Origin of the sequence: Neorhizobium sp. T6_25 (genome assembly GCF_002968555.1) — a bacterium.
Lineage (GTDB): Bacteria > Pseudomonadota > Alphaproteobacteria > Rhizobiales > Rhizobiaceae > Neorhizobium.
On record NZ_PVBL01000039.1, the window covers coordinates 1 to 45,721 of the forward strand.

Consider the following 45,721-nt stretch of genomic DNA (forward strand, 5'->3'; position numbering starts at 1 on the left):
GCCGTTTCGGACATTTAAAACTGCATTCAGGTCTGTTGCGAGCTTTTACGGGCGCCCGACGTCAGACATCGTCCTGTTTTCCGGATTGCCGGATGAGATTTCCGAATCTCTTGAACTGGACGATGTCTACAACGTCGATAGCGTTGCCGTGCAGTTTTGAAGGTAGAATTCCTGTCGAAATGGCGGCTGAAACGACATTCACGATTACTCTTTCATACTTTCGCCGGCGGTCCGTCCGCGACCTTCACCGAGGAGAAAACGACGCTCATAGCGGTGTTGTGCGAGTGCTTTAGGTACTTGGTGATTGGTCATACCTCTCGCTCAAATCAACCACTGCCCGTCCAATGACCGATCAGTTTATGGCCTTCTCGAAGACATGACTAAACAGTCTGGGACGTTGGTTTGCGGTGAGCCCCGTAGTAGAGCCCTATTGCCATCGGGGTCTCGCCCGGAACGACAAACGAGAATCGTTGGAAGTTCCAGAACCACAAGATCGAGCGGAGGCGGCAGTGATTTGCATTAAGCTGGCTGCCCATCGATAACGCTTGTTATCGAGGATCCATTCGTGGCGGTTCGAGGCGAAAGGCTGCCTGCGACACATCTTCGTCAAATTTTTGTAACGACATCATCGTTACCGTTCTTGTAATGATGATGTCGTTACGCTCTATGTTGTTGGTTCATAGGAGTCCTGCCATGCCGAGGTCACACATCAGCAAAAGCGTGGACGCAAGCGTTCCACTGAACATGCGGTTTAAGCCTGCGACCCGCAATTTGATTGACCGCGCAGCCGAATTATTAGGCAAGACGAGTACGGATTTCATGTTGGAGGCGTCCGAACGGCGCGCTGAAGAAGTGCTGCTCGACCGTACTATCTTCACGGTAAGTCCCGAAGTCTATGCCGAGTTCCTTGCTCGCCTTGATGCGCCGGCGCAGATCAATGAACGTTTGAAACGCACCATGTCGATCAAAGCTCCGTGGGACAAGGCGTGACTGAAACACACCGGTCATACGACACCTCCAGCAACGGGATCCGCGGCGGGCATCGAAATCAGGCCGCGGTAACAACGGCGGGAGGACAGAAGCTACATAAATGTCGCCGTCTCGATACGACGAAACGGAATGCGAGCTATGACGACCCCTCGACCTGAGCGGAATATCAGAAGCCCCAACCGGTCTGGTCCGCTCAAGAGGCCTCGCGTCGATGTCTGCTTGAGTTGAGCAGCGGGTTCATATGGTCGGCTCCCATCGCTCTGTCGATGCAAGGGTGATGAAGGGTCCGACATTGCAAGGAAAGAGGCCGCCCCCGTCCACTTGGTGTCGGCATGCGCGGGCCTCACCGCGCGGCCGCCCGGGAGCCTCGTTGGTGCTTCCGCCGCCCCTCACTTTACGGCGAAACACCCGTTGCGGCCCCGTTGCACTTCACTTCTCATCTGCTCCGTGCGCCCGATAGCGTCGGGCGCGCATATGTTCAATGATATGTGCGCCGGATCCCGAAACATGTCTGGCAATGGCGGCGGCGGCTGCGTCGGGGTCATGCTGTTGTAGGCAGCCGAGCAGGTCCTTGTGCTCCTGGATCACGTCCTTTTGGCGTTTGACGGACGTCGTGAACTGGCGGCTGATCGCTCCCAGAATCTGTCGGTGTCGAACCCAAAGGTCGACCGCATGGCGGTTGTAATGTCGGTCGTACATCAGCCGATGAAACTGTAAATCAAGTTGCGAGTGCCGCATCTCGTTTTCGAAATTCAGACTCTCGATCTCTGCCTGAACTCGCTCCAGCTCTTCAATCTCACCTTTGGTGACGATGCCGACGAACCAGCGGGTCAGCGCCGGCTCGATCAGCACCTCGATCTCGCAGATATCGCGCACGAATTCTTCGTCGATGGGGCGGACGCGTGCACCACGGTTGGGCGTCATGATCACGAAACCTTCGCCGCGCAGCTGCTGCAGCGCCTCGCGCACCGGATTGGTGGAGGTGCCCATGCGGCTCGCCAGCTCGGCCACCTTCAGGCGTTCGTTCGCCTTGACGCGCCCGTGAATGATGTCGTCCCGCAGTCTCTCGTAGATCGACGAACCGCCGTCCTCCGCCAGATCGTCGCGGTCGGAAGCAGCCTGTCGAATGCCGGTAATCGTGCTCATAGGCTTGCTTTTAATGCACTTCTCCCTGTCTTCCAAGAGCCAAACATCAAATTTCGTACACTCAGATTGACAAATAATGTACAATCTGAAAGCATTCGTCCAACACGAATGTCGAGATGGCGCTCGTTCGGGAGGAATCCGGCTCAGACAGCCGGTTAAGAGGAGGAGAGGATATGGGTTACCAGCAGAAGCTGCGTGGCCTCGTCGTGTCGACGGGGTTGCTGACGACCGTGCTCTGGGGAGCGACGCTCCCGGCCTGGGCGGCCGATTACAAGCAGGCGCCGATGCTCGACGAACAGGTGAAGGCCGGCAAGCTGCCCACTGTCGCCGAGCGCCTGCCGGAACATCCTTACGTGGAAACCATGATCGACGGCGTCGGCAAGTATGGCGGCACGCTGCGCACCACGATTCTGGCCAATGGTGACCAGTACAATCTGACCCGCACCATCGCCAACGAACTGCTTGTCCGCTGGGATCCGAGGTGGCAGAAGGTCATGCCGTCGCTGGCCGAGGAGTTCAAGGCATCCGACGACGCGACCACCTACACGTTCAAGCTCCGCAAAGGCCTGAAGTGGAGCGACGGCCAGCCGTTCAACGCCGACGACATCATGTTCTGGTACGAAGACGTGTTCATGAACCCGGCACTGTCGCCGGCCAAGAACCCGACCTTCACGGTCGCCGGCAAGCCGGTCAAGGTCACCAGAATCGACGACCTCACCGTCGAATTCAAGTTCGAGTCGCCCTACGGCCTGTTCATCCAACAGCTCGCCTACGGCCAGGGCCACCTGCCGGTGATCTATCCGAAACATTACCTCAAGCAGTTCCACGAGAAGTACAACAAGGACGGCATCCCGGCGCTCTTGAAGGCCAATCCGGCTGCCGGCGACTGGGTGGCGTTGTTCAACTCCAAGGTCTCGCTGAGCTTCCAGCCGCCGTTCTGGCAGAACCTGGCTCTCCCGACGCTGAACCCGTGGATCCTGACGGTTCCCTATGCCGACAGCGAACGCGTCGTTGCGACCCGCAATCCCTATTACTGGAAGGTCGATACTGCCGGCAACCAGCTTCCCTATATCGACGGCATCACCTGGGCAAAGCTCGACGATCCGCAGCTGATGGCGCTGAAGATGACCTCGGGCGAGTTCGATTTCGCCTTCCGCCACATCAACAACTCGACCTTCAAGTCGGTGCTCTTCGACGGCCAGAAGACGGGCAACTACAAGTTCGTCGACGTCAAGGACCTGCCGGCCAATGACGCAGTTATCCTGCTCAACCTGAACTCCACCGATCCGGTGAAGCGCAAGATCTTCCAGAACAAGGATTTCCGTGTCGCTCTCAGCCACGCCATCAACCGACAGGAGATCATCGATCTCGTTTATGTCGGGCAGGGGGCTCCGGCGCAGGTTGCCGTTCAGCCAGAGCACGAGCTCTTCAACGAGCGCGAGGCGAAGCAGTATACCGAGTTCGACCCAAAGTCTTCGGCCGCAATCCTCGACAAGATCCTGCCGAAGAAGGATGCGGAAGGGTATCGTCTCGACGAGACCGGCAAGCGCTTCACCATCAATTTCATGGTCGCCGATGTTTTCGGCCTGTCCTATCCGGACGTCATGCAGATGGTGCAGAAATACGCCAAGGAGGTCGGCGTCGACATCCAGCTGCGCACCACCGACCGCGCCCGTCTCAACACCATGTGGGCGGCCAACGAGCAGGACGCCTATATCTGGAACTGCGTCGGCGGGCTCTCAGAAGTCTATACCGATCCGCGCTGCTACATGCCCTTCCAGAAGGCCGACATCTTTTTCGCGATGAAGTGGAGCGAATGGTATTCGAACCATGCGACCGGCGAGGAGCCGCCGGAAAACATCAAAGCGCTGATGGCCGCTTATGACAAGGTCAACGCCGCCGTCACCGATGACGACCGTCGCCAGAAGATGAAGGATTTCCTCAATCTGTCCGCCGACAACTTCCTCAATATCGGCATCTCGCGCCCCATGCCGAAGTACATGATGACGTCGAACAACCTCAAGAATGTCGTCAACGGCATTCCGATCACCGGCAACCTCTGGCACCCGGCGCCAACGCTGACCCAGTGGTATTTCGACAAGCCGACCAAGTAAGGGCCATCAGGCTCCTCCCGAGGCCGGTGGCAGCATAAGCGCTGCCGCCGGCGTCCTTCGATCCAATTCGAACGGTCAGTTCCATGCTCCGTTACATTCTCAAGCGGCTGGTGTTCGCGATCCCGACACTGTTTGCCGTCTCCATCATCGCCTTCATCATCATCCAGCTGCCGCCGGGCGACTATCTGACGACGCTGATGGCCGACTGGGCAAGCCAGGGCGGCGCGGTGGAATCCGGCACGGTCGCCGCCATGCGCGAACGCTACGGCCTCGATCAACCCATCTATTTCCAATATTACAAATGGATCTGGGGCATTCTGACCGCCGGCGATTTCGGCATCTCGTTCGAGCTCGGCAAGCCGGTAACGGAACTGATCTGGAACCGCCTCGGCTTCTCGATGCTGCTGTCGCTGCTGACCCTCTGCTTCGTCTGGGCGATCGCCATCCCGATCGGCATCCTGTCGGCGGTCAGGCAATATTCGATCTCCGATTACACGGCGACCTTCCTCGCCTTCTTCTTCCTCGCCGTGCCAGACTTCCTGATGGCGCTGTCGGCCATGTACGTCATGTCCGCCTGGTTCGGGCAGAGCGTCGGGGGGCTGTTTTCGCCGGACTATGTGGATGCCGGCTGGAGTTTTGGAAAACTCGTCGATTTCGCCCGGCATGTCTGGCTGCCGGTCGTCGTCATCGGCCTCGGTTCGCTGGCAGCATTGGTGCGCATCATGCGCTCCAACCTGCTCGACGAACTGTCCAAGCCCTATGTCACGACGGCGCGCGCCAAAGGCATGTCCGAGCTGGAACTGCTGATCCGCTACCCGGTGCGACTGGCGCTCAACCCGCTGATCTCGACGCTCGGCTGGATCCTGCCGGCGGTCATTTCCGGCGAGATCATCGTCTCGGTCGTCATGAGCCTGCCGACCACCGGCCCGCTGCTGCTGCGCGCGCTGCTCGCCCAGGACATGTATCTCGCCGGCTCGCTCATCCTGCTGATCTCGGTGCTCACCATCATCGGGACGCTGATTTCGGACATCCTGCTTGCTCTTACCGACCCGCGGATCCGTTTCCAATGACAGATATCACCAGCCTCCCGCCGGAAACCGGCCCATCGTTCGACCTCACCGGCAAGGACATCGCCGTCGCCGGTCAGTGGCGCCTGTTCTGGCTCAAGTTCAAGAAGCACAGGATCGCGCTCGCGAGCCTCGTCGTGATCGTCATCATGTATCTCGTGGCGGCCTTTGCGGATTTCATCGCTCCCTTCGATCCGAACGCGACGAATGCACGCTTCACCTACGCGCCGCCACAGGGCCTGTCGCTGTTTCACGACGGCTCGTTCCAGCCGAATGTGAAGCAGCTGAAGATGACGCTGAACACGGAGTCCATGCGCCGCGAGTTCGTGGCCGATCCGGCCAAGCCGATCAAGGTCGGCTTCTTCGTTGAGGCGGCTCAACCTTATGAATTGCTCGGCTTCATCCCGATGCAGACCAAGTTGTTTGGTCTGGTGGCCCCGCAGGTCGGCGACAGCCTCTACATCTTCGGCGCCGACCGGCTCGGCCGCGACATTTTTAGCCGTGTCGTACACGGCGCGCAGATCTCACTGTCGATCGGACTTGTCGGCGTGTGCATGAGCCTCATTCTCGGGGTGACGATCGGCGGTATTTCCGGCTTCTTCGGCGGTTGGGCGGATCTCGCCATCCAGCGTTTCATCGAACTTCTGCGCTCGATCCCGACCATCCCGCTATGGATGGGACTGGCCGCCGCAATCCCCGTCGGCTGGCCACCGCTCAGGACCTATTTCGTCATTACCCTGATCGTCTCGCTGATCGGCTGGACAAGCCTTGCCCGCGAGGTGCGTGGCAAATTCCTGTCGCTGCGCGGCGAGGATTTCGTCATCGCCGCCCGTCTCGACGGCATGAGCGAGATCGGCATCATCTTCAATCATCTGGTTCCGTCGTTCATGAGCCACATCATCGCGACGCTGACGCTGGCGATCCCGTCGATGATCCTGGCCGAGACGGCGCTCTCGTTCCTCGGCATCGGACTGCAGCCGCCGATCATCTCCTGGGGCGTGCTGCTGCAGGAGGCGCAAAACATCCGCGCCGTCGCCCAGGCGCCCTGGCTGCTGTTTACACCGGCCGCCGCGATCGTCATCTCGGTCCTGTCCCTCAACTTCCTCGGCGATGGTCTGCGCGATGCCGCAGATCCCTATGAGTCCGTATCATGAACATGAGCCCCAATACGTCACAGGATACGATCCTTAAGGTCGCAGACCTCAAGACTTTCTTCCCGATGCGCACCGGCATCTTCAAGGCGGTCGATGGCGTCTCGTTCGAGTTGAAGCGCGGCAGGACGCTCTGCGTCGTCGGCGAGAGCGGGTCCGGCAAGTCGGTGACAGCGCGCTCGATCCTGCAGATCGTCGATCGGCCCGGCCGCATCGAAGGCGGCTCGATTCTGCTCACCCGCGCCGACGGTTCGGTGACCGATCTCGCCAGGCTCGATGCGCGCGGCAAGGATATCCGTTCGGTGCGTGGCAAGGAGATTGCCATGATCTTCCAGGAGCCGATGAGTTCGCTCTCGCCGGTCCACCGCATCGGCACCCAGATCGGCGAGGCGCTGCGCATCCATTTCGGCATCCGCGGCAACGAGCAGCGCGAACGGGTCCTCGAACTGCTGCGTCAGGTGGAAATACCGCGTCCGGAAACCGCGATCGACCGCTACACGTTCGAATTTTCCGGCGGCATGCGTCAGCGGGTGATGATCGCAATGGCGCTCGCCTGCAACCCGCAGGTCCTGATCGCCGACGAGCCGACCACCGCCCTCGACGTGACCACCCAGGCCGAAATCCTCGACCTGATCAAGAAGCTGCAGCAGAGCCACGGCATGGCGGTGCTGTTCATCACCCACGACATGGGCGTGGTCGCCGAAATCGCTGACGAGGTGCTGGTCATGTATCGCGGCAAGGTGATGGAACGCGGCCCGGTGGAGCAGATTTTTCATGCTCCGCAGAACGACTATACCCGCCGGCTGATCGGCTCCGTCGTCAAGCTGGAGAAGAAGGCGGAGGTCCGCCTCACACGTGCCGCCATCCCGCCCGAAGCAGCGCCGCTTCTCGATGTGAAGAACCTGTCGCTGACCTTCCCCTCTGGTTTGAAGGCGGTCGACGACGTATCTCTGGCCGTGCGGCCGGGCGAGACGCTCGGCATTGTTGGCGAGAGCGGTTCCGGCAAGACGACCATGGGCCGCTGCCTGCTGCGCATCTACGATCCGCAGGCCGGCGCCATCGATTTCCGCCGCCCGGACGGTCACACGGTCGATATCCGCACCGCCAGCAAGGCGGAGCTGAAAGATATCCGCCGCGAGGTGCGGATGATCTTTCAGGACCCGGTGGGCTCGCTAAGCCCCCGCAAGAATGTCGGCCAGATCATCGCCGAACCGCTGAAGCTTGCCGGCATCAACGGCGGCGAGAGGCAAGACCGGGTTGCCGAACTGATGCGGCAGGTCGGTCTCGATCCCGCCTGGCGGGAGCGTTATCCGCATGCCTTTTCCGGCGGCCAGCGCCAGCGTATCGGCATCGCCCGGGCGATTGCCGTCAAGCCGCGCCTGATCATTGCCGACGAGGCAACTTCGGCGCTCGACGTGTCGCTGCGCTCGCAGATGCTCGACCTGATGATGAAGCTGCAGGACGAGCTCGGCCTTTCCTACGTCTTCATTTCCCACGACATGTCGGTGATCCGCTACATGTGCGACCGCGTCGCGGTCATGTATCGCGGCAGGATCGTCGAGACCGGCGATACCGACCAGGTCGTCAACCATCCGCAGCACGACTACACCCGCGCGTTGCTCTCGGCCATTCCCCATCCTGATCCGCGCGAGCGGCGCATCCACAAGCGGTTCCGCTACGACCCCACAGCCAAGCCCTCGGGCACAGTTTCAGCTAACGGATAAATCGATGAAAATTACCGATGTCAAAATCATTGTCTGCTCGCCGGGCCGCAACTTCGTGACCGTCAAGATCTTCACCGACGAAGGTCTCACCGGGGTTGGTGACGCAACGTTGAACGGACGCGAAAAGGCGGTCGTCGCCTATCTGGAGGAGCATTTATCCCCGCTCCTGATCGGCCGCGATCCGAGCCGCATCGAGGATATCTGGCAGTATTTCTACAAAGGCGCCTACTGGCGCAGAGGCCCGGTGACCATGGCGGCGATCGCCGGCATCGATACCGCGCTCTGGGACATCAAGGCCAAATCCGCCAACATGCCGCTCTACCAACTTCTCGGGGGGGCGAGCCGCGAGAAGGTACTCTGCTATACCCACGCGCAGGGCACCGATATCGCCGAAGCCGTCGAGGCCGTCGGCAAGCGCATCGAGCAGGGTTACAAGGCGATCCGCGTCCAGGTCGGCATTCCTGGCCTGGCGGATGTCTACGGCACGGGCAGGAAATCCGTCACCAACAACGCAGCCGACGATGCGTTTCCGCATGAGGAAACCTGGTCGACGTCCAAATATCTCCGCTACATTCCCGAGCTGTTCAAGGCGGTTCGCGAGGCGCATGGCTGGGATATCGAGCTCTTGCATGACAGCCATCATCGTCTGACCCCGATCGAAGCGGCCCGGCTCGGCAAGGACCTGGAATTCGCCCGGCTGTTCTGGCTGGAGGATACGGTCGCCGCCGAGCACCAGGAAGGTTTCCGGCTGATCCGCAAGCACACCACCACGCCGCTTGCCGTCGGCGAGGTATTCAACACGATCTGGGATGCGCGGCTTTTGATGGAAGAGCAGCTCATCGACTATATTCGCACCACGACCGTGCATGCCGGCGGTATCACCGCGCAGCGGCGGATCATGGATTTCGCGAGCGTCTACAACGTCCGGACCGCCTGCCATGGCGCGATGGACATGTCACCGATCTGCCTCGGCGCCAACCTGCATCTTGATCTCTGGGTTCCGAATTTCGGCATTCAGGAATATTCCGGCTACCTGCCGGAAATCCTCGACGTCTTCCCGAGCGCCTGGAGCCTCAAGAACGGTTACCTGCATCCGGGCGAGGCGATCGGCCATGGGGTCGATATCGATGAGAAGCTTGCGGAAAAATATCCATACCAGCGCGCCTACCTGCCGGTGAACCGTCTCGAAGACGGCACCTTGTGGCACTGGTAATCCCGGAGAAGACGATGAAGATCACAGCAATCAAGAGTTATGCCGTCAAGGTCGGCATCCGCAACCAGCTTCTGGTGAAGGTCGAGACCGACCAGGGGATTTTCGGTTGGGGCGAAAGCGGGCTTTCCGGCCGCGAAAAGGCCGTGGTCGGCGCGCTCGAGCACTATGCCGAGTTCCTGCGCGGTCGTGATCCGTTCAAGATCGGCGCGTTGTGGCAGGAAATGTACCGCAGCCAGTATTTCGAAGGCGGTCGCGTGCTGCAGGCGGCAATCTCGGCGATCGACATCGCGCTTTACGACATCAAGGGCAAGGCGCTCGGCGTGCCGGTCTACGAACTGCTCGGCGGCAAGCAGCGCGACCGTATCCCGACCTTCGCGACGACGTTCGCGGAACCCGGTCCGGCGATGATCGAACAGGCTCAGATGCTGGTCGAGCACGGCTGGACGGCCATGCGCCTGTCGCCGTCGGGCCACGAACACAAGGACGTCTACGAACCGCGAGAACATATCGCCACGACGGCCAAATGGTGCGTCAAGGCCCGCGAGGCGCTCGGCGACGACGTCGTGCTCGGTATCGACTATCACCACCGACTCTCGGTCGCGGAGGCAGCAAGCTTCTGCCAGAAGATGCCGAAGGGCACGCTCGATTTCCTCGAAGAGCCGATCCGCGACGAGTCGCCGGGCGCTTACGAGGCGCTGCGCCGGATGACCGACATCCCGTTTGCGATCGGTGAAGAATTTTCCTCGAAATGGCAGTTCCAGCCCTACATCGAACGCGACATCCACCAGTTCAACCGCCTCGACGTCTGCAATGTCGGCGGCCTCACGGAATCGATGAAGGTCGCCGCCTGGAGCGAGACCCATTACGTCGACATGATGCCGCACAATCCGCTCGGTCCTGTCTGCACCGCGGCGACTGTCCATTTCTCGGCAGCGGTTGCCAACTTTTCCTGGCTGGAGACCCGTGCGAGCCCGGCGGAAAGCCATCTCGGTTTCGACAATTCCGATTTCTTCCCCGTCCAGCCACGGCTGGAGGGCGCCTATTATCCGGTCTCGGACGCGCCAGGCCTCGGCGTCGAAGTCAACGAGGACATGATCGCAAGCCAGAGCTTCGAGTTCTGGGAGGCTCCGCACCTGAAACGGCGCGATGGTTCTGTTACCAACTGGTAGGGATCGTGCGTTTGCAGGAGTAATTGACCCCGGAAAAGGGATGGAACGTCGCCGTCCCATCATCAATGTCGCCCAACCTTCCAACACTCCGACAAAAGAGCCCAGCCTGTCGGCCGTGCCCTGTTTCAGCGCATCCTCGAATTCCTCATGCAGGATGTCCAGGATCCTGCTGAGTTCGCGCTGTTTGCGCGGTGGTCTATGATCGGTCGAGGGCTTCATGAGCAATCGATAGGCGGAAAGATCTGGACCCTCCACTGGCAGTTCTGATAGTTCCACCGCTTGGGAATTGGCCTGCTGTTTGGTCTTCGAGCAGCGAAGCGCAGGTCGCCGCGTGCGGGATCCACGGATGGATCGAGATTGGCGGTTCGTCCGTTGTTGTCGTATGCATGGGTTCGACAAACGGCGGGCCAGACGCTCCATGCGCTGCGGGTGCTGTACCAGACGGAGTTTGAGATTGAGTGTTGCCTTCACCAAGGAAGAAAGTTCCGAAACCGCTTCGGAAACCCTGCTGCCGGATCGTCCGATTTCGCCGCATCCGAACCTCGTGACGCAAGCGGGGCTGAAGGCCTTGGAATTGCAGCTTGCGCAGGCGCGCGAGGCCTATCGCGCGGTGAGCGCGATCGAGGACGTCAATGAACGGCGGCGGCAGCAGGCAAATCCACTGCGCGATGCCCGCTATTTTGCAGCGAGAGTTCAGACGGCCCAGTTGGTTCCGGATCCGACGTCGTTCGAGAATGTCGCCTTTGGCAGCACGGTGACCTTCAGCCGCGACGATGGGCGCGTCCAGACCTATCGGATCGTCGGAGAGGATGAAGCGGACCCCAAGACCGGATCGATTTCTTTCGTTTCACCGGTCGCAAGGCTGCTTATGGGCAAGGCCGTCGGAGATATCGTTAGCGTCGGCGATCAGGAGCTGGAGATCCTCGCAATCTCCTGAAATGCTCATATAGCCACTATCTCCGTGTTCAAACCGTTGAATGACGGGTTGAGCAGGCGTCCGGCAATGGTTATCAGGTGCTGACTGCAAACCGACCTTCCGCGAACCACAAGGCGCATCCCGGCATGACCCCAGATTTTCTCGTCACCCATTCGGGGGGCTTCCATGCCGACGAATTGCTGTCGAGCGTCGTCCTGACCCGGCTTTTCCCAAAGGCTCAGATCGTTCGCAGCCGGGCGCCCGAATGGATCACGCCCGGTGCCGACCGCGTCATCTACGATGTCGGCGGCGCCTATGACGCTGCGGCGCAGCTCTTCGATCACCACCAGCGCGGCGCGCCGCTGCGCGACGATGGCCAGCCTTACAGCTCGTTCGGATTGGTCTGGAAACACTATGGCCGTGATTACCTTGCAGCCCTGGGCCTTCCCGGGGCTCATATCGAGGCATTGCACGCCTCTTTCGATGGGAGCTTCGTGCTTCCGATCGATCTGATGGACAATGGTGCGCTCAGCCCCTCGATTGCAGGGCCGCTGGTTGGACTCACTCTGCCCTCTCTCCTGGAAACCTTAAAACCCGTGTTCGACGAAAAGGACCCGGAGGCAGAAAACCACAGCTTTCACGCGGCACTTGCCATTGCCCGCAGTTTCGTCGAGGCACGGATTGCCCAGAGCGCTGCCAAACTGCGGGCCGAGGCGCTCGTCCACCAGGCGATCGTGGATACGGGCGAAGGACGCATTCTGGAATTGCCGGTGGGAATGCCATTCCGTCCGGCGATCATCAAGGCCGGCGCCGATCATCTGTTGTTCGTCGTTCACCCGCGCGACAAGGATTGGTGCCTCACCACCATCCGCCGTGCGGATGAAGGTTTCGAGGTGCGCGCCGATCTGCCGGCGGCCTGGGCCGGCCTGACCGACGGTGATCTCGAGGCGGTCTGCGGCGTCGAAGGCGCCAGCTTCTGTCATAATGGCCGGTTCATCGCCGCTGCCAGAACCCGCGAGGCCGCTTTCGCCATGGCAGAACTCGCGGTGAGGGAAGCTGTCGCCAACGGGACCAGGTAAAGGCGTCAAGGAACGGCGGCAGTCAAGGAGGCCTGTTGAGGCCGGGCTTCCGCTTCCGGCGCCAGACAGATATGCTAGAAGAGCCCATCATGAGTTCTTCGCGGCCCGCATCGCCATCAACAATCCTGCATCACAGCCTCAGGCACTTGAGGGCGTTTCTGGCGGTCGTCGATACCGGCTCGGTAACCAGGGCGGCGGAACTCTGCTTCGTCTCCCAGCCGGCAGTCACCCAGGCCCTGTCAAAGATCGAAAAGACCGCCGGACTGCCGCTGTTTTCCCGCACGCCGCAGCGGATCTTTGCCAATGGCGCCGGCGAAATCCTGGCGCTGCGCATCAAGCGTGCATTCGGGTATCTTGATCCCGCCTTGTCGGAACTGTCGCCGCGCCTTCGGGTGACCGCGACGACCGCGCAACTGAAATCGCTGATCGCGGTCCGCGAAACCGAGAATTTTACCCTGGCCGCGAGCCGCCTGGGCCTCAGCCAGCCGGCGGTCTATCGCGCCGTCAGTCAGCTCGAGGAGGAGGCTGCGCGTCCGCTGTTCGAACGGACGTCCTACGGCATCGTCGCCACCCGTGCGGCCCATGCCCTCGCTCAGGCGGCAAGGCTCGCCTTCGTCGAGCTCGAACAGGCCGATGCCGACCTTGCCGAACTGACGGCGGCCGAGATCGGCCAGATCGCCATCGGCGCCACACCGCTTGCCAAATCCTATGTCCTGCCGAAGGCGATCGCCAGTTTCCGCAAGATCCGGCCGAACTTGCCGATCCAGATCCAGGAGGGTCCTTACCCGGACCTGCTGGGCGCTCTCCGCCGTGGCGAAGTGGATTTCATGCTCGGTGCGCTTCGGGTGCCGGCGCCGATCGGCGATGTGGACCAGAAGGTGCTGTTCCACGACACGGTGGTCATGGTTTCGGGGCAGGCGCATCCGCTGGCCGGCCGTGAGGCGCTGACGGTCGAGGAGCTTGCCGCATTCCCCTGGGTCGTCAATCAGAGCGGCACGCCGATGCGCCGGTATTTCGACAGCGTCTTTGCCGGTTCGCCGAGCGGGCCGCCGAAGAGCATCGTCGAGACCGGCTCGCTGATCCTGATGCGCGAGCTCCTGGATTCCAGCGACCATCTCGGCTGCACCTCCCGTCTCCAGGCGGAAGCGGAGATCGCCCGCGGGCTGATGCGGGCGCTGCCTTTCGATCTCAGCCACACATCGCGGCCGATTGGCGTGACGACGAGACGGGACTGGCTGCCGACGGTCGCACAGCAGGCGTTCCTGGAGCTTCTGCCCAACTGGTCCGATCGGCCGCTATAACCATAACTTATGAGTCCGGCCGATGAACTGATTGAGCGGGGAGACGCGGCCGGTCTAAGATGCAAATGTGCCAGGCAGGTGGAGAGACTGGTGTTGGCACGAGGATTGCCGTGTCGAGGCCCATGGAGCTTGACGAAAAGTTGAAAATGGTGGGACGTCGAAGTATCTCGACCCGTTGACTGACGCATCGGCAGTCAACGATATAGGTTAGCGGTGTTGGCGGGCCTGGCTGAAGTCCGGCAAGCCTTCCATAAGAAAATTCTACACTCGGAGGAGGAAATACATGCTGAACAGAAGAATGCTCATCGCAGCGGCGGGCGTAGCGCTCAGCTGCCTTGCTGCCATTCCGGCCGCCGCCCAGGAAACCATCAAGATCGGCCTCATCCTGCCGATGACCGGTCCGTTTGCATCGACCGGCCGTCAGGTTTCGGCCGGCGTCAAGACCTTCATGGCGATGAAGGGCGACACGGTCGCCGGCAAGAAGATCGAGCTCGTCATTCGCGACGATGCCGGCACGGCCGACCAGACCCGCCGCATCGCCCAGGAACTGGTTGTCAACGACGGCGCCAAGGTTCTGGCAGGCTTCGGCCTGACGCCGCTCGCCATGGCAGTCGCGCCGGTCGCGACCCAGGCGAAGGTCCCCTCGGTGGTCATGGCAGCCGGCACGGCTTCGATTACCAAGGCATCGGAATACATCACCCGCACCTCGGGCACACTGCCGCAGTATTCGATGCCGGTCGGCACCTGGGCCGCCGCCAGCAAGATCAAGAAGGTGGTGACGCTGGTGTCCGACTATGGTCCGGGCATCGATGCCGAAAAATGGTTTACCAAGGAATTCAAGGCCAAGGGCGGCGAGATCGTCGAAGCCGTCCGCGTTCCGCTTGCAAACCCCGATTTCGCGCCCTTCCTGCAGCGTGTCCGTGACGCCAAGCCCGATGCCGTCTTCGTCTTCCTGCCGTCGGGTGCCGGTTCGCTGTTCATGAAGCAGTTCGCCGACCGTGGCCTCGCCGATGCCGGCATCAAACTGATCGCGACCGGCGACGTGACCGACGACGACATCCTCAACTCGATGGGCAAGCCGGCAATCGGCACCATCACCGGCCATTTTTACGCGACCGCTCATGACAGCCCGGAAAACAAGGCCTATGTCGCCGCCTTCAAGAAGGCCAATGCCGACATGCGCCCGAACTTCATGTCGGTCGGCGGTTTCGACGGCATGGCGCTGATCTATGCAGCGCTCGAAAAGACCAAGGGTGACGCCACCGGCCCGGCCTTCATGGCAGCCGTCAAGGGCCTCTCCTGGACGAGCCCGCGTGGTCCTGTCTCTATCGATCCGGAAACCCGCGACATCATCCAGAACATCTATATGCGCGAGGTCAAGGACGTGAACGGCGAGCTGCAGAACGTCGAGTTCCAGACGTTCAAGGATCTCAAGGATCCCGAAAAGGCCGACGCTAAGTAAGGGCACGCTTTCAAACGGGCGGCGGGAGACTGCTTCCGCCGCTTCCGGTGCGAAAATATCCTGACATCCTTGTTCTTGACCGCGGTCTCCCGAGTGGGAATGTTAGGATCTGTTGATCGGTAAACGGGCGCGCGGCCGCGGGTGGAAAAACGCCGGCGGTCGCTCTCAAAGAAGAGCCAAATGCTTACAATCCTGTTCGACGGCATCGCCTACGGCATGCTGCTTTTCATTCTGGCCTGCGGGCTGACGGTGACGCTCGGTCTGATGAACTTCATCAACCTGGCGCATGGCGCGTTTGCCATGGCCGGCGGCTACGTGACCGTGGTGATGATGAACCGCTACGGCATCTCCTTCTATTGGTGCCTGCCGGCGGCCTTCGTCGTTTCGGCGCTGATCGGCCTCGTGCTGGAGCGGACGCTCTACCAGTGGCTCTACCAGGCGCCGCATCTGGACCAGGTGCTCTTCTCGATCGGCATCGTCTTCATGGCGATTGCAGCGACAGACTATTTCATGGGCGGCCAGCAGCAGCTGATCAACCTGCCGCCGGAACTGTCCGGCCGGATGGACGTGTTCGGCGTCGGCGTCGGCCGCTACCGGCTCTTCACCATCATCGTCTGCGCGGCGCTTGCGCTTGCGCTGCAGCTCATCCTCTCGAAGACCCGGTTCGGCAGCCGGCTGCGCGCCGCGGTCGATGACCGGCGCGTCGCCATGGGCCTCGGCATCAACGTGCCGCTCGTCTTCGCGCTGACCTTCGCCTTCGGTTCGGGCCTTGCGGGCCTGGGCGGGGCGATGGGCGCGGAAATCCTCGGGCTCGATCCGAACTTCCCGCTGAAATTCATGATCTACTTCCTCATCGTCGTCTCGGTTGGCGGTACGTCCACCGTCTCCGGCCCGTTCCTTGCCGCCCTGCTGCTCGGCATCGCCGACGTGGCCGGCAAATACTACGTGCCGGCGATCGGTCCCTTCGTCATCTACGCGCTGATGATCGTCATGCTGATCGTACGGCCGAACGGCCTGTTCTCAAGGGGCGGCCGATGAGCGTTCTTCCGCAGGAAACCACCGTGTCCGCAAATTCCTCCACTGCTGCAGCCGAGGCCCGCGCTGCGAAGCTGATGAAGCGCAGAAGCCGCATCCGCTTCTACGAGATCATCGTCTGGATCGCCGCGATCGCCGCTTACTTCCTGCTGCCGTCGAAGATGCTGATCCTCACCGAGATCGCCATCCTGGCCCTGTTTGCGGTGTCGCTCGACCTGGTGCTCGGTTTCGCCGGCATCGTCTCGCTCGGCCACACCGCCTTCTTCGGCCTCGGCGCCTATGTGGCGGGCCTGATGGCGCAGCATTATTTCGCCGAACCGGTGACCGGGCTGATCGTCGCGGGCATTGCCTCCGGCGTGCTTGGCCTGCTCACCAGCTTCCTCATCCTGCGCGGCTCCGACCTCACCCGCCTGATGACCACCCTCGGCATCGGCCTGATGATGGCGGAAGTCGCCAACCAGATGGCCTGGCTGACCGGTGGCGCCGACGGCCTCAGCGGTTTTTCGCCTGGCCCGATCCTCGGCATGTTCGAGTTCGACCTGTTCGGCAAGGTCGGTTATCTCTATTGCGTCGGCGTCCTCTTCATCGGCACGATGATCATGCGCCGCATCGCCTTTTCGCCTTTCGGCCTGTCGCTGAAGGCGATCAAGGGCAACTCGATGCGCTCCGCCATGGTCGCCGTGCCCGGCCGCAAGCGCGTCGTCACCGCCTATACGATTGCGGCGGTGTTTGCCGGCATGGCGGGGGCGCTGCTCACCCAGACGACGGCCTTCGTTTCCCCCGATGTGCTCGCCTTCCATCGCTCGGCCGATGTTCTGCTGGTGCTCGTCATCGGCGGTACCGGTTATCTCTATGGCGGCATCTTCGGCGCGATCCTGTTCACGCTGGTCAAGGACTGGCTGTCGGTGATCACGCCGCAATACTGGATGTTCTATATCGGCCTGCTGCTCGTCATCCTGGTGCTGATCGGCCGCGACCGGCTGTCGCGCTGGGTGGAATACCTGCCCGAGCGCCTGTCGAAGAAGGAGGACCGCTGATGAGCGAGATCGTTCTCGAAACCAGGCACCTGGTGCGCCGCTTCGGTGCCTTCCTCGCCACCAACGATGTGAGCCTGAAGGTGGAGCGCGGCGCTCGCCATGCGCTGATCGGCCCGAACGGCGCCGGCAAGACGACGCTGATAAACCTTCTGACTGGTGTGCTGCCGCCATCTGAAGGCCAGGTTTTCCTCGAAGGCGAGGACATCACCTCGATGGCCTCGTTCCGGCGGGTCAAGCGCGGGTTGACTCGCACCTTCCAGATCAACCAGCTGTTCAACGAGTTCACCCCGCTCGAAACCGTGACGCTGGCAATCGCCGAGCGCGAAGGCGTCGGCCACAATCTGTGGCGGTCGATCGCCGGTTACGGCAAGGTCGTCGACGAGGCGGCAGACCTGCTGGCGCGCTTCGGCCTTGCCTCTGTCATGGGTGAGCGCACCGTGATCCTGCCCTATGGCAAGCAGCGCCTGCTCGAGATCGCCCTGGCCTTTGCGTCGAAGCCGCGTGTCCTGCTGCTCGACGAACCAGCCGCCGGCGTCCCGGAGGACGAGCGGCACGAAGTGCTGCAGATCGTCTCCGACCTTCCGGCCGACGTCACCGTGCTGCTGATCGAGCACGACATGGACCTGGTCTTCTCGTTCGCCAACCGGATTTCGGTTCTGGTGGCGGGCGCGGTCTTTGTCGAAGGAACGGTTGCGGAAATCTCCAGCGATCCGCGTGTCAAGGCCGTCTATCTTGGAGAAAACGCATGAGCGCCCCGGTTCTGGTCACCGAAAAACTGGTCGCGGGTTATGGCGAGGCAAGCGTTCTCGCCGGCATCAGCCTGACGATCGAAGAGGGCAAGACGCTGGCGCTGCTCGGCCGCAACGGCACCGGCAAGACAACCTTCGTCAATACGCTCGCCGGCGTTACCACCCATCATTCCGGCTCGATCCACCTGATGGGACGCGACGTGACAAAACTGCGCGCCGACCGGCGTGCCGCAGCAGGCATCGGCTGGGTGCCGCAGGAGCGCAATATCTTCAAGTCGCTGACCGTCGAGGAGAACATGACGGCGATCGCACGCCCCGGCGTCTGGACGCTGGAACGGGTCTACACGATGTTCCCGCGCCTCAAGGAGCGCCGCAAGAACCTCGGCAACCAGCTCTCCGGCGGCGAACAGCAGATGCTGGCGGTCGGGCGGGCGCTGATGGTCAATCCGAAACTGCTTCTCCTTGACGAGCCGACCGAAGGCTTGGCGCCCCTCATCGTCGACGAACTGCTTTCGGCGATCCAGCGCATCACCCAGGGCGAGGGCATGTCGGCCATCATCATCGAGCAGAAGGCCCGCAAGGTGCTGCCGCTCTCTGACGACGCCGTCATCCTCGATCGCGGTGCGATCGTCTACCAGGGTACCAGCGCCGACCTGCTCGCCAACGAGGATATCCTCGGAAAGCATCTGACCGTGGAAAAGGGTGCACCGCACTAGTTCAGGAAGTTGCTGGGGGAGACGAAGGCCTCGTCCCTGTCGCCGACTAGTGTGCCGTCCCGTCGACGATCACATGGTCGTGGTCCATCGAGCATTTCTCGATGCGGGCGTGGACCTTGTAGACGTCGCGCAGCATGTCGACGGTAACGACTTCGCGCGCGTTGCCGCAGGCGCGCATGCGGCCGTTGGCGATCACCAGAACCTTGTCGGCAAAACGCAGGGCCTGGTTGAGGTCGTGGATGGCGATCATCACGATCATGCCTTTCGAGCGGGCCCGACGCCGCATGAAATCCAGCACTTCGACCTGACGGTGAAGATCGAGCGCGCTGGTCGGCTCGTCCATCAGCATGATTTCCGGTTCGCGAACCAGTGCCTGGGCGATCGACACCAGCTGGCGCTGGCCGCCGGAGAGCGCGCCGAGATCGCGAAACGCGATGGAGGTGATGTTGAGCGCCCTCATGATTTCGTCGATGAACGAGAGGTCGCTGTCGCTGACGGTCCAGGACTGGCCCTGCTTGCGGGCGAGAAGAATGGATTCGTAGACGGTCAGCACCGCATTGGCCGAAGTGTCCTGCGGCATGTAGGTGATGGCGTTCCTGGTCCTGGCGCCATCGATGACGATATTGCCGGGGCCTTTCAGAAGGCCCGTGATGCGCTTGAACAGCGTCGATTTGCCGGCGGCGTTCGGGCCGATGACGGCGATCAGCTCTCCCGCCTTCATGACCGGCGTCGTCACGTCTTCCACGAACAGCTTGCGGCCGTGATAGGCGCCGACCGATTGCAGTTGCAGCGCTACCATGACCGGCTCCGATTCGAGAGGATGAGCGAGAAGAAGAATGGTACTCCGACCAGCGCGGTGATGATGCCGATCGGGAAGACGACGCCCGGGATGATCGACTTCGAGACGATCGAGGTGACCGACAGAAGCAGCGCTCCCGACAGGACCGAGCCCGGCAGGAAGAAACGCTGGTCTTCGCCGAGGATCATGCGGGCGATATGTGGGCCGACCAGGCCGACGAAACCGATCGTGCCGACGAAGCTGACCGGGACCGCGGCGAGCAGCGAGATGATCAGCATGGTTTCGAGCCGGATGCGCCGGACGTTGACGCCGAAGCTCGCGGCCTTGTCTTCGCCGAGCCGGATCGCCGTCAGCGCCCAGGCGTGGCGCGCAAACAGCGGCAGCGCGATCAACAGGACGGCAAGGGTGATGCCGATCTTCGGCCAGGTCGCCTTGGTGAGGCTGCCCATGGTCCAGAAGACGACGGCCGACAGCGCCTGCTCGGACGCGAGATATTGCAGGAAGGCGAGCAGCGCGTTGAAGGTGAAGACCAGAGCGATACCGAGCAGGACGACCGTCTGCACCGAAACGCCGCGCATCTGCGAGATGAAGTGGATGAACAGCGTGGCGATCAGCGCCATGATGAAGGCGTTGGCCGGCACCAGCAGGGTGGCCGCAACCGGCAGGATGGAGACGCTGGTGACGATCGCCAGTGCCGCCCCGAAACTGGCAGCCGCCGAGATGCCGAGGGTGAACGGGCTTGCGAGCGGATTGGCCAGGATCGTCTGCATCTGCGCACCGGCGACCGACAGCGCGGCCCCGACCACGATTGCCATCACGGCGACCGGCATGCGGATATCCCAGACGACCGCCCGTATCTGGGCCGAGACCGACGAGGGGTTTATCAGCGCGGCGACGACTTCGCCGAGGCTGTAGCGGGCCGGCCCCCAGGCGAGATCGACGGCAAATGACAGGCAGAGAGCGGCCGTCATGGCGGCGAGGATCAGAAGTTTCCGGCGGGCGAGAGCGCGATAGCGTTCCCTCCCGGCTTCAATTTCGATCGGCAATGCGGCGATCTCGGCCATATCGTTTACTTCGTTGCCTTGGCGTCCAGCCAGTAACCCGGCTGATAAGGGACCGGCAGGAATTTCTCGTGGAATTCCTTGAAAGTCGCGTCCGGATCGAGGTCGGCGAACAGCTCGGGATGGAACCATTTTGCCATCTGCTGAACGGCGGCGAACTGGTAGGGGCTCGTATAGAACTGGTGCCAGATGGCATGCACATTGCCGCCCGCGACCGCCTTGGAACCGGTAAAGGCGGCGTTCTGCATCAGGGCGTTCAGCGCCTTGCCGCTGTTCTCGGCGGTTGCGGCGGCCGTCGGACCGACATTCACGAAGTCCTTGGCGTTCTTGGTCTGGCTCCAGTTGGAACCGGTGACGACAATGACATCCGGATTGGAGGCGACGACCTGCTCGGCATTTATCGAGCCGGTATAGCCCGGAAGGAAGTCAGAACCGAGGTTATGGCCGCCTGCCCAATCCACCATCAGGCCGAAATTGTCCGGACCGAACGTGCCGCAGCACTCGACGAGGCCGGCCGCACGATACATGAAGACATTGGGTTTCTTTGGATTGGCGGCTTTGAGCTTGTCCGTCACCCGCGCCATCTGCTGCTTCCAATAGGCGGCGACGGCTTCGGCGCGGTCCTCGTGGCCGAAAAGCTTGCCAAGCACCTTGAGGCTCGGTTCGGTATTGGCAAGAATCTGCTCGCGAAAGTCGATATAGACGATCTTCACGCCAATCTTGTTCAGCATCTCCTCGAGTTTCACCTCGTCGGCAGCTTTCTTGTTGCCGATCGGCAGCAGCATGACGTCCGGGTTCAGCTTGACGACGGTCTCGGTCTGAAGCGTGCCGTCGGTCAGATTGCCGAGGAAAGGCAGTTCCTTGCCCTTCGGGAATTTCGCGAGATAGGTGTCGTAACCGTCCTTGTCGGTGGTCAACAGGTCGTTGCGCCAGCCGACGATCTTGGAGAAGGGATCTTCCTTTTCGATCGGAGCAACCGAATAAAGCATCCGGCCTTCCCCGAGGATGACGCGCTCAACCGGCTTGTCGAACGTCACCTCACGACCGGCCACGTCCTTGACGGTGAAGGACTGCGCCAGTACGGAAAAGGGCAGAAGGCTCGCCAGCACAACCGCAGATGTGGCAAGCATTTTCGCGAAATTCATCTGGAAACTCCCCCGACGTCTGATAATGTCCGCATGCATATGAAATACGACTTTTGGAATCAAGTTTTATGTTTTAGAGCTTTTCCAAAGTAGTCTGACTGTCGGGGCGCCTATAATGAATTCAATGAACTCCAACTATTCCATTCGTGATGAAATCCGCGACTTCTGGTCGGAGAGAGCGGCGACGTTTGACGAGAGCGTCGGCCATGAAATCTTTTCGGAGGAAGAACGCAAGGGTTGGCAGAGGCTGATCCGCAAGCATCTGGGCGATGGCACCGGCCGCGCTGCTCTGGATCTCGCCTGCGGCACCGCCGTCATTTCGCATCTGATGAACGACGTGGGATTCAAGGTCACCGGTCTCGACTGGTCGGATGCGATGCTGGGCCAAGCGCGCGCGAAGGCTGCAAAGCGCGGCACCGATATCCGCTTCGTGTCCGGCGATGCTGAAAACACAATGGAGCCGAAGAACAGTTACGACGTCATCACCAATCGGCATCTGGTATGGACGCTGGTCGATCCGCCGGCCGCCTTTGCGGAATGGTTCTCCGTCCTGAAGCCGGGCGGCAAGCTGCTGATCCTCGACGGCAACATGGGCAAGGAGACCTGGGTCAAGGGGCTGCAGAAGTTCTGGTCGAGGATCACCGGCAAGCCTGCGCCAAGCCACATGAGCCCCGCTATGGCGGCGCGCCACCAGAACATCCGCTCGCGCGTCTATTTCTCCGACGCGATGCCGGCTGAAGCAGTGGTCGATCTTTTGACCAAGGTGGGTTTCGTCAACATCGTGGTCGACCGCAAGCTGTCCGACATCCATTGGGCCCAGGCCCGCAAGATGCCCTTCCTGCGTGGCCTCGAACGCATGGTGCAGGAACGGTTCGCGATCTGCGCGACGAAGCCGGAATAATCTCCCGATATAAGGTGGCCCTTGGAGGCCACCTTTCGACCCACGGCAAATGTGCACAGCATTATGGCCGCCTGACATGATTGTGACCGGGCTGTGACCGCGGGGCATTAACCTTTGGCGGCATCACCGGAAACCCGGGGGAAGCGCAAAGTCACGCGGATCACGATCCGGCCGCATCCGGGCCTTGCGCGTGCCTCGTTTCGGAACGCGCGCCCGATGCAATTAACCTTGTGATAACCGATCGATTTTTGAATGGGCTATCTTCTGCGCGCGGCCATCGCCGCCGCGGCTTCCTCGCCATTTCCGACCATGGAGACAAGATTGTCCATCAAGCTTTTCGCCCTTTCCGCGCTCGCTCTTTCCACGCTCGCAGCACCCGTCCTTGCCCAGCCCAGCCCGAGCATGCTGAGAAAATTCGATGCCTGGGGGCTTTATTCCTACAAGGGCGACGGCGGCACGACCTGCTACGTGCTGACCACGCCGACGCAGATGCAGCCCGCCAATGTCGATCACGGCGACAACTTTTTCCTGGTCGCGCCGAAGCCTTCCGGATCGGGCTTCTATCCGCAGGCGATCATGGGTTACGACCTCAAGGGCGGATCGCAGATGACGGTCACCGTCGACGGCCGGACCTTCGCCCTGGAGCCGAAGGGCAATTCCGGCTGGACGAAGCAGGAGAGCATCGATGCCGCACTCATCGCCGCGATGAAATCGGGAAGCAGCATGACGCTCGAAGCAGTCTCCCAGCGCGGCACGCAGACCAGCTATACTTTCTCGCTTTCCGGCGTGAGCGCGGCATTGACCCAGGCAGGGCGTTGCGGCTGACAGGGTTTTACTCGCTTTGTCATGACGGATCTGATATTTGTCATGACAAAGACCGGAGCGACGGCCATGAACCTGCAGATACGTGATCCCCTTGCGCATGAACTAGCCCGCAAACTGGCGGAGAAGCGGAAGATTACATTGACCGAAGCGGTAATAGCGGCCCTGAAAGCTGAGCTGGAAAAGGAAAACTCCGCACAGGAGAAGAGCAGGTCGTTCGCCGAGCGGCACGCCTTCCTGGCTGAAAAGCTGAAGGCACTCGGCGCCGGCGAGGGCCGCGAGATGACCAAGGACGAGATTGATGAGATGTGGGGCCACTAGTGTTCATCGATACCTCGGTGATCGTGGCAATTCTTGCCCAGGAAGATGACGGCCCCGCCTGGTCGAAACGGATGGAGGGTGCCGAGCGCCTCCTGACAAGCCCGCTTGTTATTCTCGAGGCAACAATGGTTCTGTCAACCAGGCGGATTGCCGATCCTCTTGTGACCCAGATGGTGATTTCGGACTTTCTCCGAAGCAGCGGCGTCGAGATCGTGCCAATCGAGGAAGCGGATGGCGAGCTGGCGATCCGGGCTTTCCGGGATTACGGCAAGGGCAGGAGACAACCGGCGCAGCTCAACCTCGCCGATTGCCTTTCTTATGCCTGCGCTAAAAACCGCGGCCTGTCGCTGCTCTACAAGGGCGACGACTTTGCCCGTACGGACCTCGCCTGAAGCCTTCGGACTACGTCGAAAATAGCTGTCGGCGCCCATGGCTTTTTCGTGGCAATGCCCTAGTTGACGATTGTCAAAAAGGCTGTCTCAGGTGATCGTTGTCATGTAGGACGGCATAGCCGATCGCCGCCGAAAGCCCGATGATGAATCATTCGACTGCCGAGACAGCCTTTCTTTCCCATGGCGGCGAAATGGCCCGTCTTATTGCGGCTTTCGATTGGGCGGGCACCTCGCTTGGGCCGATCGCCGCCTGGCCGCAGAGCCTCAAGACGACGATTTCCCTCATGCTCCGTTCGCCGGTCCCGATCGTCACGCTGTGGAACGAGGACGGGGTGATGATCTATAACGACGCCTATTCCGATTTTGCCGGACGGCGCCACCCCGCCATCCTCGGCTCCAAGGTGCGCGAGGGCTGGCCTGAAGTCGCCGACTTCAACGACAACGTCATGAAGGTCTGTTTCGCCGGCGGCACGCTTGCCTATTCCGACCAGGAAATGGTGCTCGACCGTTCCGGCGTGCCCGCATCCGCCTTCATGAACCTCTATTATTCCCCAATCTACGACGAGGTCGGAAAGCCATTCGGCGTGGTGGCGATCGTCGTGGAGAACACCGCCAAGGTGCGGGCGGAGCGTCGGCTGCAGGGCGAGGGCGAGCGTCTGAGACTGATGTTCGATCAGGCGCCGGGCTTCATGGCCATGGTGACAGGGTCGGACCATGTTTTCGAAATGGCGAACGGCGCCTATATGCGCCTTGTCGGTGGCCGCGAGCTGCTCGGTCGGCCTATTCGCGAAGCCCTGCCGGAAGTGGCGGAGCAGGGGTTTTCCGACCTGCTCGATGAGGTTCGCAGAAGCGGCCGTCCCCATCTCGGACAGGGTGTGAGCGTGATGCTGGCGCGTCGGCCCGGCCAGCCGCCGGAAGAGCGTTTCGTGGATTTCGTCTATCAGCCGATCGTCGACGACGCCGGCCAGCCGACCGGCATCTTCATCCAGGGCAGCGACGTCACCGACCAGAAGAAGGCGGAGATCGCGCTCCTCAAGGAGACCCGGCATCTCGAGGTGCTGAACCGTCTCGGGGCCGAACTATCCGCCGAACTCGACCTCGAAAAGGTGGTGCAGATGACCACCGACGCCGGCGTCGAACTGACCGGCGCGCAGTTTGGAGCTTTCTTCTACAACGTCGTCAACGACCGCGGCGAAAGCTACATGCTCTATGCGCTGTCCGGCGTTCCCCGGTCGGCATTCGAGAATTTTCCGATGCCGCGCAACACGGCTGTTTTCGCGCCGACATTTGGCGGCGAGGGTGTTATCCGCTCCGACGACATCATGGCGGACCCACGCTACGGCCGCAATGATCCGTATTTCGGCATGCCGAAGGGGCATCTGCCGGTGCGCAGCTATCTGACGGTTCCGGTGATCTCCCGTTCCGGCGAGGTGCTCGGCGGCCTGTTCTTCGGCCATGCCGAGCCGGCTCAGTTCCGTGAGGAGCATGAGCGGTTGGTGGTGGGAGCTGCCGGTCAGGTGGCGATCGCCATCGACAATGCGCGGCTTTTCCGCGCCGCGGAACGCGACCTGGCAGAACGCCAGCGCGCCGAAGAGGCGCTGCAGGTGCTGAACGCCGGCCTTGAACAGAAGATCGCTTCCGAAATCTCCGAGCGCATGAAGATGGAAGAGGCCCTGCGCCAGAGCCAGAAGATGGAAGCGCTTGGCCAGCTCACAGGCGGCGTCGCGCATGACTTCAACAACCTGCTGCAGGTGATTTCCGGCAATCTTCAGCTTCTCGCCAAGGACGTTGCCAGCAACGAGCGAGCCGGCCGCCGGGTGGAAAATGCGCTTGCCGGGGTGCAGCGTGGTTCCAAGCTCGCAAGCCAGTTGCTCGCCTTCGGCCGCCGCCAGCCGTTGGAGCCGAAGGTCGTCAATATCGGTCGGTTCCTGACCGGCATGGAAGAGCTGCTGCGCCGAACGCTCGGCGAGGATATCGAGGTCGAGACGGTCCGCTCCGGCGGCCTCTGGAATGTGCTGGTCGACCCGACCCAGATCGAGAATGCGCTGCTCAACCTGGCGATCAACGCCCGCGACGCGATGGAAGAAGGCGGCAAGCTGACGATCGAGGCGGGCAACGCTTTCCTTGACGACAATTATGTGCACCAGCATGCGGACGTGCCGGCCGGCCAATATGTGATGCTGGCGGTGACCGACACGGGTACCGGCATGACGCCGGAGGTGATGGAACAGGTGTTCGAGCCGTTCTTCTCGACGAAGCCCGTCGGCAAGGGCACCGGCCTCGGCCTCTCGATGGTCTACGGTTTCGTCAAGCAGTCCGGCGGCCATATCAAGATCTACAGCGAGCTTGGGCAGGGCACGACCGTCAAGATCTATTTCCCGCGCATCCAGCGCAGCGAGGATCTCGTCACCGACGCCGATTTCGGCCCGGTGACCGGCGGTACCGAGACCATTCTGGTGGCGGAGGACGACGAGCAGGTGCGCGCCACCGTCGTCGAGCTGCTCGGCGATCTCGGTTATGCGGTGCTGAAGGCGAAGGACGCCGCGGGTGCGCTGAGCGTCATCGAAAGCGGCGTGCCGGTCGATCTTCTCTTCACTGACGTAGTCATGCCGGGACCGCTGAAAAGCACCGAGCTTGCCAGGCACGCGCGCGAGCGGATGCCGGATATGGCCGTGCTGTTCACCTCCGGTTATACGGAAAACTCGATCGTGCACGGTGGCAGGCTCGATCCCGGCGTCGAACTGCTCTCGAAACCCTATACTCGCGAAGCCTTGGCACGAAAGATCCGCCACGTCCTGAACGGCCAGCAGCACCGCAACCGCGTGAGGGCGTCGTTCGCGGCCAAGCCGCCCGCCCCGCCGATCGGGCAGCGGCCGGTTCTGCCGCGTTACTCCGTGCTGCTTGTCGAGGACGATTTCCTGATCCGCATGAGCACGGCCGATCTGTTGGCCGAACTCGGGCACCAGGTTTCTGAAGCCTCGAGCGCGGAGGAGGCGATTGCCATGATTGCGGTGCGCAGTTTTGACGTTGTGGTCACAGATCTCGGCCTGCCAGGTCTTTCGGGCGGCGAGTTCGCACAGCAGGCGCGCAAGCTATCTCCCGATGTCGGGATCGTATTCGCGACCGGCAACGACCGCATTCCCGAGGAAGCGGCAGTAGAAGGCGCGGTGCTTCTGAAAAAGCCCTACGGCAGCCAGGAGATCGCAATAGCCTTCGAGAAGATTGCAGTGCAGAAGGGCTGAAGGCCGGCATTCGGGCGCTAGTTGCGTCGCGCCATGTTTCCCTTGAGCAGGTAAGGATTTTTCCTTGCAGTGCCGAAAAGGAGATCGTCAGCCAATGTATTCAAGGAAGTCAGCATGATCACCGCCAAGGGTCAGACGAGGGTCCCAAATCCGTCCGGCAGGCCCTTGGTCTGGATTACGGAGACCGGATTGCCTTCTATGTCGACGATGAACGCGGCGTTTCGGTGTTAGGGGAGGCAGTAAATGCATCTGATCCCGTGGTCGATAGCTTTCTTACCTTTCTCGCCAAGGACATCGAAGTCCGACCCCAAATGCTTGCAACGCTGCCGTCGGCTTTGGTTGATCGCGTGGCTGCTCTGACCAAGATCATGAAGGTGGACCTCGACGCACCGATCGACGGCGAAGTCGATCTCTAGCCGATCTTGGTCGTCAACGGCTGGGCTATCCTGGCGCATCCGCTCTTCCTTGATCAGCTGGAAAACCTGACGTTGGCCGTCGAGCGGTCAAGGGACAAGGATCCAGTATTGTCAGACTACGGCCGATGCGAAGCTGCTCGCCGCGTTATCGGAGCTGGTTTTCAAGACCATTCCGGCCGATCCAACACCGGCGGTCTATCGCCAGGGCGGTACTCTCGGGGAAGGCCGGAAACACTGGTTTCGGGCAAAATTCGGGGGACAAGATTTCGGTCTGTTCTTCCGCCATAGTAGCGAAGCCAGAATCATCATCTTCGCCTGGATGAATGGCGAAAATACGCTGCGCACCCATGGGCTCGGACCGATGCCTATGCGGTGTTCCGCCTGCCGAATCGCTGCCGTCTCACCACCACGCGTAAAAATGCGAGACAGGCCCGTGGCCGGTGCCGACGGTGAGGGTATCGGCGGCAGCGATTGCGCCGGCGATATAGGTCTTGGCGACGGCGACCGCCTGCGCGGGCGAGGCGCCCTTTGCAAGCTCGGCGCCGATTGCGCTGGACAGCGTGCAGCCGGTGCCGTGGGTGTTTCTGGTCGCGGTGCGCTTGCCCTCGAACCAGTGGACGCCGTTAGCGTCGGCCAGCACGTCCGGGCTGTCTTCGCCTTCCAGATGACCGCCCTTCACCAGGACGGCTCTGGGACCGATCTTCAGCAGCCGGCCGGCCTGGGCTGCCATCTCTTCGCGGGTCGTGGCGATCGTCTCGCCGAGCAGCGCTGCGGCTTCCGGCAGGTTGGGAGTGACGACGGTGGCGAGCGGCATCAGCTTGTAGGTGACGGCATCCACCGCATCGACCGCCAGCAGCGGCGAGCCGCCCTTGGCGATCATCACCGGATCAAGCACGATCGGCACGCTATCGCGATAGGGGCACAGCACGTCCGCAACCGCCTCGGCGATCTCAACATTGGCGATCATGCCGATCTTCACCGCGTCGACGCGTACGTCGAGAAAAATGGTGCGGATCTGGTTTGCGACGAAGGCGGCGGGCACCGCATGCACCCCGGTGACCCCTTGGGTATTCTGGGCGGTCAGCGCGGTCAGCGCCGCCATGCCATAGACGCCGCGCGCCGCGAAGGTTTTCAGGTCCGCCTGAATGCCGGCGCCGCCGGAAGGGTCCGAACCCGCGACCGACAGGACGTTTTTGATACTCATATACGTGCTCTTTCGATTTCCGCGGCAATTCTGCGGGCGGCGGCTTCAGGATCGGGCTGGCCGCAGATGGCCGACACCACCGCGATGCCCTTTGCGCCGGCGGCGAGTGCCGGGCCGGCATGTTCCGCCTTGACGCCACCGATCGCCACTGCCGGAACCGGCGCCATGGCGACGATGCGCGCAAGCCCGTGGAAACCGATCGGTTGCTTGTGGTCAGGCTTGGTGTTGGTCGAAAACACCGGGCCGATGCCGACATAATCGACGATGGAAGGATCCACCCGCCGTGCCAGGTCTTCGTTTTCGACCGAGAGGCCGAGGATCATGCCATGGCCGGCACGCTGCCGCGCCCCCGCTGCCGCCATGTCGCTCTGACCGACATGCAGACCTTCCGCGCCGATCGCGATCGCTGCCTCCACGTCGTCGTTGATGATCAGGGGCACGCCGGTGCCTGCCAGCACCGCCTTCAGCGCCCGGCCGGTCTCGATCATCTTTGCCGTATTCGCCTGCTTGTCGCGCAGCTGGACGATGGTGACGCCGCCGGCGACCGCCAGCCTTGTCGTCTCGACCATCCCGATCTCGCGGCAGAGATCGGGGTCGAGGACGAGATAGACGGAAAGGTCGAAGGTTTTGGTCATGCTGCGACGACCCTTGCCTTTGCATCGAGCGTCTCGCCGGTCAGCGCCGCGAGACGGTCGAGGAAGATCGGCGAAAAGAAGCCGGGACCGGAGGCGGTGAGGGCCGCTTCTTCGCCCGCGACCGCGAACATCGCGAGTGCGGCGACCGTCGCCTCGAAGGGATCGTCCGTGCTTGCCGCAAAGGCGCCGACCAGACAGGTGAGCGAGCAGCCGAGCGCAGTCACCCGCGGCATCAGCTCAGAGCCGCCGAGGATGCGGACCGAACGCCGGCCGTCGGTGACGAAATCCACCTCGCCGGTAACAGCCACCACGCAGGCCTGCTGCCGGGCGATGGCAATGGCCGAGCTTTCGGCCGCTGCAACGCTGTCGCCGCTGTCGACGCCATGGCCGCTCGACTGGCTGCCGGCCAATGCAATGATTTCCGAGGCGTTGCCGCGGATGACCGTGGGCCTCAGTTCCATCAACTCGGCAAGTGCCGCGCGGCGATAGGCGGTGGCGTAATGGGCGACGGGATCGAGCACCCATGGCTTGCCAGCTTCCGTGGCGGAGGCGGCCGCCGCCTTCATGCCGGCCAGGAAATCCGGCGACAGGGTGCCGATATTCACCGTCAGGCCCGCAGCGATGCGGGCGAACTCCCCGGCTTCTTCCTTGGTGTGCACCATGGCGGGCGAGGCGCCGGCCGCCAGCACCACGTTGGCGGCGATATTCATCGCCACGAAATTGGTGATGTTCTGGACGAGCGGGTTTTTGGCGCGCATCGCGGTCAGCAGCTGGCCGGGGGTCTCTGCACGGGTCCCAAGGGGTATTATCGTCTGCATATCTGCCTCGTTCGGCGGGGCAGGCGTGGGGCGCAGTGTCAACGCCCTGACGACTCCCTCCGCCAGCATGATCTGGTTCAGGTTCTAAGGGTGCTTCTCAGCCCGGCTTTGCCGGACGCCCCTGTCTTCACCATGGCTTACAGCAAAGATAATGCGCTTCGCCAGCAAATTTTTCTGATTTTGGGTCTTGCAGCTCTAGTCGCTAGAGGTTGTAGAGACAGGGCTCGATCCAATGGGAATGAGACGATGAGCACCACCACGCAGGCACGATACAAGGTTGGCGGCATGGATTGCGCCAGCTGCGCGACGAAGATCGACACCGCGGTGCGCCGCATGCCGGGCGTCGAGGACGTGTCCGTTTCGGTGGCTTCAGGCACGATGACTGTGAAGCATGACGGCACCGGCGATCTGGGCGCGATCGAGAAGAAGGTCGTAGGGCTTGGGTATTCGCTCAGGACGCTGGGTCAGAAGGCTGGTGAGGATGCGCGGCGGCGCGGTGTCGAGGGGTTCCCCCCCTCTGCCCTGCCGGGCATCTCCCCCCCAAGGGGGGAGATCGGCAAGAGGCATGACCACCATCACGCCCATGACGGTGGGCACGATCATTCCCACCACGACCACGGCACGGCGGAAATCGAAGGCCTGCACAGCCACGATCACGGGCCGATGGACGGACCGTGGTGGAAATCGGCGAAGGGCCGCCTGACCATCGTGGTCGGCATTGCGTTGGCGGCGGCTTACGGGATCGGCCATCTGGTGCCGACCTATGACACAATCATCTTCACCGCAGCGATGCTGATTGGCCTCGTGCCGATTGCCCGCCGCGCCGTCACGGCAGCACTCGCCGGCACGCCGTTTTCGATCGAGATGCTGATGACGATCGCCGCCGTCGGCGCTGTTGTCATCGACGCATCGGAAGAGGCCGCCGCCGTGGTTTTCCTCTTCCTGATCGGCGAGCTACTGGAAGGGGTCGCGGCCGTCAAGGCGCGCCAAAGCATCCAGAGCCTGACCGCGCTGGTGCCGAAGAACGCGCTGCTCGAAGAAAACGGCCAGACCCGCGAAGTGCCGGCCGAGAGCCTTGCCGTCGGCGCGACCATCCTCGTGCGTCCCGGTGATCGTATTTCCGCGGACGGCGTCATCATCGCCGGCGAAAGCGCGATCGACGAAGCGCCGGTGACGGGCGAAAGCACGCCGGTCTCCAAGGGCATCGACGACACGGTGTTTGCCGGCACGATCAACGGCGATGCCGCCTTGCGGGTTCGCGTGACGGCCGCCGCCGAGGACAATACGATTGCCCGCGTGGTGCGGCTGGTCGAGGAGGCGCAGGAAAGCAAGGCCCCCACCGAACGCTTCATCGACCGGTTTTCGCGGTATTACACGCCGGGCGTCGTCGCCGTTGCGGCACTGGTCGCCATCCTGCCGCCGCTCGTTGCCGGTGCGTCCTGGAGCGAGTGGGTCTACAAGGGCCTGGCGATCCTGCTGATCGGTTGCCCCTGCGCGCTGGTCATCTCGACGCCGGCGGCGATTGCCGCATCGCTGTCGTCAGGTGCCCGCCGCGGCCTGCTGATGAAGGGCGGCGCGGTGCTGGAAACCCTCGGCAAGATCACCGCCGTCGCGCTCGACAAGACCGGTACGTTGACGGCGGGTAGGCCCCAGGTGACCGATGTCATCGCGTTCGGCCGCAATGCGGAGGACGTGCTGCGCTTTGCGGCAGCGCTCGAAACCGGCTCCAGCCATCCGCTCGCCGTCGCAATCCTTGCCAAGGCTGCCGATGACGAGGTCGAGATTCCGACCGCAACTGATGCCAGGGCGCTCGGCGGCAAGGGCATCACGGCAATAGTCGAAGACCAGGAGGTGTTTTTGGGTTCGCCGAAGGCCGCAGCCGAGCGGGTTTCGCTGCCGATGGCGCACGGCCGGCGGATCACCGGCCTCAACGACGAAGGCAAGACCGTCTCGGTGCTGATCGTCGGCGGGGTTCTGGCCGGTGCCATCGCCATGCGCGACGAACCGCGTCCCGACGCCAGGGCCGGCCTGAAGGCGCTGACCGATGCCGGCATCAGGACCGTGATGCTGACCGGCGACAATGCCCGCACCGCAGCCGCGATCGGCAAGGACCTCGGCATCGAGGTGCGTGCCGAACTGATGCCGGAAGACAAGAGCCGCATCGTCGGCGAACTGAAAAGCGAGGGTTTCGTGGTCGGCAAGGTCGGCGACGGCATCAACGACGCGCCGGCGCTCGCTGCCGCTGATGTCGGCATCGCGATGGGCGGCGGCACGGACGTGGCGCTCGAAACCGCCGATGCCGCAGCGTTGCACGGTCGGGTCGGCGACATCGCCGCCATGATCGAACTGTCGAAACGGACGATGCGCAACATCTACCAGAACATTACCATCGCCATCGGCCTGAAGGCCGTCTTCCTGGTCACCACCATCATCGGCATCACCGGATTGTGGCCGGCGATCCTCGCGGATACCGGCGCGACGGTGCTGGTGACGATCAACGCGTTGCGGCTGCTGCGGGTGAGGAACTAGCGCCCGCCGACAGGAGGTTGCGCAAGACACTGTCGTGTTGCAAGATTGGGCAGCGTAAAAGGATAGGCTGACATGCGCACCAACAAATCCATCACCCTGACACTCGGTAAACAGCAGCAAGTTCTTGATGCCATGGTGGAATCGGGGGACTATGACTCCGCCAGCGAGGCAGTGCGCGCTGCCCTGCGGGCACTCGAGCGGGAAAAGGGAAGCCCTGGACGAAATCATGCGCCTGAAGGTTCAGGAAGCCATGGACGATCCGCGCCCCAGTATTCCCGCAGCCAAAGTATTCGCGGAACTTCGCGAATTCCATGCCAGCCAAGCGAAAGCTGACAAGCGTGGTTCATAAGGTCGAGTTTCGACCGGCAGCCGTCACTGACCTCCGGCGGATTTATCTGAGAATTGCCCCAAGAGGGCGGGCACGAGCGCGCTGGAAACTATATCGATCGAATTGAAGCGGCCTGCATGATCCTCGCGGCATTTCCCCAGCGCGGAACGGTCCGGAACCATATCCATCCGGGCCTGCGCGTCATAGGGTTTGAGCGCAGTGCCGCCATAGCGTTAATATCCTGCGTATTCTACCGCGGGGCATGGATTTTCCCTCTGACTGGTCCACGGATGATTGACGCGGTTTTTCAAAGCGTCTGCGCCAAAACCGCGAAAGCCTCGTAGGGCTTCAGCATCAGGCTTTCACCCAGCCGGTCGACCGGTTCATAGTTCGAGATCAGGCACTCGCCTGGTATCCTCAATTCGCCCGGCAGCTCGACGGGCACCTCACGGGCCCTGAAATTGGCGACCACCACCAAACGCTCCCCGTCGAGGGTTCGCGAGTAGACGAAGACGTCCGGATGGCTGTCGAGCCAGCTCTGATAAATCCCGTAGACGATCACCGGGTGGCGTTTCCTGAGCGCGATCAGCTTGCGATAATGGTTCCAGATCGACCTTTCGTCGGTCATTTCGCGCTCGGCATTGATCGTCGGATAATTGGGATTGACCTCGATCCACGGCACGCCGGTCGAAAAGCCGCCATAGGGCGCGGCGCTCCATTGCATCGGAGTGCGGGCGTTGTCGCGGGCGTTTTCATTGGCGCCCTTGATGAATTCCTCCGGCGACAGGCCGGCTTCGATATGCAGCCGGTGCATGTTGAGCGTCTCGATGTCGCGATACTGCTCGATCGTCGTGAACGGCACATTGGTCATGCCGATCTCCTCGCCCTGGTAGATGAAGGGCGTGCCCTTCATCAGGTGCAGCACGGTCGCCAGCATCTTGGCCGATTCTGCCGGATGACCGGTCGCATCCCCATATTTGGAGACGGCGCGCGGCAGGTCATGGTTGCCCCAGAACAGCGAATTCCAGCCGTCGTCCGACAGCGCGTATTGCCACTTGCCAAGCACCGATTTCAGCTTCACCAGGTCGAACGGCTTCGAGCGCCATTTGCCGAATATCTCATCCCATTGCTGGGTCACGTGCTCGAACTGGAAGACCATCGACAGTTCGTGGCGGTTGCGGCCGGAATAAAGGAGAGCCGAACCGGGTGTCGCGCTCCAGGTCTCGCCGACGGTCAGGATATCGCGATTGCCGAATGTTTCGCGGTTCATTTCCTGCAGGTAGTCGTGCAGGTGCGGACCGTCGTGGACGATTTCCTGGTCTACCTGCTTGCCGATATAATCGATGACATCCATGCGGAAACCGGCAATGCCGCGCTCCAGCCACCAGTTCATCATCTTGTAGATCTCGGCCCGGACGGCCGGGTTTTCCCAGTTGAGATCCGGTTGGCGGGTCGAGAACAGATGCAGGTAATATTCGCCGCTCAGGGGATCAAGCGTCCAGGCCGGCCCGCCGAAGGAGGATTTGAGACTGTTCGGCGGCCCGCCGTCTGCGGCCGGCTTGCGCCAGACGTAGAAATCGCGGAACGGGTTGCCCGGCCCCTTGCGGCTCTCGAGAAACCACGGATGTTCGTCCGACGTGTGGTTGACGACGAGATCGAGGACGATGCCTATGCCCCGGTTGCGGGCCTCCGATACCAGCCTGTCGAAATCGGCAAGCGTGCCGAATTCCGGGGCGATGTCCTGGAAATCGGAAATGTCATAGCCGTTGTCGTCCATCGGCGACTTGTAGATCGGCGACAGCCAGATCACGTCGATACCCAGGGATTTCAGATAGTCGAGCTTGGAGGTGATGCCGGGGATATCGCCGACGCCGTCACCGTTGAGATCGCAAAAACTGCGCGGATAGACCTGATAGACGGTGGCGGTGTGCCACCATTTACCTTCTATCGGCAATTCAGCCTGCTTGATCGCTGCGGCAAGCTGATCCTGAAAGTCGTTCATCGAAGTCCTCCCTGCCTCTTTAACCCGTTCGAACGCGAGAGTGCGGCGGGGGGTTCCTCACCCCGGCGGCAACAACACGTCTGATGGAACATCGTGACTCACTGCGGGTTAGACCAGTGGGAAACCGCAAGAAAAGGAGACCCTTCATGAGCAGCAAACTTCCCCCGACGCCCCCGGAAAACCTGAGCCACAAGGGCTCCGGCGAGCAGACCCATGCGTCCGATATCAAACCCGGCAAGCTCCAGGCGGCGAATGATCCCGGCAAGCAGGGCCAGCAAGGCAATACCAAGGTCAACACCACCCACCAGGGTTATCAGCAGGACCGATAGGGAGTTCATGATGTCGACATCGCACAAGACACCCGCGAGCATCCGCCAGGGCGGGCCGGGCGCGTCCCATGAAAACGCCCCGGATGCGAAAAAGGGTGTGCCGCTCGACGTGAAGAAGCCACCGGCCGACGACGACCTGCGCTCCAAGAGCCGGGTCTCGGGCGGCGGCGGCGAACGCGACAGCCACCACACCCACGATGCGAAGAAGAAGGGCGGGCAGGTGAACACGGCGCACTGATCCGTCGCGTCAGATCGGATGAAGAAACGCCCTTCCGGAGCACCGGGAGGGCGTGTCCAGTTTGATTGGCCGTCGGTCAGTCGAGCTTGCCGCCCGCAAGAGCCACGCCGCGCGCCATGTCCCCTTGCGCGAGGTCCACACTTGCGACCACCGACATGCCAGGGACCAGCCTGTCGGTGAGCCTCTGTTGCGGCTCGATAGCGATCCGGACCGGGATGCGCTGGGCAACCTTGGTGAAGTTGCCGGTGGCGTTGTCGGCCTTGATGACCGAGAATTCCGAGCCCGTGGCCGGCGCAAAACGCTCGATCCGGCCGGCGAACCTCTCATGACCGAGGGCATCGACGGTGAAGGTCACCTTCTGACCGGCAGCCATGCCGCCGAGCTGGGTTTCCTTGAAGTTGGCGACGACCCAGACTTGCGCAGGCACGATCGAGCCGATCTGGGTGCCGACCGAGACATACTGGCCGATGCGGCCGGCGACTTCGCCGAGCGTGCCGTCCTGCGGGGCGGTGATGCGGGTATTGGCAAGATCGATCTCGGCGAGCTTCACCGCCGCCTTGGCGCTTTCGACATTGGCCTCCAATGACTTGCGGCTAACCACGATCGTGTTCAGGTCCTGTTCGGCGACCAGTTCGGCGGCCTCCGCCTGATGCACCGCGGCCTGGGCCTGGTTGAAGGCGGAGCGGGTCTTTTCCGCGTCGCTCTGGGTGGCGATGTTCTTTTCGAGGAGGCTTTGGGTGCGGTCGTAGGCGGTTCTCGCCGCATCGAAGGCGGCATTGGCGCTTTCGACGGCGGCCTTGGCGGAGAGAATTTTCGCTTCCGCAGACTTGCGGCTCTGTTCGGAGTTGGCGAGCGAAGCCTGGGCCGTCGCCAGCGCTGCCTTCGCCTGTTCGAGTTTCTGGGCGTAGATCCGGTCGTCGATCCTGGCGATCAGATCGCCCCGTCGCACCCTCTGGTAATCCTGGACCGGCACTTCCGTAAGGTAGCCGGCAAGCTGGGGACTGAGGATGGTCACTTGGCCGCGCACATAGGCGTCGTTGGTGGTCTCGACCGAGCCGTGGAAGGGCGGCAGGTTCCAGGCGTAGAGCACGACGACGATACCGGCGGCGCCGATCGCGAGCGCGACATAGGTGGCGATGAAGCGGAAGATCTTGGACATGGCAGTTTCGTTTCTTGTTCTTTGTTTCTTCTTTGGGCTCTGTTCGGAGCGTCAGCCGGCGGCGGGCCTCGGATGACCGGTGGGTAAAAGCCGGTGGCGGTTGCGCCAGGCGACGTGAACGAGAAGGCAGGCGAGGGCCGCGAGCGATGCCCAGGCGGTCAGCAGGGAGGCGTCGTTGTAGGCGAGCGCGTAGGCCTGTTGCTGGACCTGCCTGGCGAAGAGGGCGGCGCCCTGCAAAACCTGCTGGTTCTGGTCGGCCAGCACCTTGCCATAGGCGCTGCCGAGCTGTTTCAGGCGGGATGCGACCAAGGGATCGGTGGAGGCGAGTTCGGAGACCAGCCGGAAGGAATGGAACTGCTCCCGCCACTGCACGAAGGTGCCGTAGAGCGCGGTGCCGAGATAACTGCCTATCTTCTGGGTGGCGAGGAAAACGACGATGAAGGAAAGGATGTAGCTTGGGCCGCGCTTCATCGCAGCACCCATGCCGATCATCAACGCCGGCGGCAGGAAAAGGCCGCTCGCAAAGCTCACCAGGAACTGGCTGAGATACATCTGTTCGGGGCGGGTGAGGATGGTCGACTGGCTGTCCATATAGCTGCCGACTGCGACCAGCAGCAGCGCGACCGCGTGGATCGCCGACGCCCGGCCGGGTTTCATGACCATGGCGCAGATGATGCCGGAAGCGACGGCTCCGGCGAGGATAAGCCAGTAGAGGCCGGCCATCTGCTCGTTCAGCATGCCGGTATTGCGCAGAAAGTTGACGGCGCCGCTGGTCTGCTCGGAAAATAGCAGACGGGATACCATCAGCGCGCCGGCAAAGTGCAGGATGTCGCGGGATGTGAGCCAGCGGATGTCGACCAGGTGGTTCTTCCGGTTGAGCTCGATCGCCGCAAAGATTGCCGAGGCCGCAATGCCGCCGATGATCATCCAGGCGAGCCAGTCGACCGCAGTCCACCAGTAGAGCCGACCGACGGTGAATGCCACCGCAAAACAGCCAAGCCCGACAGCGAGGAAGAGGTAGCTGACAAGGTCGAGGCTGCTGATCACTTTCGCCCGCGGCGGCGAGGTCAGGGGCAGGACATAGACGAGGCCGAGCGCCACCATGGCAAGCCCCATCTCGACGAGATAAAGCGCGTGATAACCTCCGATATCGAGGAGATAAGGCGAGATGATGCCGGCCACCGGCGCGGGCAGGGCAAGGGCCGTCAGCGCGGCACAGAGGCCAACGCTCAATTTCTTCGTCGGGGAAACCGGCTCGAGCACATAAAGGAAACCGAGCGAGGTCATCGGCGCGGCCGCGACGCCCGCAAAGAAACGCAACGCCAGCGCGCTTTCGTAACTGTCGGACCAGAAATGTGCCAGGCACACGAGCCCATAAAAGACGATCGCCACTTCGGCGAAATTGCGCAGACCGTATTGTGCCCGCACCTTGAAGAGCAGCAGCGTCAGGCTGGCATTTGGAAAGAGATAGGCGGCCATCAGCCAGGTAGCTTCGGTCTGGGTCAGGTCCATCGCCCCGGCGATCTGCTGCAGATTGGTGGAGATGAAGCTCATGCCGAGCCCCTGCGTCAGGGCAATCAGCATGCCTGCCAGCATATAGGCCGCGGTCATCGCCGGCGATTTGGGCACGAAGGCAGGCGGCGCGACCGGGGCAGGCGCGGAGGGAGCGGCGGGTTCCGGAGCGCGCGGTGCTGTCTCGACGGTTTCGATCGGCGCCGCCGTTCTACGGAAATCCGGTCCTATGATCGTTGCGTCGTCCTGCCTTGCCGTCGTCTCACGCGGGGACATCGATGTCCTCCATCTCCCCGATATTGGCCGTGATCCGCTCGAACAGTGCCATGGCGACCTGCACCTGCTCGGCATCGATATCCTGAAAGATCTGCTCGCGCATGTGGTCGGCAATTGAGCTCACAAGGCTTGCCTGTTCCTCGCCGTGGACCGTCAGGAACAGAAGCTTGACGCGACGGTCGTTCGGGTCCGGCCGGCGTTCGATCAGGCCGTTCTCCTCCATCCGGTCGAGAAGACGCACCATGGTCGCCTGTTCGAGTTCCAGCTCGCAAGCAAGCTCGCTCTGCGTCATGTTCTGCTTCTTGGCGAGGCGAAACAGGGCGCGCGCGCGCGGGTAGGTCAGCCCATGCGCCATGACACGCTGGTTGAAGGCGGTACGGATCTTGCGGCTGACCTTGGTCAGCGCCTCGAAGAATTCGGATGCGATCGGATCGGGTTTCATCGTGGGCATAATATTAGTGTGCTAAGTTCTTTGTCGCCTTTAGCTAGCGCACGAGCAGGTCCGTTTCAAGGGGGGCGGTGCGGCCCACTGCGGATTCGGCAGACGATGACAAAGGGCGGTTGGTGCCGGCGCTCTAACCCGCGATCATTTTGCGGCAGGTCGTCCGTGGCGGATTTAACCTCCCATTAACCATCGGGGGCTAAAAATGCTGGTGCGCGAATGACTGCGCGCCTAACCTCTGTGGGATCAACATGTACGTTGTATCGGTGCTCGACAATGGCGACCAACGGACCTTCGTGTCCGAAAGCCTGAAAATATTAGACCGGATCGTCTATGCCACCATCTGTGGCTCTCCAAAGCAGTTCCTGCTTTCGGAGGTCGTCGATATCGTCCCGGTCGACGCAAAACCTACCAAAGCCCCAACGACACGCAACGCCGCCTCGCTGATCCAGTAGTCCGTTCGGACTGGACTGACCGAGAGCGAAAACCCTTTCATCGCCGTGAGCGGCCTAAAGGCGCGTCCGTGACCATGAACCATGGACGGACCCGCCGATGGCTGTTCGCGCGCGGCTGCTCACGTGGGCTGCAACCGATCACACACGGGGTCGCAGCCACGGAGGGCTCGCCGGCCAATGTCGGCGAGCTTCAATTCGCCACGCCCCGCCCGCATCGTTACCCTGCCGCATCGGCCTGCTCGGCGGCTATAGCTTCCTCCTTCGCTTCCTTCTTGCGGCCTGCGAGCACGTCGCCGGCCGTCTCGGACAGGCGGAAGAATGAGAGGCACGAGGATGCCGAAATGACCGCGATGATGATGAAGGACATCGCGAAGGCGAAGTTGGTCAGCGTCTCGGAGCCGCCGGAAAAATAGTGCAAAAGCATGGCCGACATCGCGACGCCGGTGCTCTGGGCGATGCGCTGCGCCATCTGCGACAGCGACGTCGCGTGGCTCATCTCCGAGTCTTCGGTTTCCGCAAATGTCAGCGTGTTCAGCGATGTGAACTGCAAGGCCCGGAAAAAGCCGCCGAGCAGAATGATGGCCACCATGACCGCCGGCGCCGTGCCGGGCGTGAAAGTGGCGAGCAGCGCCATCGAAGCGCTGGCGATCAATGCGTTCCAGAAGAGCACGCTGCGGAAACCGAAACGACGCAGGATGCGCCTCGTCATGGTTCGCATGCCGAAGGCGCCGATCGTCGAGACGAAGGTGATGGCGCCCGATTGCAGCGGCGTATAGCGGAAGACCTCCTGCATCAGCAGCGGCAGCATGAAAGGCAGAGCGCCCATGCTGATCCGAAACAGCGAGCCGCCGGTGACGCTCGATCGGAATGTGGGATATCGAAAGAGCCTGAGGTCGAGGATGGCATTTCGGGTTTTGCGCGCATGGCGGATGTAGAGGCCGAGCAGGGCGATGCCGCCCACAACCAGAACCAATGCGCTGGAATTCATGCCGCGGGCGAAGGAATCGAACCCGAAGATGACCGCGCCGATGCCGGTACCGGTGAGGATGAAGCCGAGGAAATCGAAGGAGGTGCGTTCCGTCGGCGGGACTTTTTCGATGAGCGCAAGCGTCAGGATGATCGCCACGATGCCGACCGGCAGATTGATCCAGAAGATCCAGTGCCACGAACTGATGCCGGTGATGAAGCCGCCGAGCAGCGGGCCGATCGCCGGGCCGACCACGGCCGGCATGCTCATCAGCACCATGGCGGACACCAGTTCCTCGCGCGGCACCGAGCGCACCAGGATCAGCCGTGCCGTCGGCAGCATCAACGCGCCGCCAAAACCCTGCAGCGCGCGCGCTGCGATCAGCATGGTGAGGGTGGTCGAAGCGGCACAGAGCAGCGAGGCGAAGGTGAACAGCGCGACCGCCAGGCAGAACACCCGCCGGGCGCCGAAACGGTCGGCGAGCCAGCCGCTCAAGGGCAGGAACACGCCGAGCGACAGCACGTAGACGGTGATCGTTGAATGCAGCGCCAGCGGCGGCTCGCCGAGCGCGTCGGCAATCGTTGGCAGGGCCGTGGCGATCGCCGTCGAATCGATCTGCTGCATGATGAGGGCCGATGCGACGATCAGCGGCACGGTCTTGCGGGTATCCAATGGGGCGGTCTTTCGGTTCAGGTCCTTGTTCGGCGAGCCCGGCTCCTGGCAGGCCGCCAAACCGTGCAGCCACCGCTGGCGTTTCCGCTTGCTTTAGTCGTCGTCATGTGTTCTTCTATATGGAACGCCGGTCCACAAGTAGAATATTCCCTTGGACAATCGGCTGTCAACGGCGCTTTTGCAGTTGGCGCGTCGACCGCGCCTGTTGTCCGGTTGCGTGCCGGCAGATTGTCATGGAAGCGACAAATGACATGAAGACCACGAGGGACATGGGCGCGCAGAACGAGGACCGGAAGGGTCGGCTCTCCTCGGTGTCGATGGCGATCCGCATCCTCAAGGCTTTCGAAGGCGACGATGCGGAGATCGGCGTCACCGAGCTCGCCCGCCGCCTCGGCATTGCCAAGAGCACCGTCCATCGCCTGGTGGTGACGCTGATGGCCGAAGATTTCCTCGAGCAGAATCGCGAGACCGGCCGCTACCGGCTGGGGCTCGAACTTTTCGGGCTCGGTTCGCTGGTGCGCAACCGCATGGACCTTTCCGCCGAAGCGCGCACGCTGCTGGTCGACTTGAGGCAGGAGACGGACGAGACGGTGCTGCTTGCAGTGCCGGCCGGGCCGGAGATCATGTATGTCCGCGTCCAGCCTTCCCGGCAGGCGGTGCGCATCAATGCCGAGATCGGCATGCGCGCACCCTATCATTCGACGGCTGCCGGCCGGGCAATTCTCGCCTTCCAGCCGGAAAACCGCATCGGTGCCCTTGTCGGGGCGACCCTGCCGCCCCGAACCCCCAAAACCGTCACCGACCCCGACAAGCTGCGGAAACTGTTCGGCAATGTCCGCCGCCTCGGTTTCGCAGTGGAAGACGAGGAGAACGAACTCGGCATGCGCGCCATCGCCGCACCCATCCGCGACGCCCAGTCGGACGTGGTCGGCGCCGTCGCGATCGCCGGTCCCGTTCAGCGCCTGTCGCTGAAGAATCTCAACGGTTTTGCCGAACCGCTGCTCGTCGCGGCACGGGCGATCTCTGCCCGCCTCGGACATCGCGGCGCGCTCGGAGGTGGCGACGGCTTACGGACAGCAGCCGTGACGATTTAATGTTCCAGAAGGGTTGCCTCGGGTCGGGCCTCTCTAGGTCACTCAAGCGCCCGACGCGGCGCCAATCCCTTTCTTCCGTCGCTTTTGCCATTCTCGCCAGCAGCGCCGCACCGGTGATGGCGCGCAGCATTTCCGCAGTCTAACCTTCTCCCCGCGACCGGGAAGAAGGTGGCGGCATCCGGATGAACGGCAATCGCCAACCGCTCACTGCATTTCCCCGCTTCACGCACCCACATCCGCCCGCTACAACTCCCATTCTGTTCGCAATTTATGGATCACCCATGGCCGATAGTGTTACCGATCGTTTCCTGCGTTACGTCGTCATCGACACCCAGTCGGATGCCAAGTCTCCCTCCCAGCCGTCGACGATGAAACAGAAGGATCTCGGCCGGCTGCTGGTCGAGGAAATGCTGGCCATCGGCATTACCGATGCGCATCTCGACGAGCACGGCTATATCTACGGGACGATCCCGGCGACGACGTCGAAGAACAACGTGCCGGTGATCTGCTTCTGCGCCCACATGGACACGGCACCCGATTTCACCGGCACCAACGTCAAGCCGCAGATCGTCAGGAACTACCAGGGGGGCGACATCCAGCTCACCGGCGACAGAAACCAGGTGATCCGGGTGTCCGAACATCCGGTGCTGAAGGACCAGATCGGCAACGACATCATCACCTCCGACGGAACCACGCTGCTCGGCGCCGACGACAAGGCTGGCATTGCCGAGATCATGTCGGCCGCCGAGTTCTTCATCAACAACCCGGACGTCAGGCACGGCGCCATCCGCATCCTCTTCACCACCGACGAGGAGATTGGCCGCGGCGTCGACAAGGTGGATCTCGCAAAGCTTGGTGCCGATTTCGGCTATACGTTGGACGGCGAGACCGCCGGCACGATCGAGGACGAGACGTTTTCGGCCGATGCGGTGGAAATCGCCATCAAGGGCGTCGCCATGCATCCGGGCTTCGCCTTCGGCAAGATGGAAAACGCCATCAAGATCGCCGGCCGCATCGTTGCCGGATTACCGAAGGACATGACGCCCGAGACCACCAAGGGCCGCGATGGCTTCATCCACCCGACCGGCATGACTGGCGTGATGGAAAAGGCCAATCTCTCCTTCATCATCCGCGATTTCACCGAGGAGGGCCTGAAGACCAAGGAGACCCTGCTCGAGGAGATCACCAGGCAGGTGATCGCCGACTATCCGGGCTCGACCTACACCTTCACCGTCAAGGAACAGTACCGCAACATGAAGGTGGTGCTCGACCAGCATCCGGGCATCGTCGATTACGCGGTCGAGGCGATCAGCCGGGCCGGCATGAACCCGGTGCGTGGCAGCATCCGCGGCGGCACGGACGGCTCGCGCCTCTCGTTCATGGGCCTGCCCTGTGCCAACCTCTTTGCGGGCGGCCACGCCTTCCATTCGCCGCTGGAATTCGTCAGCAGCCAGGACATGGAACTGGCGGTGAAGACGGTGGTGGAGCTTGCGAAACTGTGGGAGGAGCGGGCGTAACCGCTCTTTCTAGGTGGTGTTCTTAAAAGCCCACGAGGTATCTCCTGATGCCTCCGGTCGACAGACAAGGAACCGGCGCGCCATCTCCCCGCCAGTCTTGAACGCGCCGCATTTTCCGCCTAAAAAAAAGCTGTCTGCAGCACCTACAGGATGGTGGATCATGGATTCCAGCCGAAACGCAACGCCGCTTTGCCTTGCCATTCGGGAATCCGTCCATGCCTGCCATTACGCTTGCAAATCTTTCGTGGTCCACGCCTGACGGCCGGCCGCTTTTTTCCAATCTGAACCTCAGCTTCGGCCCCGAACGCGCCGGCCTTGTCGGGCGCAACGGCGTTGGCAAGACCACGCTTTTGAAGTTGATCACCGGCGAGTTGATGCCCACATCCGGTACGGTCTCGGTTTCCGGCAGCCTCGAGATGCTGTGCCAGAGCGTGCAGGTCACGTCCGGTGAGACGATCGCCGACCTCTTTGGCACGCGCGATGCGTTGGCTATCCTTGCCCGAGCTGAAGCCGGCGAGGCGTCCGCCGAGGAACTGGCCGATGCCGACTGGATGCTGGAGGCGCGCATGACCGAGGCGCTGGCGCGGGCAGGCCTCCATGCGGATGCGAATACACCGCTCGATACGCTGTCGGGCGGCCAGCGCACCCGCGCAGGGCTGGCGGCGCTGATCTTCGCCGAGCCGGATTTCCTGATCCTTGACGAACCCACCAACAATCTCGACCGAGAGGGCCGCCAGGCGGTGATCGACCTCCTCGCCGGCTGGCGAGGTGGAGCGATCATCGTCAGCCACGACCGTGAGTTGCTGGAAACTGTCGATGCAATCGGCGAGTTGACCGCGCTTGGTGCCACCCGTTATGGTGGCGACTGGAGCCGATACCTTGAGCGAAAGGCGCTGGAACTGGCAGCCACCGAGCACGATCTCGCCGACGCCGAAAAGCGGATGGCGGAGGTCGGTCGCATCGCGCAGCAAACCACCGAGCGCAAGGCGCGCAAGGACAGCGCCGGCAAGAAGAAGGCCGCGCGGGGCGACATGCCGCGTATCGTCGCCGGCGGCCTGAAGCGGCGCGCGGAAAACACCAGCGGCGACAATGCCCGGCTTGCCGAGCGGCTGCGAACCCAGGCGGCCGTCGATATCTCCTCCGCGCGTGAAAAAATCGAGATCCTGCAGCCGCTCACCGTGACGTTGCCGTCGACCGGCCTGCCCGCGAGCCGGGTCGTGCTCCGGCTCGACAACGTCACCGCCGGTTACGAGGTTGAAAAGCCGGTCCTGCACGACTTCTCCTTCGAGATCACCGGGCCGGAACGGGTCGCCGTCACCGGTCCGAACGGCTCGGGAAAAACGACGCTGCTGTCGCTGGTTTCCGGCAGCCTGTCGCCCTTCTCCGGCACAGTGCGGGTACCGGTCAGATCCGCCGTGCTCGACCAGCGGGTGAGCCTGCTCGATCCGACGCTGTCGATCCGCGATAATTTCCGGCGGCTCAATCCGCGGGCGGACGAAAACGCCGGCCGCGCAGCGCTCGCCCGCTTCATGTTCCGCGCCGATGCCGCACTGCAGGGGGTCGGCCGGTTGTCGGG

41 protein-coding genes, 2 pseudogenes and 1 riboswitch are annotated in these 45,721 nt (G+C 62.2%); of the genes and pseudogenes, 30 read left to right on the plus strand and 13 right to left on the minus strand.

Annotated elements, in window-relative coordinates; genetic code table 11:
• Positions 1-693: 693 nt before the first annotated feature.
• Positions 694-990: a DUF1778 domain-containing protein gene (locus C5L10_RS31285; protein ID WP_105432878.1), complete on the plus strand. Its 297-nt coding sequence runs from the start codon at positions 694-696 to the stop codon at positions 988-990.
• 429 nt (positions 991-1,419) lie between these two features.
• Here C5L10_RS31285 and C5L10_RS31290 read toward each other — a convergent pair whose 3' ends face one another.
• On the minus strand, positions 1,420-2,136 hold the full coding sequence (locus C5L10_RS31290; protein WP_105432879.1) for a GntR family transcriptional regulator: 717 nt from the start codon (positions 2,134-2,136) through the stop codon (positions 1,420-1,422).
• A 173-nt stretch (positions 2,137-2,309) separates the two neighbouring features.
• Here C5L10_RS31290 and C5L10_RS31295 point away from each other — a divergent pair, with 173 nt between their 5' ends.
• The 6 genes from C5L10_RS31295 (at position 2,310) to C5L10_RS31320 (ending at position 10,574) form a co-directional block, all read left to right on the plus strand.
• Complete coding sequence (locus tag C5L10_RS31295; RefSeq protein ID WP_105432880.1) at positions 2,310-4,250, plus strand: ABC transporter substrate-binding protein; 1,941 nt, start codon at positions 2,310-2,312, stop codon at positions 4,248-4,250.
• Between the two features lie 83 nt (positions 4,251-4,333).
• Positions 4,334-5,320 carry an ABC transporter permease gene (locus C5L10_RS31300; protein WP_105432881.1) on the plus strand — a complete coding sequence of 329 codons (987 nt, stop codon included), beginning with the start codon at positions 4,334-4,336 and terminating at the stop codon, positions 5,318-5,320.
• Positions 5,317-6,471 (plus strand): ABC transporter permease, encoded by a 1,155-nt coding sequence (locus tag C5L10_RS31305; protein WP_105432882.1) that lies wholly within the window; start codon positions 5,317-5,319, stop codon positions 6,469-6,471. Before C5L10_RS31300 ends, C5L10_RS31305 begins: the two co-directional genes overlap by 4 nt.
• Positions 6,468-8,192, plus strand: a complete 1,725-nt coding sequence (locus C5L10_RS31310) for an ABC transporter ATP-binding protein (RefSeq protein ID WP_105432883.1) — start codon at positions 6,468-6,470, stop codon at positions 8,190-8,192. Before C5L10_RS31305 ends, C5L10_RS31310 begins: the two co-directional genes overlap by 4 nt.
• 4 nt (positions 8,193-8,196) lie before the next feature.
• Positions 8,197-9,405, plus strand: a complete 1,209-nt coding sequence (gene manD / locus C5L10_RS31315; RefSeq protein ID WP_105432884.1) for a D-mannonate dehydratase ManD — start codon at positions 8,197-8,199, stop codon at positions 9,403-9,405.
• Between the two features lie 14 nt (positions 9,406-9,419).
• Positions 9,420-10,574, plus strand: a complete 1,155-nt coding sequence (locus C5L10_RS31320) for a mandelate racemase/muconate lactonizing enzyme family protein (RefSeq protein ID WP_105432885.1) — start codon at positions 9,420-9,422, stop codon at positions 10,572-10,574.
• A 108-nt stretch (positions 10,575-10,682) separates the two neighbouring features.
• Here the strand turns inward: C5L10_RS31320 and C5L10_RS34620 are convergent.
• Positions 10,683-10,793 (minus strand): annotated as a pseudogene (locus C5L10_RS34620) (nucleotidyltransferase); the annotation flags it as partial.
• Positions 10,794-11,028: 235 nt separating this feature from the next.
• On the opposite strand from C5L10_RS34620, the gene greA reads away from it, so the two are divergent.
• The 8 genes from greA to C5L10_RS31365 all read left to right on the plus strand — a co-directional run bounded on the left by greA (position 11,029) and on the right by C5L10_RS31365 (position 18,869).
• Positions 11,029-11,511, plus strand: coding sequence for a transcription elongation factor GreA (gene greA / locus C5L10_RS31330; RefSeq protein WP_105432886.1), 483 nt, complete (start codon positions 11,029-11,031; stop codon positions 11,509-11,511).
• A gap of 125 nt (positions 11,512-11,636) precedes the next feature.
• A complete protein-coding gene (locus tag C5L10_RS31335; RefSeq protein WP_105432911.1) occupies positions 11,637-12,569 on the plus strand; it encodes an MYG1 family protein in 933 nt (310 codons plus the stop codon).
• An 89-nt stretch (positions 12,570-12,658) separates the two neighbouring features.
• Complete coding sequence (locus tag C5L10_RS31340) at positions 12,659-13,870, plus strand: LysR family transcriptional regulator (RefSeq protein ID WP_105432912.1); 1,212 nt, start codon at positions 12,659-12,661, stop codon at positions 13,868-13,870.
• Positions 13,871-14,153: 283 nt separating this feature from the next.
• A complete protein-coding gene (locus C5L10_RS31345; RefSeq protein ID WP_105432887.1) occupies positions 14,154-15,332 on the plus strand; it encodes an ABC transporter substrate-binding protein in 1,179 nt (392 codons plus the stop codon).
• A 180-nt stretch (positions 15,333-15,512) separates the two neighbouring features.
• Positions 15,513-16,370, plus strand: a complete 858-nt coding sequence (locus C5L10_RS31350; RefSeq protein WP_046631922.1) for a branched-chain amino acid ABC transporter permease — start codon at positions 15,513-15,515, stop codon at positions 16,368-16,370.
• Positions 16,367-17,404: a branched-chain amino acid ABC transporter permease gene (locus C5L10_RS31355; protein ID WP_105432888.1), complete on the plus strand. Its 1,038-nt coding sequence runs from the start codon at positions 16,367-16,369 to the stop codon at positions 17,402-17,404. Before C5L10_RS31350 ends, C5L10_RS31355 begins: the two co-directional genes overlap by 4 nt.
• On the plus strand, positions 17,404-18,153 hold the full coding sequence (locus tag C5L10_RS31360) for an ABC transporter ATP-binding protein (protein WP_105432889.1): 750 nt from the start codon (positions 17,404-17,406) through the stop codon (positions 18,151-18,153). Before C5L10_RS31355 ends, C5L10_RS31360 begins: the two co-directional genes overlap by 1 nt.
• Entirely contained in the window at positions 18,150-18,869 is a 720-nt protein-coding gene (locus tag C5L10_RS31365) for an ABC transporter ATP-binding protein (RefSeq protein ID WP_105432890.1), read from the plus strand. The genes C5L10_RS31360 and C5L10_RS31365 overlap by 4 nt, the downstream gene beginning before the upstream one ends.
• Positions 18,870-18,915: 46 nt before the next feature.
• Here C5L10_RS31365 and C5L10_RS31370 read toward each other — a convergent pair whose 3' ends face one another.
• The 3 genes from C5L10_RS31370 to C5L10_RS31380 are packed head-to-tail and all read right to left on the minus strand — an operon-like array spanning position 18,916 to position 21,874.
• Positions 18,916-19,668: an ABC transporter ATP-binding protein gene (locus C5L10_RS31370; RefSeq protein ID WP_105432891.1), complete on the minus strand. Its 753-nt coding sequence runs from the start codon at positions 19,666-19,668 to the stop codon at positions 18,916-18,918.
• Entirely contained in the window at positions 19,662-20,732 is a 1,071-nt protein-coding gene (locus tag C5L10_RS31375) for an iron ABC transporter permease (protein ID WP_105432892.1), read from the minus strand. Before C5L10_RS31375 ends, C5L10_RS31370 begins: the two co-directional genes overlap by 7 nt.
• Positions 20,733-20,737: 5 nt before the next feature.
• The gene (locus C5L10_RS31380) at positions 20,738-21,874 is read right to left on the minus strand and encodes an ABC transporter substrate-binding protein (RefSeq protein ID WP_105432893.1); all 1,137 of its coding nucleotides are present in this window, start codon (positions 21,872-21,874) and stop codon (positions 20,738-20,740) included.
• A gap of 115 nt (positions 21,875-21,989) precedes the next feature.
• Here C5L10_RS31380 and C5L10_RS31385 point away from each other — a divergent pair, with 115 nt between their 5' ends.
• The 7 genes and pseudogenes from C5L10_RS31385 to C5L10_RS35140 all read left to right on the plus strand — a co-directional run.
• Complete coding sequence (locus tag C5L10_RS31385) at positions 21,990-22,775, plus strand: methyltransferase domain-containing protein (RefSeq protein WP_105432894.1); 786 nt, start codon at positions 21,990-21,992, stop codon at positions 22,773-22,775.
• 309 nt (positions 22,776-23,084) lie between these two features.
• Entirely contained in the window at positions 23,085-23,600 is a 516-nt protein-coding gene (locus C5L10_RS31390; protein WP_172717279.1) for an invasion associated locus B family protein, read from the plus strand.
• Between the two features lie 42 nt (positions 23,601-23,642).
• Entirely contained in the window at positions 23,643-23,918 is a 276-nt protein-coding gene (locus C5L10_RS31395) for a type II toxin-antitoxin system VapB family antitoxin (RefSeq protein WP_245448316.1), read from the plus strand.
• On the plus strand, positions 23,918-24,310 hold the full coding sequence (locus C5L10_RS31400; RefSeq protein ID WP_105432896.1) for a type II toxin-antitoxin system VapC family toxin: 393 nt from the start codon (positions 23,918-23,920) through the stop codon (positions 24,308-24,310). The genes C5L10_RS31395 and C5L10_RS31400 overlap by 1 nt, the downstream gene beginning before the upstream one ends.
• Before the next feature lie 140 nt (positions 24,311-24,450).
• Positions 24,451-27,552, plus strand: a complete 3,102-nt coding sequence (locus tag C5L10_RS31405; RefSeq protein WP_256384755.1) for a response regulator — start codon at positions 24,451-24,453, stop codon at positions 27,550-27,552.
• 188 nt (positions 27,553-27,740) lie between these two features.
• Entirely contained in the window at positions 27,741-27,968 is a 228-nt protein-coding gene (locus C5L10_RS31410; RefSeq protein WP_245448320.1) for a type II toxin-antitoxin system PrlF family antitoxin, read from the plus strand.
• 169 nt (positions 27,969-28,137) lie between these two features.
• Positions 28,138-28,260, plus strand: a pseudogene (locus C5L10_RS35140) (type II toxin-antitoxin system YhaV family toxin); the annotation flags it as partial.
• A 108-nt stretch (positions 28,261-28,368) separates the two neighbouring features.
• Here the strand turns inward: C5L10_RS35140 and thiD are convergent.
• The 3 genes from thiD to thiM are packed head-to-tail and all read right to left on the minus strand — an operon-like array spanning position 28,369 to position 30,625.
• The gene (gene thiD / locus C5L10_RS31420; protein ID WP_105432897.1) at positions 28,369-29,172 is read right to left on the minus strand and encodes a bifunctional hydroxymethylpyrimidine kinase/phosphomethylpyrimidine kinase; all 804 of its coding nucleotides are present in this window, start codon (positions 29,170-29,172) and stop codon (positions 28,369-28,371) included.
• Positions 29,169-29,807 carry a thiamine phosphate synthase gene (gene thiE / locus C5L10_RS31425; protein WP_105432898.1) on the minus strand — a complete coding sequence of 213 codons (639 nt, stop codon included), beginning with the start codon at positions 29,805-29,807 and terminating at the stop codon, positions 29,169-29,171. Before thiE ends, thiD begins: the two co-directional genes overlap by 4 nt.
• On the minus strand, positions 29,804-30,625 hold the full coding sequence (gene thiM, locus C5L10_RS31430) for a hydroxyethylthiazole kinase (RefSeq protein WP_105432899.1): 822 nt from the start codon (positions 30,623-30,625) through the stop codon (positions 29,804-29,806). Before thiM ends, thiE begins: the two co-directional genes overlap by 4 nt.
• A 37-nt stretch (positions 30,626-30,662) precedes the next feature.
• Positions 30,663-30,758: riboswitch (TPP riboswitch) on the minus strand.
• Between the two features lie 113 nt (positions 30,759-30,871).
• Between thiM and C5L10_RS31435 the strand changes: the two genes are divergently transcribed.
• Both C5L10_RS31435 and C5L10_RS35145 read left to right on the plus strand, forming a co-directional pair.
• Entirely contained in the window at positions 30,872-33,154 is a 2,283-nt protein-coding gene (locus C5L10_RS31435) for a heavy metal translocating P-type ATPase (protein WP_105432900.1), read from the plus strand.
• A gap of 226 nt (positions 33,155-33,380) precedes the next feature.
• Entirely contained in the window at positions 33,381-33,503 is a 123-nt protein-coding gene (locus C5L10_RS35145; RefSeq protein ID WP_371412013.1) for a hypothetical protein, read from the plus strand.
• Positions 33,504-33,789: 286 nt separating this feature from the next.
• Here C5L10_RS35145 and C5L10_RS31450 read toward each other — a convergent pair whose 3' ends face one another.
• Positions 33,790-35,484 carry an alpha-glucosidase gene (locus tag C5L10_RS31450; protein ID WP_105432902.1) on the minus strand — a complete coding sequence of 565 codons (1,695 nt, stop codon included), beginning with the start codon at positions 35,482-35,484 and terminating at the stop codon, positions 33,790-33,792.
• Between the two features lie 146 nt (positions 35,485-35,630).
• Here C5L10_RS31450 and C5L10_RS31455 point away from each other — a divergent pair, with 146 nt between their 5' ends.
• Positions 35,631-35,813, plus strand: coding sequence for a hypothetical protein (locus C5L10_RS31455; RefSeq protein ID WP_046631950.1), 183 nt, complete (start codon positions 35,631-35,633; stop codon positions 35,811-35,813).
• A 10-nt stretch (positions 35,814-35,823) separates the two neighbouring features.
• Positions 35,824-36,051, plus strand: a complete 228-nt coding sequence (locus tag C5L10_RS31460) for a hypothetical protein (protein ID WP_105432903.1) — start codon at positions 35,824-35,826, stop codon at positions 36,049-36,051.
• Between the two features lie 76 nt (positions 36,052-36,127).
• Here C5L10_RS31460 and C5L10_RS31465 read toward each other — a convergent pair whose 3' ends face one another.
• From C5L10_RS31465 to C5L10_RS31475, 3 genes are read right to left on the minus strand one after another with little or no spacing between them, the layout of a single operon-like run.
• On the minus strand, positions 36,128-37,210 hold the full coding sequence (locus tag C5L10_RS31465; RefSeq protein ID WP_105432904.1) for an HlyD family secretion protein: 1,083 nt from the start codon (positions 37,208-37,210) through the stop codon (positions 36,128-36,130).
• A 51-nt stretch (positions 37,211-37,261) separates the two neighbouring features.
• On the minus strand, positions 37,262-38,998 hold the full coding sequence (locus tag C5L10_RS31470; RefSeq protein ID WP_105432905.1) for an MFS transporter: 1,737 nt from the start codon (positions 38,996-38,998) through the stop codon (positions 37,262-37,264).
• Entirely contained in the window at positions 38,985-39,449 is a 465-nt protein-coding gene (locus C5L10_RS31475; protein ID WP_105432906.1) for a MarR family winged helix-turn-helix transcriptional regulator, read from the minus strand. Before C5L10_RS31475 ends, C5L10_RS31470 begins: the two co-directional genes overlap by 14 nt.
• Before the next feature lie 242 nt (positions 39,450-39,691).
• Between C5L10_RS31475 and C5L10_RS31480 the strand changes: the two genes are divergently transcribed.
• On the plus strand, positions 39,692-39,895 hold the full coding sequence (locus C5L10_RS31480) for a hypothetical protein (RefSeq protein ID WP_046629517.1): 204 nt from the start codon (positions 39,692-39,694) through the stop codon (positions 39,893-39,895).
• Positions 39,896-40,112: 217 nt separating this feature from the next.
• On the opposite strand, the gene C5L10_RS31485 is transcribed toward C5L10_RS31480, so the two are convergent.
• The gene (locus C5L10_RS31485) at positions 40,113-41,534 is read right to left on the minus strand and encodes a DHA2 family efflux MFS transporter permease subunit (RefSeq protein ID WP_172717278.1); all 1,422 of its coding nucleotides are present in this window, start codon (positions 41,532-41,534) and stop codon (positions 40,113-40,115) included.
• 233 nt (positions 41,535-41,767) lie between these two features.
• On the opposite strand from C5L10_RS31485, the gene C5L10_RS31490 reads away from it, so the two are divergent.
• From C5L10_RS31490 to C5L10_RS31500, 3 genes are all read left to right on the plus strand, one after another.
• Positions 41,768-42,628, plus strand: a complete 861-nt coding sequence (locus C5L10_RS31490) for an IclR family transcriptional regulator (protein WP_105432908.1) — start codon at positions 41,768-41,770, stop codon at positions 42,626-42,628.
• A gap of 281 nt (positions 42,629-42,909) precedes the next feature.
• Positions 42,910-44,145, plus strand: coding sequence for a peptidase T (gene pepT / locus C5L10_RS31495; RefSeq protein WP_105432909.1), 1,236 nt, complete (start codon positions 42,910-42,912; stop codon positions 44,143-44,145).
• Between the two features lie 215 nt (positions 44,146-44,360).
• The coding region (locus tag C5L10_RS31500; RefSeq protein ID WP_105432910.1) for an ATP-binding cassette domain-containing protein at positions 44,361-45,721 on the plus strand (1,361 nt) is incomplete at its 3' end.

Bases quoted from the DNA above. Each gene is read 5' to 3' on its own strand.
- thiD (WP_105432897.1), bottom strand. From the start codon at position 29,172: ATGAGTATCAAAAACGTCCTGTCGGTCGCGGGTTCGGACCCTTCCGGC.
- C5L10_RS31375 (WP_105432892.1), bottom strand. From the start codon at position 20,732: ATGGCCGAGATCGCCGCATTGCCGATCGAAATTGAAGCCGGGAGGGAA.
- C5L10_RS31295 (WP_105432880.1), top strand. From the start codon at position 2,310: ATGGGTTACCAGCAGAAGCTGCGTGGCCTCGTCGTGTCGACGGGGTTG.
- C5L10_RS31335 (WP_105432911.1), top strand. From the start codon at position 11,637: ATGACCCCAGATTTTCTCGTCACCCATTCGGGGGGCTTCCATGCCGAC.
- C5L10_RS31450 (WP_105432902.1), bottom strand. From the start codon at position 35,484: ATGAACGACTTTCAGGATCAGCTTGCCGCAGCGATCAAGCAGGCTGAA.
- C5L10_RS31490 (WP_105432908.1), top strand. From the start codon at position 41,768: ATGGAAGCGACAAATGACATGAAGACCACGAGGGACATGGGCGCGCAG.
- C5L10_RS31310 (WP_105432883.1), top strand. From the start codon at position 6,468: ATGAACATGAGCCCCAATACGTCACAGGATACGATCCTTAAGGTCGCA.
- C5L10_RS31395 (WP_245448316.1), top strand. From the start codon at position 23,643: ATGACAAAGACCGGAGCGACGGCCATGAACCTGCAGATACGTGATCCC.
- C5L10_RS31465 (WP_105432904.1), bottom strand. From the start codon at position 37,210: ATGTCCAAGATCTTCCGCTTCATCGCCACCTATGTCGCGCTCGCGATC.
- C5L10_RS31460 (WP_105432903.1), top strand. From the start codon at position 35,824: ATGTCGACATCGCACAAGACACCCGCGAGCATCCGCCAGGGCGGGCCG.
- C5L10_RS31290 (WP_105432879.1), bottom strand. From the start codon at position 2,136: ATGAGCACGATTACCGGCATTCGACAGGCTGCTTCCGACCGCGACGAT.
- C5L10_RS31435 (WP_105432900.1), top strand. From the start codon at position 30,872: ATGAGCACCACCACGCAGGCACGATACAAGGTTGGCGGCATGGATTGC.
- C5L10_RS35145 (WP_371412013.1), top strand. From the start codon at position 33,381: ATGCGCCTGAAGGTTCAGGAAGCCATGGACGATCCGCGCCCCAGTATT.
- manD (WP_105432884.1), top strand. From the start codon at position 8,197: ATGAAAATTACCGATGTCAAAATCATTGTCTGCTCGCCGGGCCGCAAC.
- C5L10_RS31320 (WP_105432885.1), top strand. From the start codon at position 9,420: ATGAAGATCACAGCAATCAAGAGTTATGCCGTCAAGGTCGGCATCCGC.
- C5L10_RS31340 (WP_105432912.1), top strand. From the start codon at position 12,659: ATGAGTTCTTCGCGGCCCGCATCGCCATCAACAATCCTGCATCACAGC.
- C5L10_RS31300 (WP_105432881.1), top strand. From the start codon at position 4,334: ATGCTCCGTTACATTCTCAAGCGGCTGGTGTTCGCGATCCCGACACTG.
- C5L10_RS31360 (WP_105432889.1), top strand. From the start codon at position 17,404: ATGAGCGAGATCGTTCTCGAAACCAGGCACCTGGTGCGCCGCTTCGGT.
- C5L10_RS31405 (WP_256384755.1), top strand. From the start codon at position 24,451: ATGATGAATCATTCGACTGCCGAGACAGCCTTTCTTTCCCATGGCGGC.
- C5L10_RS31380 (WP_105432893.1), bottom strand. From the start codon at position 21,874: ATGAATTTCGCGAAAATGCTTGCCACATCTGCGGTTGTGCTGGCGAGC.
- C5L10_RS31475 (WP_105432906.1), bottom strand. From the start codon at position 39,449: ATGCCCACGATGAAACCCGATCCGATCGCATCCGAATTCTTCGAGGCG.
- C5L10_RS31390 (WP_172717279.1), top strand. From the start codon at position 23,085: ATGGAGACAAGATTGTCCATCAAGCTTTTCGCCCTTTCCGCGCTCGCT.
- pepT (WP_105432909.1), top strand. From the start codon at position 42,910: ATGGCCGATAGTGTTACCGATCGTTTCCTGCGTTACGTCGTCATCGAC.
- C5L10_RS31355 (WP_105432888.1), top strand. From the start codon at position 16,367: ATGAGCGTTCTTCCGCAGGAAACCACCGTGTCCGCAAATTCCTCCACT.
- C5L10_RS31305 (WP_105432882.1), top strand. From the start codon at position 5,317: ATGACAGATATCACCAGCCTCCCGCCGGAAACCGGCCCATCGTTCGAC.
- C5L10_RS31345 (WP_105432887.1), top strand. From the start codon at position 14,154: ATGCTGAACAGAAGAATGCTCATCGCAGCGGCGGGCGTAGCGCTCAGC.
- thiE (WP_105432898.1), bottom strand. From the start codon at position 29,807: ATGACCAAAACCTTCGACCTTTCCGTCTATCTCGTCCTCGACCCCGAT.
- C5L10_RS31365 (WP_105432890.1), top strand. From the start codon at position 18,150: ATGAGCGCCCCGGTTCTGGTCACCGAAAAACTGGTCGCGGGTTATGGC.
- C5L10_RS31370 (WP_105432891.1), bottom strand. From the start codon at position 19,668: ATGGTAGCGCTGCAACTGCAATCGGTCGGCGCCTATCACGGCCGCAAG.
- C5L10_RS31285 (WP_105432878.1), top strand. From the start codon at position 694: ATGCCGAGGTCACACATCAGCAAAAGCGTGGACGCAAGCGTTCCACTG.
- thiM (WP_105432899.1), bottom strand. From the start codon at position 30,625: ATGCAGACGATAATACCCCTTGGGACCCGTGCAGAGACCCCCGGCCAG.
- C5L10_RS31480 (WP_046629517.1), top strand. From the start codon at position 39,692: ATGTACGTTGTATCGGTGCTCGACAATGGCGACCAACGGACCTTCGTG.
- C5L10_RS31350 (WP_046631922.1), top strand. From the start codon at position 15,513: ATGCTTACAATCCTGTTCGACGGCATCGCCTACGGCATGCTGCTTTTC.
- C5L10_RS31385 (WP_105432894.1), top strand. From the start codon at position 21,990: ATGAATTCAATGAACTCCAACTATTCCATTCGTGATGAAATCCGCGAC.
- C5L10_RS31470 (WP_105432905.1), bottom strand. From the start codon at position 38,998: ATGTCCCCGCGTGAGACGACGGCAAGGCAGGACGACGCAACGATCATA.
- C5L10_RS31455 (WP_046631950.1), top strand. From the start codon at position 35,631: ATGAGCAGCAAACTTCCCCCGACGCCCCCGGAAAACCTGAGCCACAAG.